This window comes from Prevotella dentalis DSM 3688 (assembly GCF_000242335.1).
GTDB lineage: Bacteria > Bacteroidota > Bacteroidia > Bacteroidales > Bacteroidaceae > Prevotella > Prevotella seregens.
In genome coordinates this window covers 518,420-576,090 of sequence record NC_019960.1, presented here as the reverse complement: position 1 = coordinate 576,090, position 57,671 = coordinate 518,420, and the positions used below count along the sequence as shown (strand labels likewise).

The window sequence follows — 57,671 nt, the reverse complement described above, 5'->3', positions numbered from 1 at the left end:
CCTTTTTCTTTGCCGTTTAACGGAAATAGATTAAATTTGCAGGATGTTAGAACACCTCCCATGAACGGAAGAAAGACAAACCTCCAAAGAAAAAATGATGGAACATGAATAAAAAAATTATCCTTCCTTTGATACTGGTCATTCTCCTCCTCGCAGGTGGCATTGCATGGCTCTACGTCAGTCTTGACAAGCAGAAACAGGCCAACGAGGAAATGGTGCAACTGGCCGAGATGGACAAGAAAGAGATGGAGAACGAGTATCAGCAGTTCGCCAATCAGTACAGCGAGATGAAAACGCAGATCAACAACGACTCCATCGTGGCCCAACTCACGCAAGAACAGGAGCGCACGCAGCGGCTGCTCAAGGAGCTTCGGGACACCAAGAGCACCGACGCCCGCGAGATTGCCCGACTCAAAAAGGAGCTCGCCACCGTGAGAGCCGTGCTGCGCAGCTACGTCATCGAGATAGACTCGCTCAACCGGCTCAACCAAAACCTCACGGCTGAGAACACACGCATCAAAGGCCAATACGAAGAGGCCAACCGTCAGATCGAGGGACTGAACACCGAGAAACAGTCGCTCTCCGAGAAAGTGGCCATCGCCGCCCAACTTGATGCCGTGGGCATCAGCCTCACCGCCATGGACAAGCACAACAAGGCCACCCGCAAGACCAAGAAAGCAAAGGCCCTGCAAGTCAGCTTCTCACTGGCCAAGAACGTGACTGCCCAGAGCGGCAACAAGACGGTCTACGTCCGTCTCACCTCGCCTACGGGTTCCCTCATGGGCGGCGCTGGGACATTCACTTATGAAAACCGCAGCCTGGAATGCTCCATGAAGCGCACCGTTGAGTACGGCGGCAAGGAGACTCCCGTCTCCCTCTACTATACCATCGACCAAGCCCTGCAGGGCGGCACCTACAGCGTCAGCATCTTTGCCGACGGCAACATGATTGGGAGCCGCAGTTTCACGTTGGAATAACCTTTCCTGAACGTTGGAGCAACCTTTCCTGAACGCTGGAATAACCCTCCCCGAACGTTGGAGCAACCCTCCCCGGCACAAGGACGACGCCGGCGTTACCCCCTCCACGGGCTTCAAACAAGATTAAGACCATTTATAATGAAAAGCGTTTCTTTCATTATCCTATTCTTTGGGTGCATGGCCACAGCCCAGGCCCAGCGCGTGTTGAGCCTGGACAGTTGCCGTGCCCTGGCGTTGCGCAACAACAAGCAAATCAACATTTCGCGCATGAGCAAGCTGGCCACCATGAATGCCCGCAAGGCCGTCCGCACCAAATATCTGCCCAAGGTGGATGCGTTGGCCGGCTACGAATGGACCAGCCGCGAAATCAGCCTGCTCAGCAAAACCCAGAAAGCCAACCTCGGCAACCTGGGCACCAACGGCCTCCAGCATGCGGGAGCCAACCTCTCGAGTGCCATTTCTTCACAGATCAACGGCCTCGTCCAGCAGGGCACCCTCACCGTCGATCAAGCCCAACGGCTCGGTGCGCTGATGCAACAGATGGGCAGCGGGCCCATTGCCCAGTACATCGGCAGTCTGGGCAACGCCATCGGCCAGGAACTGGCCAATGCCCTGCGCACCGACACCCGCAACCTCTTCGGCGGGGCCATCATGCTGCGCCAGCCGCTCTACATGGGCGGGGCCATCACGGCAGCCAACCGCATGGCCGACATCTCGGAGCAGATGGCCGACAACGACGTGAACCAGAAGACCCAGGCCACGATCTACAGCATCGACCAGACTTATTGGACCGTGGTTTCGCTCCGGCAAAAGCAGAAGCTGGCCAACAGTTACCGCGACCTGGTGCAGAAACTCGACGACGATGTACACAAGATGATACGCCAAGGGGTAGCCACCCGCGCCGACGGACTCAAGGTGGACGTCAAGGTCAACGAGGCCGACATGCAGATCACGCAGGTGGACGACGGCCTGGCCTTGGCCAAGATGCTCCTCTGCCAGCTGTGCGGACTGCCCATCGATGCTGACATCACACTGGCCGACGAGACCGACGGCGGAGCCTCTGCCACCGCCTACCCCGACCCCACTTTCACCCCCGACCCCACCCTCTCCAGCCGCCCCGAGATACGCCTGTTGCAGAATGCCGTCGATATGAGCGCGCAGACCACGCGCCTCGTCCGTGCAGCCTATCTGCCCCACGTGGCCCTCACCGGCGGCTACATGATTTCCAACCCGAACGTGCTCAACGGATTCCAGAAACGTTTCTCCGGTCTGTGGAACGTGGGCGTGCTTGTCCAGATTCCCGTATGGAACTGGTTCGAGGGCGCCTACAAGGTGCGCGCCGCCAAGGCAGCCACCAGTATGGCCTCGCTCGCGCTCTCCGACGCGCAGGAAAAGATAAACCTTCAGATCACGCAAAGCCGCTTCAAGGTGAAAGAGGCCCGCAAAAGGCTTGCCATGGCCGAGAAAAACATCAGCAGCGCCGAGGAGAACCTGCGCTGTGCTCAGGTGGGATTCCGCGAGGGTGTCATCGAGTCCACCGACGTCATGGCCGCCCAAACCGCCTGGCAACAGGCCCAGAGCCAGAAGATTGACGCCGAGGTAGAGCTGCGGCTCAGCCAGGTGAACCTCGAAAAAGCGCTCGGCATTCTCAACTAACATCCAACGAACCGCATAACAAACCCAAATATCATGTCAGCAAAAACACAGCATAACAACATCCTCCTAGCCGTTCTGGGCTTTGCCACCGCCGTGGTCGTCGTGGCCCTCATCGGATTCTTCACCCTCGGCAAGACCGACGACACCATCCAGGGCGAAGTCGAAGTGTCCGAGTATCGCGTCAGCTGCAAGCTCCCCGGTCGCGTGGTCGAGCTCCGTGTCAAGGAAGGCGACTACGTGCACGTGGGCGACACACTGGCCATTCTTGAGGTTCCCGAGGCTAATGCCCAGCAGCGCGTGGCCGAAGCCGCCGAGGGAGCCACCCAGGCGCTGAGCAGCCTTGCCGAGGCCGGCGCCCGCAAGGAGCAGATTCAAGGGGCCTACCAGCTCATGCAACAGGCCATGGCCGCCGAGGAAATCACCCGCAAGAGCTACACCCGCATGCAGAATCTCTACGACGAAGGAGTGATGAGTGCGCAGAAGCGCGACGAGGCCTTGGCGGCCTACAAGGCGGCCGAGGCGCAGGTGGCCGCGGCCAAGAGCCAGTACGACATGGCCCGCAGCGGAGCCCGCGTCCAGGAAAAGGAGGCGGCCCGCAAGAATGCCCAGGCAGCCCAGGGGGCCGTAGACGTGGTGAAATCGCTGCTCCGCGAGACGGTACAAGTGTCCAATGTCGAGGGCGAGGTGAGTTCCATCTACCCCAAGGTGGGCGAACTCGTCGGCATAGGCTCGCCCATTATGAGCATCTCCATGCTGGGCGACATGTGGGGCACGTTCAATATCCGTGAAGACCAGCTCAACGGAATGAAGGTGGGCAGCCGCTTCACGGCGTTCTCGCCCGCATTCAACAAGGACGTGCAAATGACCGTTTACAACATCAAGGACGAGGGATCCTACGCCGTCTGGAAAGCCACCAAGAGCAACGGACAGTACGACCTCAAGACCTTTGAGGTGAAGGCCCGTTTCACCCGTCGGTTCGACGGGCTGCGTCCCGGCATGTCTCTCATCATCAGGAAATGAAAGATCTTCTGAGCCGCATCTGGCATCTCTCCTTGCGCGAGCTGGGCATCATGCGCCAGAACCCCATCTACGGGTTCTGCACGCTGGGCTTCCCGCTGCTCATCGTGGTGTTCTTCACCTCGCTGATGAGCCAGGGCGTGCCCGTCGACATGCCTGTCGGCGTGGTCGATCACGACAACACCGCCACCTCGCGCGCCATGGTGCGCCAGCTCGACGCCTTTCAAACCTCACACGTCGTGGCCCGCTACGCCAACGTCAACGAGGCCCGCAAGGCCATCCAGCGCAACGAAATCTACGCCTTTCTGCTCATTCCGCAAGGCACCACCCGCGGCCTCATGACCTCCACCCAGCCCCGCATCTCGTTCTACTACAGCAACGTGTCGCTCGTGGCCGGCTCCATGCTCTTCCGCGACCTCAAGACTCTCGCCACGCTGGGCTCGGCGTCGGTGGGCGCCACCAAGCTCGCCGCCCGCGGCAAGACCGGCCGCGAAATCCGCACTTTCCTCCAGCCCATCACCATCGACCTGCACATGGTGGGCAATCCGTGGGGCAACTACAACATCTATCTCAGCACGGCCATGGTGCCCGGCGTGCTCATGATTTTCGTTTTCCTGCTCACACCTTATTCTATTGGCACCGAACTCAAGTTCCACCGCTCGCGCCAGTGGATTCGCATGGCGGGCGGCAGCATCCACGTGGCCGTCGTGGGCAAGCTCCTGCCCCAGACGCTCGTCTTCCTGCTGGTCATGTATGGTTTCGAGTTCTACGTGTTCTATGTCCTCGACTTCCCCCATCCCGGCGGCGTGGCGCCCATGCTTCTGCTGGGCTTGCTCTCCATTTTGGCCTGCCAGGCTTTCGGCGTCTTCGCCTTTGGGCTCATTCCTTCGCTGCGCATGTCCATGTCGGTGTGCTCGTTGTGGGCGATGGTCAGCTTCTCCACCTGCGGCGCCACTTTCCCCGTCTTCGCCATGGACGGCGCCATCCAGAGTCTGGCCCCGCTTTTTCCCCTGCGTCATTTCTATATGATTTACCAGATGTGCATCTTCAACGGCTTCCCCCTGGCCAGTGCATGGGCCAGTTTCGGGGCCCTCGCCATCTTCATTGCGCTGCCCGTTCTGGCCATGAACAATCTGCGCAAGGCCATGCTCATCTACGCCTATATCCCGTAATCATGGAAAAAGACAGTCTGCTTTATAAAATCAAGGAGGGCTTCGCCGACACCTGTTACATCTGGACCAAGGAGATACGCAGCACCATTTCCGACGAGGGCGTGCTCATCTTCTGCATCCTTGTGCCCCTGCTCTATCCGCTGCTTTATTCCTGGATCTACAACAATGAGGTGGTGCGCGACGTGCCCGTGGCCGTGGTCGACCTGTCCCACTCCTCCACCTCGCGCGCGTTCATCCGTGCCGTCGATGCCACGCCCGACGTCCGAGTGGCCTACCACTGCACCTCCATGGCCGAGGCGCGCGACCTCAACCGCCGCCAGCAGGTGCGTGGCACGCTCTATTTCCCGCCCGATTTCGACACCCGTCTCTACCGCGGCGAGCAGTCGGCCGTGGGTGTTTATGCCGACATGAGCCTTATGCTCACCTACAAGGCCATCTACCAGTCGTCCCAGACCGTAGCCACCGAGCTCAACAGCCACATCCAACTGCAGCAGGGCGGCGGCTTCACCCAGCGCGACGACGAGGTGGCCGCCCTGCCGCTGGCGTTCGACGAGGTGCCCATCTTCAACGTCACCGCCGGCTATGGCAACGCCATCCTGCCCGGTGTGCTCATGCTTATCCTGCAGCAGACCCTGTTGTTGGGCATCGGTCTGGCGGCCGGAACCGCCCGTGAGAACAACCGTTATCAGGACCTCGTGCCCATCTCGCGCCACTACAGCGGCATCTTCCGCATCGTGCTGGGCAAGTCGAGCTGCTATTTCATGCTCTATCTCGTCATGGGCGCCTATCTCGCGCTGGTGGTTCCACGCCTGTTCGGCTTCGTCTCGCTGGTCTCCTGGACCACGCTCGCGGGCCTCCTCGTGCCCTACATTCTCTCGTGCATCTTCTTCGGCATGATGCTCTCGTGCCTCGTGCGCTACCGCGAGAATGTCATGTTGCTCGTGGTCTTCACCTCCGTGCCCTTCCTGTTCCTCACGGGACTGAGCTGGCCTCAGAGCAACATCCCCGGCATCTGGCAGGGCTTTGCCTACCTCATCCCGTCCACTTTCGGCGTGCGCGGCTTCCTCCGCATCTCGTCCATGGGGGCCACCCTGTCCGACATCCGCGTGGAGTATCAGGCCCTGTGGATTCAGGTCTTCGCCTATCTGGTGCTCACCTGCGCCGTCTACCGCTATCAGATCAACGCCACGCGCCGCCGCGCCTTCGACCACATGGAGCGTATCAAGGCCAAGGCCGCCGAGGCCAAAAACAAGAAACTGTAGGGACACGCCCGTGGGCGTCCCTACAGTTCATTGCTTCACGGCACAACCCTTTCCGCCTCTTGTTCAGAAAGGCTCGCGCCAGTCGCAGCCCTCGCGCCAACGCGAACAGCCGTAGGCCGTCCGCCCTTTCACCACTCGGCCCTGCCCGCACTTGGGGCACACACCGCCCACCTGCACCTGCTGCCAGCCCTCCTCGACCGCCGTCTGCGCCACCGAGGTCTCTGTCTGCGCCACCGCCGTTTTGCGGGTGCGCCGCAGCTTGCGCGACTCGGCCGTTTTCTCCTTGCCCTTTTTCTCGTCTTCCAGCCTGAAAGCCTCTATCTGCCGGCTGCTGCTGTCGCGCATCACGTCGGTCACTATCTTGGCCACTTGCTCCTTCAGCTCCGCAATGAACTGCGCCGGGCTGTACTTCCTCCGCTCTATGTCGCGCAGCTTTTTCTCCCAGATGCCCGTCAGTTCGCAGCTCGTGAGTAGCCGCTCGTGTATGGTGTCGATGAGTTGAATGCCCGTGGGCGTGGCCACCAGGTTCTTCCGCTCGCGGCGAATGTAGTGACGCTTGAACAGCGTCTCGATGATGCCCGCCCGCGACGAGGGCCGCCCGATGCCGTTCTCCTTCATCGCGGCGCGCAGCTCGTCGTCGTCCACAAACTTGCCGGCCGTCTCCATGGCACGCAGCAGCGAGGCCTCAGTATAGTGCTTGGGTGGCTGCGTCTGCTTCTCGGTCAGCGTGGGCGTGTGCGGCCCCGACTCGCCTTTCACAAAGGCGGGCAGCGTGCGTTCCTCCTCGTTCTTCCGGCCCTCGTCGTCCTGCTGTTCCTCCTTGGAGTAGACGCTGCGCCACCCCGGCTCCAGTATCTCCTTGCCGCTGGTCTTGAATGCCACCGCGTCCACCCGTCCCGTCACCGTCGTTGTGGCAAATTTGCAGTCGGGATAGAACGCCGCCACAAACCGCCGCGCTATCAGGTCGTACACCTTCAGCTCCATGTCGGTCAGCGCCACGGGCGTCTGGCCCGTGGGAATGATGGCGTGGTGGTCGGTCACCTTGGCCGTGTCGAACACGCGTTTGGGCTTCGGCAGCTTGGGGCTGAGGGCGGCCAGCGCCTTGATGATGTCCAGATAGGGCTTCTGCCCGGCCTTCATCATCTGGCTCACCCCGTTCAGGATGCCCGTGCACTTGGGGTAAACGTCGTCCGGGAGATACTGCGTGTCCACGCGCGGATAGGTGGTGAGCTTCTTCTCGTAGAGCCCTTGTATCAGGTTCAGCGTGGTGTCGGCCGAGAATCCGAACTTGCGGTTGCAGTCCACCTGCAGCGATGTCAGGTCGTAGAGCGGCTTGGGGGCCTCCCTGCCATGCTTCTTCTGTACGCCGTCCACCGTGAAAGGCTTGCCCTCGATGAGGGCAAAGTCCTGCCGTCCGTCCTCCTCACGGCTGTATCGGCCCGAGGTGGCGGTGAACAATGTGTCGCGGTAGAGGGTCGAGAGCACCCAGTAGGGCTCCGGCCTGAACTGGTCTATCTCTTTCTGCCGGTTCACGATGAGGGCCAGCGTGGGTGTCTGCACCCGTCCGATGGAGAGCACCTGGCCCTGCTGCTGACGGTAGCGCAGGGTGTAGAGGCGCGTGCAGTTCATGCCCAACAGCCAATCGCCGATGGCTCGGCTCAGCCCCGCCATGTAGAGACTTTCGTAGTCTTGCTGCTCCTTCAGGTGGGCAAAGCCCTCGCGGATGGCCTCGTCGGTCATCGACGAAATCCAGAGACGCTTCACCGGGCACTTCACTTTGGCCAGCTGCATCACCCATCGCTGGATGAGCTCGCCCTCCTGCCCCGCGTCGCCGCAGTTCACAATCATTTCGGCTTCGCCGTAGAGCCTCGCGATGGTGGCAAACTGCTTCTCGAACCCATGGTCGGGTATCAGTTTGATGCCAAACCGTTGGGGAATCATCGGCAGGGCCGCCAGCGTCCAGAAACGCCAGTTCTGCTCGTAGTCGTTGGGCTCTTTCAGCTCGCACAGATGACCAAAAGTCCACGTCACCTGGTAGCCGTTGCCCTCCATATAGCCGTCTTTCGGCGTGTTGGCGTTCAGAATGCGGGCTATGTCGCGCGCCACACTGGGCTTCTCGGCAATACATACTATCATGTCGTTTGTCCTGTTTTTATAGTCTCTTGCAAAGTTACGCAAACCATCCGGATTACCTGCACTTTCCGCCAAGATTATCCCGCCGCACGCCCCCTGCGCCGTCATGGCCCTGCGATGGCGGCGTAAAGGCCGTGCGATTACGCCGTCGTCGCCCGCCGATTACAGCGCAATCGCCACGCGTTTGCACCGTCATCGCAGCACGTCTGCGCCGCCGCGACGGCCGCATTTGTTAAACATCATTAAAACTTCGCCCCGCCAAGGCTTTTTGGCTACCTTTGCAACGAGATATTATATTTGGACCATGCAAAAACTTCATAACCTTTACCGTTTCGCTCTCACGGCCGCAACGGCCCTCCTGCTCTTCTCCTGCAACGGCGGAAACCGCACCGCACAGCGGCTCTGCACCTATGCCGACTCACTCAAGCGGGCCGACGAGGTCATCCGAACCACCGACAGCCTCCTCACCCACACCCATACCTCCCGCCACCAAAAAGCCCTGCTCCGGCTGGCCAAAGCCAAGGCCATGTTCGTGAAGCACTTCTTCTCGCCCCAGTTTCCCACCGGCCTCGACTCCCTCATCGACAGCAGCGTGGCCACCATGGAACGGTACGGTTACAAGGAACGGCTGGCCGAGGCCCACTATTTTCAAGGTATGATTCAGAGCCTCTTCTTCGGCAGACAGGTGGAAGGCATGGTGGCCCTCGAGAAAGCACGCCTTGAAGTGCCCGACGACAACCTCGACTTGCAGTCGCGCATCTACCAGCAACTCGGCTCGGTCTACGAGCTCATGGGCAACCTCGACATGGCCATCAACTACATGCGACGCGTCATCGCCATCGAAAAGCGGCGGCGAGACCCCATGGTCATCATGGTCAACAGCTACAACATCCACACGCTCTTCCGCAAAAACGGTCAGACCGACAGTGCCGACTACTACCTGCGCCTCGTCATCCGCGAGCGGCCCAAGTTCAAAGACCCGCGTTTCAATGTCTTCAACGAGTCGTTCGGCACCTACTATCTCGAGCACCACGACCTCAGACGGGCACGCTATTACTACGACCACGCCCTCCGGACCGACGGCCGTCTGCCCGAGGTGCAGCTCGGACTGGCCCAGATAGCCCGACTCGAACGCCGCCCCGCCGAGGCCCGCCGCCATCTGCAACTGGCCGAAGCCATGGCCGACACGCTCTTCAGCACCAACCAGAACTACCGCATGGCCATGCCCTATTTCCTGCGTCGGCTCGCCGCCTGCCACCATGCCGACGGCAACACGCTGCAGGAGCTCCGCGCCCTGGCCCGCCTCGACTCGCTCTCCACCGTCATGAACCGCGCCAACGAGCGGCTCGTCAACAAGGCCACCCTGCTCGAACAAGACTATCTGGCCCGGCTGATCGAGAAGCAACACCGCCGCGAGGTCCGCTTCACCGTGGCCATCATCGTGCTTGCCAGTCTCATCGCCGCCATCCTGGCTTTCTTCTTCGTGCGCCGGCTCGTGCGCTCCTACCACGCCCGTCTCTACACCGCCACCCAGCGCAGCTACAAGCAAGCCTACGAGATTGGCAAACTCAAGACGCGCATCGAAGAGATGCCCATCGAGCTCACCGACAAGATTCAGGCCGGCAAACCACTCTACGAGGCCATTGCTTTAGGCCGCCAGACCATGAAAGACTGGGGGCGGAAAGAGCTCGAATGCTACATCAACTACGCCCGTCTGGCCGACAAGGAGATATTCTCCCTCCTCGATACCAACTACAATCAGCTGGCCACCAAGCCCACCATCTTCCTCTATCTCTGGAAGAAGGGCTACACCGATACCGACATTTCGCGCATCATGGGCGTCAGCAACGGCAGCATCCGCACCATGCGCTACAACATCCGCAAGCAGCAAAAGGAGTCCCTCTGACCCTCCCATCCCCTCCCCGCACCCCTCCTTTCCTCCCATTGTGCACCCCTTTCCTTTCCCGCTGCACCCCTTTCCTTTCACCCAGAGCCCTCTCTTCTCTTTCACGCAGAGCCGCAGAGAGAGGGAGTTTCCTCTCTCCTATCACCTCTTATCATTGCCTATCGCCCCTCCTATCATTGCCTATCGCCCCCTATCCCCGCCTATCCCCTCCCATCATCGCCTACCCCCATCCCCTCCTATCCCAGCCCATCCCCTCCTATCCCCGCCCCCTTATTTCCCCTCTGCGCCTCCGCGTGCCCCCTTTCACCCTCTCTTCTCTGTCAAAATCTCCTAAAATCCTCGTAACTCTCTGGCTTTCAATTGTTTAAAAATGTCAAAAATGGGGGGGGTAGACCCGTTTTTTCCTTTCCCTTTTGACACATCTTGCCGTCTCATCAAAGATTTTTCTCTTTTGGCTTGCCACTTTTTTGCTCCCTTTCTAACTTTGCATCAATTCCGAAGCAACGGTTAAGAATACACCAAACATAAAGTAAGCAAACCATGTACAGTGAAGTATCAACCAAGCGCATCTACGTCAAGCCTTTCTGTGAGGTCATTCCCGTAGAGGTCGAAAGCGGGTTCTTGTACACCTCTTTCCATGGACAGCACAACCCTGCACACCACGGAACCGTACCCGAAGAGGACAGCGGGGGCGGCCAGCACAACCCAGGCCATCACGGTACAGGGCCCACGGGTGCCAAGATGTTCCGGCTGTCAAGCGACGAAGACGAGCTCGTGCCCGTAGGACGAAGCGGCTACAGCCCGTGGGACGACTAAGCCAACCTTAACAAAAGTCTTAAAAAATAAAGAGCACAACATGAAGACAACAAAAGCATTCTTCCTCGCAGCCCTCGCCACGGCAACCCTGTTGCTCGGCGCCTGCTCGGGCAGCGACCTGCCGCAAAACGGCAAAGACAACAAAGACAACAACCCCTCGGAGAACCAGCTCACCGAGTTTGTGGCCAACTCCCCCGATAAAAACACCACCCGCACCTCCATGGACTACGCCTCGGGAGCGTTCTATTGGGAGAAAGGCGACAGGATATGGGTCAAAGACGACGACGGCGTCTGGCAGCAAAGCACCAATGCCGTAGACCTCGATCGCCAGGCCAGCTTCAGGTTCAAGGTGCCCGGCAAGTTCACGGCCAGCCCCGTTTACACCGTCTACTACTCGGGCAAGAATGGCGATAAAAACCAAGTCTCCATTCCTGCCACGCAGAAAGCCACCGTGCCCAACAACACCACGGACTTCGGCATACAGGGCGACTGCGGCATGGCCCCGGCCACTCGCAAGGGTTCCTACTTCGATTTCCACCTTGACCACAAGGCCTCCTACCTCGTGTTCCAAGTCTACACCATCGGTCCCAAGCTGCGCAGCAGCTACCTCACCAAGGTAAAGGTCACGTCCGACAACAACATCACAGGCAACTATACCCTTGATCCTGCCACCAACAAGCTCTCGGGATCGGGTGCCGGCTCCGAAATCACCCTTAACGTGAAAGGCACTGGCAAGTATGCCGACGGCTTCCCCGTGAACGCCGGCGGGGCCGACATCAAAGTCAACGGGGCCTATATGGTCATCGCTCCCGGCCAGCACACCCTTCAAGTAGACTATACGGTGAAAGATCCCTTGACCAATACGGAAAAGACCATCCGCAAAAACCTCGCCGCTTTCGATTATCAAGAGAACTATTATTACGACATAACGGCCCAGATCGAGCTGCCCAACTTCCAGTACAACAACGAATACTACAAGTGGGATGCCAAGGAAAACTTCTGGTATGGCCACGAATGGTACAGCAATAGCAACTGGCAAACCGGCTCAATATTCCCCGGAGCCAATCAAGAATCGGACGACGGAATCCCCGAGAACGATGCAAACTCGAAAGCTACAACCAGTGCCAGCAATTCGTGCACCATTTGCCCTACTGCAAACGAACTGTTATGGTATATCCGAAAAGGTGATCCACGTTACGACGCAAACCAAGAATGGATTGCCTTTGGGCGACACTACAGGGGCGGCATTTGGTTCAAGAAAAAGGCTGTAATATGCAAAGAGCAAGGCATTACCCCCCAGCAGATGAGAGATTACTATATGAATGGTAATAGACCAGTCGATATACGCACGATAACTTCGTCAGCTGGTATATCCCTATCAAGGAACATTTACGGGACGACGAGGCCTTCCGGAGCGGAAATCGACAAGTATTTCTTCGTGCCATTCAGAGGTTACTACTCGATTTATACATCCTTTCCATTGGGAGTGGAGCTTTCAGGAATAGAGAGTATCGGGCGATACTGGTCGTGTGACCGCAGCCATGTCTCAGGTGGTGGTGCTTGGGCTCTGTATATTCACAGTTATGAAGCAATGTTGGTGAGCAGTAATATTACGTATGGGCTGTACGTGCAGCAATTCGAATAACCCGCAGCTCGCCGCGGCCCAACCCCGCATCGCGGGTGCCGGCAGGTAGGGACACACCCCGTGCGTGTCCTTGCACCCCCGGCCACCACACCCTCTCCCCCCGTTCTTTGACATACCGACACACGCAAAAGAAAGGCAAAAATCCCGGCCACTCATTTGGATATGCCGTTGGAAAACCGTAAATTTGCCAGCGAAACAACAAGGAATTATAACCTCTTATTTTTGTATTTATATTTGTACTCTTACATTGTTAAGGAGCCGCAGGACCGGTAGGTGATCTATAGGTCCTGCGCATTTTTTTTGTTTCAGCGTGTGGAACGGAGGCGAACAAGCGGTGCAATTCCAAATTCTAAATTCAAAATTCAAAACATAGAGCTTATATCTTGTTGCCACGGAAAGCGTTGAGGGCACGGCAAACAGCGGCCACATCTGCATTGGTCATGGTCTGGTTGCAGGGAATGCTGAGCTCGTGGGCAGCGATGGACTCGGTGACGGGCAGCGAGAGACCGTGCCATTCGGGGTAGCAGTCCTGAAGATGGGGCGGAATGGGATAGTGAATCATTGTGCCGATGCCCTGCGCCGTGAGCCAGGCCTGCAGCTCGTCGCGGTGACGGCAGAGCACGGGGAAGATGTGATAAATGCACGCCTCGTCGCGTCCGGCCATGCCGTCGCCGAGCGGAGCGGCCGTAGCCCACTCCTGCCAGCCCGGCAACGTCAGCTCGGGGTTGTCGATATGGCTGTAGTAATGGTCGGCGATGGCCTTGCGCCGCCTGTTTTCTTCGTCCAGATATTTCAGTTTCACGCCGAGCACGGCAGCCTGAATCTCGTCGATGCGGCTGTTCATACCGCGATAAGGGAACACATACTTGCGGCTCGACCCATAGTTGCCCAGTGCGCGAACCACCCTTGCCAGCTCCTCGTCGTCGGTGGTCACGGCCCCCGCATCGCCCAGCGCCCCCAGGTTCTTGCCGGGGTAGAACGAGTGGGCGGCGGCACTGCCGAGGCTGCCACAACGCCCCAACGCACAGCCTTGGAGCCTGTAACTTGGAACTTTAGGCTTTAAACTTTGAACATTAAGCCCTGAATTTGCAGCTTTGAATTTTGAATTTTGAATTTTGAATTGGGAGAGGCGACAGCCAACTCCCTGCGCATTGTCCTCGATGAGCCGGAGATGGTGGCGCGTGCAGATGTCGCTGATGCCCTCTGTCCACGCACAACGCCCGTAAAGATGCACCGAAAGCAGGGCTCGTGTGCGCTCCGTGACGGCCTCCTCGATGCGTGTCTCGTCGAGCTGGAGCGTGCCCGGACTCGGCTCCACGAGCACCGGACGCAACCCGTTCTCGCTGATGGCGAGGATGGAAGCAATGTAAGTGTTGGCCGGAACAATCACCTCATCGCCCTCGTGGAGCACCCCCATCTCCTTGTAGGCGCGGAAGATGAGCGACAGTGCATCCAGTCCGTTGCCGCAACCCACGCAGTGGCGGGTGCCGATGTAACGGGCATAGTCGGCCTCGAACTGCGCCGTGGCCCTGCCCTGCAGGTACCAGCCGCTGTCCACCACCCTGCTCACGGCCTCCTGTATTTCGTCGCGGTGCATGGCCGTGACCTTTTGCAGACTCAGATATTCCATCATGTCGGTATGCTGTTTCAGAGTTCCCACTCATACGTGTCGTACACCACGCCGCGGCCGCCGTAGCCTTCTTTATGCGCAATGAGCCCCTCGTTGATGACGCTGCCGCCCTGCTCCGTCGAGCTTCCGAAGTCGAGATAGGGGCGGTCGGGATAGTCGTGCGCCATCACCTGCTCGTAGATGGCCTCCATCGCGCCGTATGCCTTGCCCTCGTCGTTGGTGGAGCTGTACTGCCCGTGCACCACCTGCGGAGTGATGTAAAAGGTGAGGCCGCCGATGATGCGGCCCTCGCGGTAGGCGTTGTACTGGATGATGCTGTCGGGAAAACGGCCTTTCAGCAGCTCCATCTCCCGCAGCGTGTGCACGGGCGACGCCCCGAAGCGGTGCATCAGGTTGGCCTCGAGCAGGGGCCAGAAAGCGGCCAGACTGTCGTCGCGCACCACCGTTACGCCGCCGTCGTGGGCGTTACGCAACCGCCGCAGATGGTCCTTGCGCCAGCGCAGGTGCTGTTGCACGAAGATGGTGGTGCCGATGTTGCGCGTGCGGAGCCGGGCCCCGCACTTCCAAAAGATGGCGTAAAGGTCTTCCTCGGACGGGTGGCGGTGGTAGATCCAGGGGATGGGGCGGTAGACAACGCGCCGGAATCCCGCGCCGCGCAGGTAGTCGTTGAGGACAATGAACAGCGCGCAGGTGTCGGCAATGGTCACGTGGATGTCCATCACGAGGCCGCCGTAGGTGAGTCCGAAATGGGAATACAGCGTGTCGTCCACGCGGTGGGCGGGCAGCAACGCGTAGAGTCGGCCGTCCTTGTAGCATAGCAACGAGTGGTCGTCGAACCGGTCGGCATGATAGTCCATGTAGTCGCGGCGGAAGAGAAAGGTGGCATTGCGGGCCCGGTCCACGTAGCGGTCCCAGAGCGGCTTGTCGGCCGCGGTGTAGCGTCTCACTTCAAACATGGCTCCAAGGTTACAGGGATTTGCGGTATTCGGCATAGTCGCGGATGTAGTCGACCTCGTCGAAGGCATCCTCGGCCAGCACCAGACAGACGGCGCCCGAGGAGAAATCTTCCAGCGTGCGCCACACCATCCGCTCCACCAGAAGCCCCTGGTAGGGATGGTTGAGCAGGAAGGAGCGGCGGTCGGCGCCGTTGTCGAGCGTCACCGTGAACGATCCACTCACGGCGATAATCAGCTCGCGGCAGTGCCGGTGGGCGTGTCCCCCGCGGTGTTCGCCCGAGGGCACGTCGTAGGTCCAGTACACGCGGCTGATGCCGAAAGGCACGTCGCGCAACTGTTCGGCCACGGTGAGGTTGCCGCGCGGGTCGGTGATTTTGGGCAGATTTATGATTTCTCCAAGTTGTTTCATCATCTTCAAGTTTATGTTTTTACGGAAGTTGCCGATGCAAACGCATGGGGCTGGCGCAACGTTGCATGAGTATTGGCAATGCCATTAAACTGGCGCGCAGCCCCCGCACCCTGTTGTTCGCCATTCCACCACGCCGTAACGGCATCACAATAACGGCGTAAACGCATCGCGACAACGGCGCAAACGCGCGGCGATAACGGCGTAATCACGACGCGATAACGGCATTTTCGCAACGCCCCCGATACCTCGGGGCATTCTGCCCCACGCCTCATGGCATCACAACGCACGCCCCGGGACGGCACGCCCCACGCCTCACGGCATCACCTCGCCCACCCCACGGCGGCGCAGCGGCGCCCTCGCCCGGGCCCAGCGGCCGGCCGGCGGCTACTTCTTCATGTACGGATCGGTGCCCAGCACCGTGGCGGCCAGCCGACGGGCCTTGCCGCGCAGGGCATCCATGTTGCAGCCCAGCTCGTCGTAGCAGAGCACCACACCCATGCGACGGCCTATGTGGGCCTCGGGCTTGCCGAAGATGCGCACGCGCGAGCGGTCCTCGGCGCACACCGCTTCCAAGTGGTAATCGAGCGGCTCAGCCGACTCCACCGGCGACAGCACCACGGCCGAGGCCCCGCTGTGCTCCAGGTGAATGGCCGGGATGGGCAGACCGAGGACGGCCCGCAGGTGGAGCTCGAACTCGCTGAGGTTGGTGCAATGGCTCAGCGTAACCATGCCCGTGTCGTGCGGCCGCGGGCTCAGCTCACTGAAAATCACCTCGCCCTGCTTCGTCAGGAAGAACTCCACGCCCCAGATGCCACAGCCCGTGAGGGCGCGCGTCACCTCGGCAGCCATGTGCTCGGCCGCCTTCAGGGCCTCGGGGGCGAGGGCAAAGGGCATCCAGCTCTCGCGGTAGTCGCCGCCGCGCTGCACGTGGCCAATGGGCGGACAGAAGAGCGTGGGGCCGGCTTTTTGCGTCACGGTGAGGAGGGTGAACTCGGAGTCGAAGTCGATAAACTCCTCGATGATCACCTCTTTCACGTCGCCGCGTCCCTGCTCCATGGCCTCGCGAAAAGCCTCGCGCAGCTCATCGTCGTTGTGCACATAGCTCTGTCCGTGGCCCGACGACGACATGAGGGGCTTCACCACACAGGGGAAGCCTATCTCGTCGGCGGCCCACTTGAACTCGTCGAACGTCTTGGCATAGAAGTACTTGGCCGTGCGCAGCCCCAGGTCATGGGCGGCCAGGTCGCGGATGGCGCGGCGGTTCATGGTGAAATTGACGGCCCGGGCCGAGGGCGCCACCTGAACGCCGCCCTGCTCCAGCCGCAGCAACCGCTCGGTGCGGATGGCTTCTATCTCGGGCACGATGATGTCGGGGCGGTGCTTCCGCACCACGGCCTCGAGGGCATCGCCGTCGAGCATGGAGAACACCTCGCGCTCGTCGGCCACCTGCATGGCCGGCGCCCGGTCGTAACGGTCGCATGCAATGACGTACTGCCCGGCGCGTTTGGCCGCAATGGCAAACTCACGGCCCAGCTCGCCCGAGCCTAACAACAGGATTTTTTTCATGGTTTCATCTTGTTTTTCGGTCGTCCACGGCTACCCGTCGCCCAGCCGCCGCCGCACCAGGGGCGGGAACCGGCTCAGCAGCATCTGCCACTCGGGCGTGACGGCGAGCTTGCGCAGGTCTTTCTCCAGTATCTCGACGATGGCTCCGGGCGGCACGCCATAGCGCGCGGCAATGGCTTCAAGGGGCTGCCGGGCCGTGCCGAAGAGGCCGTAGCGGGCGCAGATGATCTGCTTGTCCACCTCGCCGAGCATGGTGATGAGGATGTCCATGTTGGCCCGGTCGCCGTCGGTGAAGAGCAGCGCGGAGCGAGCCATGAGGTCGAGACACTGGTGCAGTTGTTGGGAACAGGTGTCCATGAAGACGCGGGGTTTGGTTTTCGGGGTTGACTACAGGGCTCAACGCAGGGGCTCGGGGGCCGTGGGCGCAGCCGTTGCGGCCGGCCGGGCCATGCGCTGGCGGATGAACTCGGCCACGAGTCGGGCCGACGCCTCGATGCCGAGCAGACTGGAATTGATGCAGAGGTCGTAGCTCTCGGCCTGGCCCCAACGCTTGCCCGTGTAGTAATTGTAATAGGAGGAGCGGGCGTCCTCGTGACTCTCGATGTACTTGCGGGCGGCGGCGGCATTGAGGCCATGGCGGCGGGCCACCCGCTCGACGCGCTGCTCCAGGCGGGCCGTGACGAAGATGTTGACCACGTTGGGGAAGTCGCGCAGCACGTAGTCGGCCGTGCGCCCCACGAACACGCAGCTGCCCGCCTCGGCGGCACGGCGTATGGCGTCGCTCTGGAACTGGTAGAGACTCTCCTGTGAGAAGTTGTTCTTGTAGTAATTGTTCTCGCCCATGAGGGGCACGTGCACGTGGGAGAGGGAGCGGAGAAAGCCTTTACGCTCGTCGTTCTGCTCGAAGAATCGCTCGCTGAAACCGCTCTCCCTGGCGGCCAGATTGAGCAGTTCGCGGTCGTAGAACGTGCAATCGAAACACTCGGCCAGCTGCCTGGCAATCACCCGGCCGCCCGAACCGATCTGCCGGCCGACGTTGATAATGATGTTTTGCTCATCCATGATTTGAGGATATGACTTGTTTCTTGAACTTTCGCATGTACAGAGACATGATGGCCGCGGCCACGAGGGCGGCCGTGAGGTCGGACACGGGGAGCGAATACCACACGCCATCGACCCCGAAGAACCGGGGCAGCACGGCCAGCAGCGGCAGCAAGAACAGCAGCTGGCGCGACAGCGAGAGGAAGATGCTCACCTTGACCTTGCCGATGCACTGGAAAAAATTGGTGACCACCATCTGAAATCCAATGACCGGGAAGAAGAACATGTTGATGCGGATGGCCTTGATCGACAACGCGACGAGCGTGGCGTCGGCCGTGAACAGACGGGCGCAATAGTAGGGCAACAGCATGGCCACGAGCCATCCGGCGGTCATGATGCAGGTGGCGCCCACGATGGAGAGGCGCAGCACACGCATCAAACGGTCGGTCTGCTGGCTGCCATAGTTGTAGCCTGCAATGGGCTGCATGCCCTGATTGAGGCCCAACACAAACATGAGGAACACCGTGGAGATGGCGTTGGCAATGCCGTAAGAGCCCACGACAAGGTCGCCGCCGAAGCGCACAAACTGGTTGTTCATGAAGATAACGATGATGCAGGCACACACGTTCATGAGGAAAGGCGAGATGCCGATACCCACAATGTTCTTCACCAGACCGGCCTTGAGGCAGTAGATGCCACGCTTGAGGTGGAGCAGTTCGCGCCGGTCGGCAAAGAGTTTCATCTGGTAAACGAGGGCCAGCGTCTGCGAAATGACCGTGGCAAAGGCGGCGCCGCGGATGCCCCAGCCCCACCAAAGAATGAAGATGACGTCGAGCACGATATTCATGACCACGGTGAAGATGGTGGCATACATGGCCTGACGCGGCTTGCTGGCGGCGCGCAGCACGGCGTTCATGCCGAAGTACATGTGCGTAATCATGTTTCCGGCCAGTATCACCTGCATGAAGTCGCGGGCGTAGGGCAGCGTCTGCTCGCTCGCGCCAAAGAAGCGAAGAATGGGGTCGAGGAACAAAAGGCACACCACTCCGAACGTAAAACCGATGATGAGATTCAGGGTGACGGTGTTGCCCAACAGCCGTTCGGCCGTCTGATAGTCGCGTTGTCCCAGCTTGACAGAGATGGCCGTGGAGGCCCCTATGCCCACCGCCGCACCGAAAGCACCCGACAGATTCATGAACGGGAACGTGATGGCCAGACCCGAGATAGCCATGGGCCCCACCACCTGACCGATGAACGCGCGGTCGATGATGTTGTAGAGCGAGGAGGCCGTCATGGCAATGATGGCCGGAAGGGCGTATTGCGCCAGCAGCCGGCCCACGGGCTTGGTGCCCAATTCGAGCGTCGCCTTGCGGTTGTCAGTGTTGTCTTGCGTCATGAGAACGTACAAATGTCGGATTGCAAAATTACGAAAAAGATTTGGAGTTTCGCCATTTTCACATTACTTTTGCACGTGATTCGCCGTAAATCACACGCGAACCGCAGCTATATAGAACAGATATTGCGAATGAGAAAAACTTTACTCCTCCTGCTCCTCTGGGTCAGTGGCGCAAGCCTTTGGGCCATGGGCGCGGAGCTTGAGGCCGGGCGGGGCCGGCTTTGGGCCCTCCGGGCCGACTCCACAGCCTATCCCGACGGGCAGTTCCGCATCTACCGCCTCGCTCTGAAAGACAAGCGGGGCACGGCACACAGCCTGAAACATCCCGAAAAATTCCTGTCGGAGAAGGCGCTGGAACGGCGCTACCGGCAGGGACTGCAGGTGGACTCTACCGACCTGCCCCTGTCCGAACGCTATCTCAGGCAGCTGGCCGAGCGGGGGTTCCACGTCATCGGCGGTAGCAAATGGAACAACACTGTGCTGGTCAAGACGGCCCGCACGGCCGCCACAGACCTTTTCACGGGGCTGCCTTTCGTCGCCAAGGTGACGCGGGTGTTCACCACTCCCGACTCCATCAGGGCGGAACGCGTGGACACCGTCGTGGCCGACACGGCCGCCCTGCGCCGTCCCCGCACCCATCGCTACGGGTTGGGGCAGAGCCAGATAGACATGCTCAATGGAGCAAGACTCCATGCAGCGGGCTTCCGCGGCGAGGGCAAGCTCATCGCCATCATCGACGGAGGCTTCATGAACGCCGACAAAATCGGCTACCTGCAACAGGTCAACATCGTGGGACAACGCGACATGGTGTACCCCTATCAGGCCGACGTCTACCGGCTGTTGGACCATGGAACGATGGTGCTTTCGGACATGGCGGCCCACGCCGACAGCCTCTTCGTGGGCACGGCGCCGGGTGCCAGCTTCCTGTTGCTGCGCAGCGAGGACGGCCGCACCGAGAACCTCGTCGAGGAAGACTACTGGGCACAGGCCGCCGAATACGCCGATTCCGTGGGTGCCGACATCATCAACTCGTCGCTGGGATACCACCAATTCGACGACAAAGCGGCCACACACCAGTACCGCGAGCAGGACGGACACACCGCGCTTATCTCCCGAACGGCCTCGATGCTGGCCCGCAAGGGCATGATTCTGGTGAACAGCGCGGGCAATGAAGGCATGCGTTCGTGGAAGCGCATCGGCTGTCCGGGCGACGCCGAGGACGTGCTCACCGTGGCCGCACTCAACAAAGACAGCGTGAACGCAGCGTTCAGCTCCGTGGGCCCCTCCATCGACGGGCGCGTCAAACCCGACGTGGCGTCGCGCGGCGTGGGGGCCACGGTCATCGACGGCTCGGGCGTCATCACCCAAGCCAACGGCACTTCGTTTGCCACGCCCATCCTTTGCGGCATGGTGGCCTGCCTGTGGCAGGCGCTTCCGGGCAAGACAGCCAGCCAGATTATGGACTTGGTGCGCAAGGCCGGCAGCCGCGCCGACCATCCCGACAACGTGTTCGGCCACGGCATCCCCGACTTCTGGAAAGCCTATCAGGCGGGGCTCGGCCACGAACCGGCCGCCGTCGACAACTAAACGCAGGAGGCACCGCAGCATGAAAGCGTCGGCACTAACCCTCTTCGAGCTCAACGCGCTGGTGCGCGAAGTCATCGAATCGACCTTCACCACCTGCTATTGGGTGGAGGCCGAACTGTCCGAGGTGCGCGAGGTGCGGGGCCACTGCTACATGGAACTCGTGCAGAAAGACCTGTTCTCGCCCACGCCCGTGGCCCGCGCCTCGGCCAAATGCTGGAAGAGCCGCTGGGCCTTGCTGCGCCCCAAGTTCGAGCAGACGACCGGGCAGTCCCTGCACGCGGGCATGAAAGTGATGCTCAAGGTGGCCGCCAGCTTCCACGAGGCCTACGGGTTTGCGTGGATTGTGCAGGACATCGACCCCACCTACACCCTCGGCGACATGGCCCGCAAGCGACGGGAAATCGTCCGACGGCTGCAGCAGGAGGGGGTGTTCGACCTGCAAAAAGAGCTCACTATCCCCCTGTTTGCCCAGCACATTGCCGTGATTTCCAGCGAACAGGCGGCCGGCTACGGCGACTTCTGCCGTCAACTGGCCGATAACGAGCTCGGTCTGGCCTTTGAGCCGCAGCTGTTTCCGGCCGTCATGCAGGGCGATCAAGTGGAGCCGAGCATCATCGCCGCCCTCGATGCCATCAACGCCGAAGCCGACCGTTTCGACGTGGTGGTGATTATTCGGGGTGGCGGCGCCACGGCCGACATGAGCGGATTCGACACCCTTGCCCTGGCCGAGAACGTGGCCAACTTCCCCCTGCCCATCATCACGGGCATTGGACATGAGCGCGACGAGAGCATCCTCGACATGGTTTCGCACACCCGTGTCAAGACGCCCACGGCGGCGGCAGCCCTGCTTGTGGACCATTTGGCCGGGGTGTGGCACCACGTGGACGACTGCCAACGCCGCATGACCACCTGCGTGAGTCGCCGCCTGGAGACGGCCCACGCGCGGCTCGAACGCTGTGCCGGACGCATCCCCACGCTGTTCTCGCTGGTCAAAGTGAGGCAGGAGGCGCGGCTCGAACGCCTCTCCACCCAGCTCACCGCCCTTATCCAGGGACAGCTCGGCGGGGCCGCCGCCCGGCTGCAACAGCTCGAAGCTCTCGTGCCCACCCTCGCCAAGCAGCGCATGACCGACGAAATGCACCGGCTGGAACGCACCCAACTGCGGCTGCGCGCCGTGGACCCGCAGCTGTTGCTGAGCCGCGGCTACAGCATTACGCTGCACCAAGGCCGCGCCGTGCACGACGCGTCGCAGCTCAAACCCGGCGACGAGATAGAGACCCGACTGGAACACGGCACCGTGCGCTCCACCGTAAACCCCATTCACCACCCATCCTAAACATCACCAACCATGGCAACAGAGACCAAATACGAGGATGCCATCCGACAGCTGGAGGACATTGTCGAGCGACTGGAAAACAATGAACTCGACATCGATGAGATGTCCAAGCAGCTCAAGAAAGCGCAGCAACTCATCAAGCTGTGCAAGGATCGGCTCACCAAAACCGACGCCGAGATACAGAAAATCCTGGCCAACGGGTAGAAAACGGCGGCAATTGTTGCGATATATAATTATTATTCGTACTTTTGCCATGATTTATAAGCCGAACGTTTAAAGCAAAAAAGATATGAAAGAATTGGATTGGGCTAATTTGTCTTTCGGTTACATCAAGACCGATTACAACGTGCGCTGTTACTATCGGAACGGCAAATGGGGCGAAATGGAGGTGAGTTCGGACGAGTATCTCAAGCTCCACATGGCCGCCACTTGCCTGCATTACGGCCAGGAAGCCTTTGAAGGGCTCAAGGCATACCGCTGTCCCGACGGCAAGGTGCGCGTGTTCCGGATGGATGAAAACGCCGCCCGACTGCAAAATACATGCCGCGGCATTCTGATGCCCGAGGTGCCCACGGAGCTGTTCGAGGAGATGGTGAAGAAGGTGGTGCGCCTCAACCAAGAGTGGATTCCCACCTACGAGAGCGGCGCCACCTTATATATACGTCCGCTGCTCATCGGTACAGGCGCACAGGTGGGCGTGCATCCGTCCAAGGAATACTGCTTCCTCATCTTCGTAACACCCGTAGGCCCCTACTTCAAGGGCGGTTTCGCCAGCAACCCCTACGTCATCATCCGCGACTACGACCGTGCTGCACCGCTGGGCACCGGCATCTACAAGGTGGGCGGCAACTACGCCGCCTCGCTCAAAGCCAACCAGATTGCCCACGCGAAAGGCTATGCCAGCGAGTTCTATCTGGACTCCAAAGAGAAGAAATATGTGGATGAATGTGGCGCCGCCAACTTCTTCGGCATCAAGAACAACACGTATGTGACGCCGAAATCCTCGTCCATCCTGCCTTCCATCACCAACAAGAGCCTCATGCAGATTGCCGAAGACCTGGGGCTGAAAGTGGAACGCCGTCCCATCCCCGAGGACGAACTGGAGACCTTCGAGGAGGCCGGCGCCTGCGGCACAGCGGCCGTCATCTCGCCCATCTCCCATCTGGACGACCTCGACACGGGCAAGCAATACAACTACGGAACGAAGCCCGGCCCCTGGTCGACCAAGCTCTACGAGACCCTGCGCGGCATCCAGTATGGCACAATCGAGGACAAACACGGCTGGACAACCGTGGTCATCGACTAAGCGGAGGCGCGCCGACCGGTGCCCCCAGACCTCCGGGGCATGACCCCGACCCCCAAAAAGATACGCCTCCGGCTCCCCGGAGTGCAGCCACGACGGTGCAGACAAGCCTTGGAAAACACAGCAAACGGTGCTTCCGGCGGCTTGTCTGCACTTTCGTTTCAACTATCCGACTAAACCTTCAACACTGACAAACGCTTATGAACACGGAAACAACAATTCCTTTTGTCTTTTGGATCATCCCCCTGGCCTCGGTCTGCGCGCTGGCTATGGCCTGGTATTTTTTCCGCAGTATGATGAAAGAGGAGGAGGGCACCGCCCGCATGGCCGAGATTGCCCTATACGTACGCCGCGGTGCCATGGCCTATCTGAAACAGCAATACCGGGTGGTGCTCGTCGTCTTCCTGGTTTTGGCCATCCTCTTTGCCGTCATGGCCTACGGCTTCAACGCCCAGAACCCGTGGGTTCCCTTTGCTTTTCTCACCGGCGGATTCTTTAGCGGACTGGCCGGTTTCTTCGGCATGAAGACAGCCACCTACGCCAGTGCCCGCACGGCCAACGCCGCGCGCCACAGCCTCGACCGCGGGCTGCGCGTGGCTTTCCGCTCGGGAGCCGTCATGGGTCTCGTAGTGGTGGGGCTGGGTCTACTCGACATCGCAGCATGGTTCCTCGTCCTCACCTGGTTCTACAAGGGCGACAGCAGTGCCCTCATCACCGTCACCACCACCATGCTTACCTTTGGCATGGGTGCCTCCACACAGGCCCTCTTCGCCCGTGTAGGCGGCGGCATCTATACCAAAGCCGCCGACGTGGGGGCCGACCTCGTGGGCAAGGTGGAGGCCGACATCCCCGAAGACGACCCGCGCAACCCCGCAACCATTGCCGACAACGTAGGCGACAACGTGGGCGACGTGGCCGGAATGGGGGCCGACCTCTACGAAAGCTACTGCGGTTCCATCCTCAGCACGGCGGCTCTGGGGGCCACAGCCTTTGCCTCGGCGGCCGGCGACATGCAGATGCGCGCCGTCGTCGCCCCGATGCTCATCGCTGCAGTAGGGGTGTTTCTCAGCCTGCTGGGCATCTGGCTGGTGCGCACCCGCGAGGGGGCCACGATGAAAAACCTGCTCCACTCGCTCGGAATGGGCACCAACACGGCCGCCGCACTCATTGCCGTCGCCACGTTCCTCATCCTCTGGCTGCTGCGCATCGACAACTGGGTGGGCGTGGGCTTCTCCGTCGTCAGCGGGCTGACCGCCGGAGTTGTCATCGGCCAAGCTACCGAATACTACACCTCGCAGTCGTTCCGCCCCACGCAGGACATCTCCCGTTCCTCACAGACCGGGGCCGCCACGGTCATCATCAAGGGCATCGGCACGGGCATGATCTCCACCTGTGTGCCCGTGCTTACCATCTCGGCCACCATCTTGTTGAGCTACCTCTGCGGCAACGGCTTCGACATGTCGATGAGCGCTCACAGCATCCAGACCGGGCTCTACGGCATCGGCATCGCCGCCGTGGGCATGCTTTCAACGCTGGGCATCACGCTGGCCACCGACGCATACGGCCCCATTGCCGACAATGCCGGGGGCAATGCAGAGATGAGCGGGCTGGGTGAGGAGGTGCGCCGGCGCACCGATGCCCTCGACGCACTGGGCAATACCACCGCTGCAACGGGCAAGGGCTTCGCCATCGGGTCGGCCGCCCTCACGGCCCTGGCCCTGCTGGCCTCTTATATAGAAGAGGTGAAGATAGCCATGCACCGCGTGGGCGACACGATGACCAGCGTGGGAGGACAGACCATCGATGCCGCCCAGGCCACAATACCCGACTTCATGAACTTCTTCCAGGTGAACCTGATGAACCCCAAAGTGCTCGTGGGAGCCTTTGTGGGGGCCATGGCTGCCTTCCTGTTCTGCGGCCTTACGATGGGTGCCGTGGGGCGTGCGGCCGCCCGAATGGTCGAGGAAGTGCGCCGGCAATTCCGCGAGATACCGGGCATTCTCGACGGCACGGGCACGCCCGACTATGGCCGCTGCGTGGAAATCTCCACGCTCAGCGCCCAGCACGAGATGGTTGTGCCCTCGTTGCTGGCCATTGTCATCCCCATCGTCGTGGGACTGCTGCTCGGTGTGGCCGGGGTGCTGGGCCTGCTCGTGGGCGGACTGGCTGCCGGCTTCACGCTGGCCGTCTTCATGGCCAATGCCGGCGGGGCCTGGGACAACGCCAAGAAATACGTGGAGGAAGGCCATTTCGGCGGCAAGGGCTCCGACTGCCACAAAGCCACCATCGTGGGCGACACCGTGGGCGATCCGTTCAAGGACACCTCGGGGCCCTCGCTCAATATCCTCATTAAACTCATGTCAATGGTGAGCATTGTCATGGCCGGCCTCACGATAGCCTTCGCCTGAGACGGCCTGATTCGGGCCACATCCGGGCCTCAACCCATGCCGTTTGCACCGTCCTTTCACCCTGACGACGGTGCAAACGGCACTTTTTTGGCCATTTTCCGGGCAAATGTTTTGACGCTTTCACATTTAAGCCGTACCTTTGCATGCGGAAAGCAAACGGCTTTCTAAGGGGTGCCAGCCCGTTTGGGCGGCTGAGATTATACCCTCGAACCTGATCCGGATAATGCCGGCGTAGGTAAGATTTCATCCCTTTACGTATCATTGTTTCATCATTAAGGTATCCATGAACAAGCTGATTTGGACCTCAACGCTGGCATTGGCTGCCCTCGGCACGGTGCCCGCACAGGCGGCTGACGCAGACTCCATCATGCTGGCCGACCTGCAAGAAGTGGTCGTCAAGGGCGTGCGCGCCCAGCAAAACGCACCGTTTGCGGTGGCAAACCTCAACAAACAACAACTCAAGAACTTCTCCGCGTCGGGGCAGGAACTTCCCCTGCTCTTCGCCCAAACGCCCGGTGTGTTGGCGTGGAGCGAGAACGGCATGGGCATCGGCACCACCCACATGCGCATCCGAGGCGCTGCCGGCAGCCGCATCAACGTGACACTCGACGGCGTGGCCCTCAATTCACCCGAAGACCAGACGGTTTTCTGGGCCAACATGAACTCCTACGCAGCCCTGCTGGGCTCGGCGCAGATACAGCGGGGCATCGGCACATCGACCAACGGCGACGGGGCCTTCGGCGGTTCCATTTCGCTGGCCATGGCCGCCCCGAGCGAGGTGCCACGTCTCGAAGTGACGGGTGCCTACGGCAGTTACAACAGCTATCACACGGGGGCCAGCTTCTCCACGGGGCTGCTCTGGGGCCACCTCATCTTCGACGGGGCCTACCACGAGACGGGCACCGACGGCTACCTGCACGGCACGAGCGGCCGATCGGGCTCCTATTACGGCGAACTGACGTGGCTGGGCAGCAACTTCACGCTACGCTACAAGAACGTGGGCAACTTTGAAAAAACCGGCCAGGCCTGGAACGGCATCACCGCAGGCAACAGCGACTACAGCCTGAACAGCTACGACGGCATACGCACTTACAAGGACATGTACGCGCACGGGCTTGGCCGTTTCAACCCGCTCTACGAGCGGATGGTCTTCGACGACCATACGTGGGCCTTTGTCAAGGACGCCAACGGCAACTACCAGACCACACGCTACCAGCTCGACGGCGGCCGCTTGTGGGACAAGACCACCGACAATTTCTACCAGAACCACAACATTCTCTCGGCTACCTGGAAGCCCAACGCCCACTGGGCACACAACGCCGCCCTGCACTACACCTACGGCTACGGCTACTACAAAGAGTTCAAATACAACTATAAGTTTGCCAAGTTTGGCATCGTTCCCGTGCCGGCCGGCCAGCAGCCCGTCCCCGGACAAAAGCTGAAGCCCGCCGTGAAAAAGGGCGACTTCGTGCGCCGCAAGGGGTTGTGCCAGCACACCTACGGCCTGCTCTACAACGCCAACTACACCGACAACACGTTCGACATCCTCGGCGGCGTGAACCTGCAGCAGTTCCGCGGCAACCACTTCGGCTATCTGGACTACATTTCCTACGTGGGGCCGTCCGAGAAAGCCCTTGATTTCCTGCACCCTTGGAACGGCAACAAATACTACGACTCGGATGCCGACAAGAACGACTACTCGGCCTTTCTGAAAGGCACCATGCACCTCACGCAAGCGTGGGATGTGTTTGCGGACCTGCAATACCGCCACGTGGACTACAAGACCGACGGCATCAACGACCGGTTCTACCAAAAAGCCGACGGCACTTATACCAACCACGCGCTCGACATCGACAAGCACTACAACTTCTTCAACCCCAAAGCCGGCGTCACTTTCCACCGGGGCGGGCACCGCGCCTACGCCTCCGTGGCCTATGCGAGCCGCGAACCCGAGCGCAACAACTTCACCAACAACGGCTCCTACCCCGCACCCAACGCCGAGCACCTGACCGACTTCGAGCTGGGCTACAACTATGCGGGCGGCAACTGGCACGCCGGCGTGAACCTCTATTACATGGACTATAAGGACCAGTTTGTACAGACGGGGCAGAAGAGCGACATCGGCGAGTCGCTCACCACCAACGTGAAAAAGAGCTACCGCATGGGCGCAGAGCTGAACGCCGACTGGAGCCCCCTGTCGTGGCTCACCGTCATAGGCAACGCCGCCCTCTCGCAGAACAGAATCAAGGACTTCGACGAGGTGGTGGAAACCTACAATGCCGACTGGAAAGAAATGGCCCCCACCCCCGTGCACTATGACCATTCCACGCTGGCTTTCTCGCCCGCGGCCATCCTCAACGGCTTCCTCAACCTGCACTATCGCGGCCTGCAGGCCACCTGGCACACCAACTATGTGAGCCGCCAGTACCTGGACAACACGGCCAACCGCGACCGTTCGCTGCCCTGTTACACGCAGACCAACGTGAACCTGAGCTACACGCTGGGACTGTCCCGCCGCGTGGCCGGCATCAAGGAAGCCGTGTTCGGGCTCAGCCTCAACAACATCTTCGACCGTCACTATGCCGCCTCCGGCTGGGCTTACTCGGCCATCGTGGGCAACAAATACCCCGAACAGCACCGCTATTACCAGCTGGGCTACATGCCTATGGCCGGCTTCACGGCCATGGGGTACGTGACCATCAAGATTTAGCAATGCAAAATTCAAAATTCAAAATTTGGCTGCGCGGCGAAGCTGCCATCAAGATTGGAACAGATGGTTCTCTGTACTGTTCCATCATGAAGCCGATAGCAGAATACCGCGCAGCCAAATTTTGAATTTTGAATTATGAATTTTGAATTGCTAAGCCACTGTTTGCATGTAACCGCGCAGCGAAATTTTGAATTTTGAATGATGTATTTTGAATTGCTAAGCCTCGATCTCATCACCACCCTCCTCGGGCTGGCCTATATCCTGCTGGAGTACAAGGCGAGTGTGTGGCTTTGGCTGGTGGGCTTCGTGATGCAGACTCTCGACATCGTGCTCTACTACGACAAAGGACTCTATGCCGACTGCGCCATGGAGTTCTATTACATCGCCATGACCGTCTACGGCTTCTACGTGTGGACGCGCAAGAAAACGGGACATGCCATGCCCGAGACTGCAACGGGGCCATCATCGGAGCGTCCCGACGGGGCCATCACCCACTTCAAGCGCAGCCTCATCCTGCCTTGGATGCTCGCCACGCTGGCCATCTGGGCCTTGCTGTGGTACTGGCTGGTGCAGGTGGGGTCCACGGTGCCCGTGGCCGATGCCTTCACCACGGCCCTGAGTTTCGTGGGCATCTGGGCGCTGGCCCGCAAATACGTGGAGCAATGGCTCATCTGGATTGTCGTCGACGTGGTGACCAGCGCGCTCTATTTCTACAAGGACATCCCTTTCAAGGCCTCGCTCTACGCGCTTTACGTGGTCATTGCCGTCTTCGGCTACTTCAAGTGGCGGCGCATGATGGCACTGCAAAAGGTACACGCCGCGAGCTGACGGGCCGGGGGGCAAACCGTCCGCGGTGTTGTCGCGTCGCCGTTACACCGTGATCGCGCGGCCATTACGGCATAATCGCATCGCCATTACGGCGTGATCACGCGGCCGTTACGCCGTCATCGCGAGGCCCCTGCGGCGCAGTCGTCAGGCCGTCGCCCTACGGCAACGGGCGGCCCTGCCCGCAGCGGCGTCAACGCAGGGCGAAAAAGGGTCAACGACAGCAATTCGCCGGCCGATTATTTGCGCGGAACCCACATTTTCACTATCTTTGCAAACATGCGCGTGCACCCGGCATGCCATCTACCCCAACCAAACGATTTAAAAACTTATGAAACGATTTGCATTTAAAATGTACCTGAAGCCCGGCTGCGAACAGGAGTATGCCAAGCGGCATGCAGTCATCTGGCCCGAACTGAAGAAGATGATTACCGAGGACCAGGGCGTGAGCAACTATTCCATTTTCTGGGACAAGGAGACCAACTTGCTCTTTGCCTACCAGGAATGTTCCAAGGACACCAACTCGCAAGACACCACCGACGTGGATCCCATCACCCAAAAATGGTGGGACATGATGGCCGACATCATGGACACCCACCCCGACCATTCGCCCGTCTCGGTGCCCCTGCAGGAGCTGTTCCATCTGGATTGAGGCCGGAGCGCAGCCCCCGCTCCCGCCTCCTTTTCACACAGATTCCACGTCTTCCCCACACGGTTTTCGCGCATTATTCTCACAGATTCCACAGATTTCACAGATTCTTCTCTGTATTTTTCTCACGGATTCCACAGATTTTACAGATGCTACGCCTACCCATTGTGGGGAATACCTCCACCAAAGAACCGCCCGCCCAGCACCCGTGACCGGCCAAAGGATATTGGCGGGCGGGCGGGATATGCGGCGAAGAATGCCCCATCGGGGCATGCAGGCCGGTATGAAGGCCGGCCACTACAGTCGCAGCGGAATGCGCGACAAAGGAGAGAACACCTGCGGCATAGGCGTAGAAACAAGTGTTTTGTGCCACAGACAAGCACCGATAACCACAGATGCGCCACGTTTTGCAGCATTACATTCCCATCAGGGCCCCTATGCAGCATCTGTGAAATCTGTGGAATCTGTGAGAAAAAACACCAGGAATCATCCGTGAAATCTGTGGAATCCGTGAGAAAAACACAGAGAAGAATCTGTGAAATCTGTGGAATCTGTGAGAAAAAAAGAAAAGACGACGACACCCCACAGTGCCCATCTGTGGCAAGAAGAGGCTGGAGCGACCGCCACAAACGGCAGCGGTGCGGAGCAGCCCAAGGGAGCCGCACCGCACCGCGCACTTTATTTCTTGACGAAGACTATCTTCTTGATGCCCGTGATGCCGCGCGAGGCACGGGTCTGGGCGTACCGATTGAACCAGAAATCGTCCACTTCGTTGCCGTTGGTGGCCTGCAAGTAGCCCGTGAAAGAGCGGTTATTCAGGTTCAGATCGTCGTAGGCGATGGTCATCACATAGTCTGAGGTGGTGCCGTTAGCGTTCACTTCCTTGTAGGTCAAGTAGATATTGCCCGTCTGTGGGTCGATATACCAGGTGAAGTTGCGCTGCAGTTCCAGCTTGTCGTTGGTGGGATTGAAGTCGTACTGCGTGCCCGTACCCGAAATGCTTTGGGCATTATACTGCTTGAACTCTATGTCCGTGCTGTAGGCCATACTGTCGATGACGGTGCCGTTAGCGTCGAGTGCATAAGCCATCATGTTGCCACGCCACTGCCCTGCCAGCGTCTGAGCCATCGCAACAAAGAAGTCTTCGTTGCTCACCTGCTCGTCGGAGGGGCGGTTGTTGTAGTTGTTTCCCCACGTCCAGCCATCGTCCCAGCCGCCATACCACGGGTCACTGTCACAACTCCCAAGGAGTGCGGGTACAGCCAGCATCAGTCCGACTGCCACCCAAATCTTCAGTTTCTTCATATCGTTTTACTTTTCAAAGTTGCGTTTTTGTCCGGCGTGGGTGTCGTCGGAGGCCCGGGTGGACTTGGCATAGCCGCCGCCCCACGGCCAGTAAGAGGTGCGGGCCAGATTCAGGTTGGCCACAAACTTGCCGTTGTAAGTCTCCAATTGCCCCACCAGGCTGCTGTCGCTCAGGCGGTAGTTGCGTATCACCAGCTCGTCGCCGTTGGCATAATGCAGATAGATGTTGCCGTAGGCCACCTCCCATCTGAAGTCATAATACTTGTAACGGCTGCTCCAAGCCCTCGGGTCGTAGTCTATCTCCACGCCCTGTCCACTGGTTCCTATCCCGGTGTCGCCGTTGTAGTTCTCGAACCGGAACTCCGTTTCCCACTCGGCATATTCGTCTCCATAGACCGTGGAATAATACTGCCCGAGCGACCCGTGCCACGTGCCGTTGAGCGTTGCAGCCCTGTCCGCGTCGTCCGCCGGCTCGCAGGCGCTGAACGAGAGGGCCAGCACGGCCAGCAGAAGCATGGTCAAATGTGTAGTCAACTTTTTCATGTTACAGTGCTTTTTGTTGGTTGTTGCTGCAAAATTAGCGGTTTCCCAAGAATGCTGCAACGTAAAATGGATATTCTTCCGTGGGTTTTCCCTATCTCGTGCAGGGGAAACCCTAAATAACTTTAATTCTTGGAAAAACCGCAATCGCCGCTCCGCCGACTCCAAATCTTTTTTTGTACTTTTGCCCTACAAAGTGTCAACGAACTTATAAAAAAGATAAAACATTAGAACGACAAGGAAATGAGAACTGTTTACGAATTCGCTGTCAAAGACAGAAAAGGTAAAGATGTATCCATCAAGGAGTATGCCAACGAGGTGCTGCTCATCGTGAACACTGCCACGAAGTGCGGTTTCACGCCCCAGTATGAGGAGCTGGAGAAGCTCTACGAGACCTATCATGCACAGGGTTTCGAGATACTGGACTTCCCCTGCAACCAGTTCGGGCAGCAGGCTCCCGGCACCGATGAGTCCATCCACGAGTTCTGCAAGCTCACCTATGGCACGGAGTTCCCACGGTTCAAAAAGGTTAAGGTGAACGGCGGCGACGCCGACCCGCTCTTTCAGTTCCTCAAGTCGCAGAAGGGATTTGCCGGCTGGGACGAGAGCCACCCCATCTACCCCATCCTCGACAAGATGCTCTCCGAGGCCGATCCCGCCTACAAGGAGTCGGCCGACATCAAGTGGAACTTCACCAAGTTCCTCGTGAACAAGAAAGGCCAGGTGGTGAAACGCTACGAGCCCACCGAGAAAACAGAGCACATCAAGGCCGACATCGAGGCACTGCTGGCCGAATAAGCAGAAACTGGCACGGTCTTTGCCGATAAGCAGGAAGTGAATATTGTACAAACATTAAAATATTTTAGCAGACTCTTGAGTATATGGAACATACCAAATGCTTGATTATCGGTAGTGGCCCCGCCGGCTATACGGCTGCCATCTATGCCGGGCGCGCCGACCTGCAGCCCGTGGAATACTGTGGCCTACAAACGGGCGGACAGCTCACGCAGACCACTATTGTAGAGAACTTTCCGGGCTATCCCGAGGGCGTGGACGCCAACCAGATGATGATGGAACTGCGCCGACAGGCCGAGCGTTTCGGTGCAGACGTGCGCGATGGCATCATCACCGACGTGGACCTGAGCCGCAAACCCTACGTGGCAACCACTGACCGCGGCGTGCAGATCGAGGCCGACACCATCATTGTGGCCACCGGAGCCTCAGCCAAATATCTGGGACTGCCCGACGAGGAGAAGTACAACGGGCAGGGTGTGAGCGCCTGCGCCACCTGCGACGGCTTCTTCTACCGCAAGAAAGTGGTGGCCGTGGTGGGCGGTGGAGACACTGCCTGCGAGGAGGCCACCTATCTGGCCAACCTGTGCAGCAAGGTCTACATGATTGTGCGCAAGCCTTATCTGCGCGCGTCGGACATCATGCGCAAGCGCGTGGAGGAGAACGAGAAGATCGAGATACTCTACGAAACCAACACGCTGGGCCTCTACGGCGAGGGCGGTGTGGAGGGCGCACACCTTGTTCACCGCAAGGGAGAGGCCGACGAACGCCGGTACGACCTGCCCATTGACGGCTTCTTCCTGGCCATCGGACACAAGCCCAACACCGACATCTTCCGCGGCAAGCTCGACATGGACGAGACCGGCTACATCCGGGTGGAGGGCGACACGCCCCGCACCAGCGTGGAAGGCGTCTTCGCCGCCGGCGACTGCGCCGACCCCACCTACCGCCAAGCCATCGTGGCCGCCGGCTCGGGCTGCAAGGCTGCCCTCGAGGCCGAACGCTGGCTCAACCGATAAACCGGCGGAGACAACGGGCGGCATGCGCTGCAGCGGTGCTCTCCCGCAGTCGGAAAACCTTTTCCAAATCGCGCAATCTGCAAGGATTGCGCGATTTTTTATGCCCCATTCTCTTGCAACCGACCGTTATTTTACCTATATTTGTCCCATGAAACTCTGCCTCCTCCCCCTGTCGCTCGCCTTGTTTGCCCCCGTCTCCGGCCAGGCCCAAGTGCTGCGCCCCGCAATGATTCCCAGCGACTCGCTGGGCGTGCTCATGCTGAAGCCCGTCACGGGCTCCGTAGACGTGGTGACCGAACAACGCATGAACAAAGGCCTCGTCACCAGTTCGCTCAACGCCCTGAACGGTCAAGCGGCCGGCGTAAACATCTCGTCGGGCGAGAACCGCATGGCGCAGCTCAGCTCCGTGCGCGTTCGCGGCACCACCTCGCTCACCGGTGGCAACGACCCGCTGGTCATCATCGACGGCGTGTACTCGGATCTTTCCACGCTGTCGAGCATCTATCCGGCCGACATCGAGAGCTTCGCCATCCTGAAAAACGCCGCCGAGACGGCGCAATATGGCTCTCGCGGCGCCTCGGGCGTGATTCAGGTCACCACCAAGAAAGGCAGCGGCGCACAGTTTCATATCTCTTATGACGGCAACATCGGCTTTGAATCGAAATACAAAACCATCGACATGCTCGACGGGCCAGGCTACACCGCCACGGCGAAGTCCTTGGGAGTCAGCTACAACGACGGCGGTTACAACACCAATTTTCAGGATGTAGTGACCAGAACGGGCTTTGTCATGAACCACCATGTGGCGTTCAGCGGCGGCAGTGAGAAGTCGAGTTACCGCGCCTCCATCGGTCTGATGGATCACCATACCATCCTGCGTGTAAACGAATACCAGAACTATGCCGCCAAGTTCGACCTGTCGCAAAAAGCTTTCGACGACCTGCTACAAATCGATTTCGGTATCTTCGCCTCCTCACAGAAGAACAAATATCCTTTCAACGAACAACAACTCTTCTACAGTGCGGCTACCCAAAACCCCACTTTCCCAGCCGGAACCAACGCCGCCGGCAAATGGGACAGGAATGGAACCGCCTCGCAAATCGCCCCGCCCGCCGCCCTGCTCAAGGAGAAAAACGACGAACGCAGCCAAAATGTAAACGCCCATCTGAGGCTCGATTTCGACCTGCTGGGCATCGTTACAGGCACTCCCGCCCACAAGGGGAGCACGGGAAACGAGGCCCTGCACCTGAAGTTCTTCGGGGCATACAGCTACAATTCGCTGGAAAACGCCATTTTCTGCCCCACGTGGGTGTGGGCGCAAGGCCAGGCCTACCGGGGAGAACACAAAACTGAAGACTGGCTGGGCAACGCCATGCTCACGTATGAGAACACGTGGGGTGCCCATCATCTCGGGGCCACACTGCTGGGCGAGTACCAGAAGAGCAACCGCAGCGGATTCTGGACACAGGTGAAAGGATTCACCACCAACGCAATGGGCTATGACAATCTGGGGGCGGCATCCACCATTCCCTGGGGCGGAACCGGCTCCGAAGCCGCCGCGCCGGCCCTCGCGTCACTGATGGGCGGAATCTCCTACACGCTTCTCGGTCGCTACACGCTCGACGCAAACCTGCGCGCCGACGGCAGCTCCATGTTCGGAGACCACAACAAATGGGGCTACTTCCCGTCGGTATCGGCCTCTTGGAACATCGCTGACGAACCTTTTTTTGCCTCGTTTCGGCCCGGCATCGGGCTGTTCAAGCTGCGCGTGGGCTACGGCCAGTCGGGCAATCTGGGCGGCATCGACTCCTACAACTCCCTCAGTCTGGTGAGACCCACAGGCACGGTGTCGGTGGGTGGAACGCCTACAACCACAATGGGACTCTACCGCAACGCCAATCCCGACCTGAAGTGGGAGACGCGATCCACACTGAACGTGGGTGCCGACATTGGTTTCTGGCACAACCGAATCGTGCTCACCGCCGAGTATTACTACTCCAAAACCACCGACATGCTCTACCAGTACGACGTGCCTGTACCGCCATTTGTCTTCGACAAGATACTGGCCAACCTGGGCAGTATGAGCAATCAGGGACTGGAAATAGGCCTTGGTGTCACCGCCATCAAGAAGCGCGACGTGGAACTTAACGTCAATCTGAACCTCTCTTGGCAGAAGAACAAGCTGCTCTCGCTCTCGGGCGACTACAACGGCACACGGCTTTCGGCATCCGACATCACGGCTATCGGCTCCCTCAACGGTGCCGGATTCCACGGCGGCAACAACAACATCGTGTATCAGATTGTGGGGCAGCCGCTGGGCGTTTTCTACCTGCCCCACTGCACAGGACTCGCTCGAAACGCCGACGGCTCCTATAGTTACACCATCGCCGACCTGGACGAGAACGGACGTATCAACATCGAAGATGGTGGCGATCGCTATGTGGCGGGCCAGACTACGCCCAAGTGGACGCTCGGTTCCAACGTCAGTCTGCGCTACAAGGCATTCGACATCTCGCTGCAAATAAACGGTGCTTTCGGCCATAAAATCTACAACGGCACGGCCCTGACCTACATGAACATGTCGAGTTTCCCCGACTACAACATCATGGCCAAGGCCCCGGGACAGAACATTCAGGACCAGACGGCCACCGATTACTGGCTGGAACGGGGCGATTATCTCAACTTGGACTACCTCACCGTAGGCTGGAACGTGCCCGTAAAGTCGCGCTATGTCAGCGGTCTGCGCCTCTCGGCCTCGGTCAACAACCTGTGCACCCTCACTTCATACAGCGGCATCACGCCCATGATTAACAGCTATATCGTGAACGGCACGCTCGGCATCGACGACAAACGCAGCTATCCTGCCTACCGCTCCTACAGTCTGGGGCTGAGCATTCAGTTCTGAAACTTTCCTCCATGACCCACCAACCAATCCCCATACACCTCATGCCCATCCGACATATACTCCCCCTGCTGGCAGCCTCCGTGCTGCTGACCTCCTGCCTGAAAGACGAGCCCAAGGGCCTGTTGCCCGAAGCCGAGGCCTACGACAACGCCGCCAACCTCTACAACAACGCCGTTGCCACCTTATATAATTATATAGGAGGCACCGCCGACTCGCAGGGGTTGCAGGGCACCTACCGCGGCGTGTACGACTATAATACCTTTACCACCGACGAGGCCATCCTCCCCACGCGCGGCGGCGACTGGTTCGACGGCGGCTTTTGGCAGAACCTTTACCTCCACTCCTGGACGGCCGCCGACCTGCCTTTACGCAATACTTGGGACTATCTTTACAAGGTTATCATGCTCTGTAACCACTCGCTGGCTCAGATTGAAGCGAACAAACAGCTGCTCACCACGGCCCAGCAGCAGTCCTACCGCGCCGAGGTGACGGGGCTGCGCTGCCTTTTCTACTACGAGTTGCTCGACCTTTTCGGCCGCGTGCCAATGGTAAAGACCGACGGAGCAGCCCTCAACGACATGGTGCAAGTGGAGCGCAGCGTGCTCTTTCGCGACTTGGTGGAGGAGCTGCAAGCCTGTCTGCCCTATCTCGAAACCGGCCGCAGCAACTGGGAAGGCACCGACTACGGCCGGCTGACACGCCCCGTGGCCCAATTCCTACTGGCCCGTCTGTTGCTGAATGCCGAGGTCTATGCCGACGACAACTGGACCGACGCCCAGCGGCCGCGACATCACTTTCAGCGTGGAGGGACAGACGCTGAACGCCTGGGAGGCCTGCATCTATTACTGCAACCAGCTGGAGGCCGCCGGCTATCGGCTGGAGACCGACTATGCTACGAACTTCGCCATACACAACGAGAACTCCTCGGAAAACATCTTTACCATCCCGATGGACAAGATAAAATACCAGCATCAGTTCTGGAATCTCTTCCGTTCGCGCCACTATGCCCACGGCTCGGCCATCGGCATGGATGCCGAGAACGGCTCGTCGGCCACGCTGGCCACGGTTCGCGCCTATGGCTACGGCACCGACAGCCTCGACCATCGCTACGCCCTCAACTTTTATTCCGACACGGTTCGCGTGGACGGCAGCATCGTGCGGCTCGACAACGGCGAGGCACTGGTCTACCATCCACTCGTCATGGCCCTCAACCTCACGGGCTCGACCTACGAGAAGACGGCCGGCGCCCGCATGTCCAAATACGAAATAGACCGCAAGGCCCACGCCGACGGCAAGCTGCAGGACAACGACATCGTGCTCTTTCGCTTTGCCGATGTGCTGCTCATGCGGGCTGAGGCGCAGGTGCGCAACGGCGACAACGGCCAAGCCGACCTCGATGCCGTGCGCACCCGCGCGGGCATGCCGACGCGCCCTGCCACACTTGCCAACATCCTGGCAGAGCGGCGGCTGGAGCTGATGTGGGAGGGAAGCCGGCGGCAAGACCTCATCCGTTACGGCCTGTTTGCCGCCGCCTACGACCTCCGTCCACAGCTCGACGGCGAGGCTTCGGGCTACACCACCGTGTTCCCCATCCCCTCCAAGGCCATCGAACTCAACCACCGACTCACACAAAACGCGGGCTACCACCATTAGTCCGCACCGCCTCCACCCTGTCTTCACGGCATACGATTTGTCAGGCAAAAGCCGCTTTCGCCAAACAAAACGGCGATTCGTTGCGGTCTTTTGCCTTTTTTCGTTACCTTTGCACCGCGATACAGGGCCACCCTCCGGCGCGTCGTCGCAAATCCAGATTAGCAACAAACCCTACAAATATGAGACAGAAGAAATTCATACTCCAGGAGAAAGACATCCCCACGCAGTGGTACAACATCCAGGCCGAGATGCCCAACAAGCCGCTTCCCCCGCTGAATCCGGCCACCAAGCAGCCGCTCAGCGCCGAGGACTTGGCCCATATCTTCAGCCTTGAATGCTCCAAGCAGGAGCTCGACGCCGAGCACCCGTGGATCGACATCCCCGAAGAGGTACAGGAGAAATACACCTTTTACCGCTCCACCCCCTTGGTGCGCGCCTACGCTTTGGAGCAAGCACTCGACACGCCGGCCCACATCTACTTCAAGAACGAGTCTACCAACCCGCTGGGTTCACACAAGGTAAACTCCGCCATTCCCCAGTGCTACTACTGCAAGCAGGAGGGCGACACCAACGTAACCACCGAGACCGGCGCCGGCCAGTGGGGTGCCGCGCTCTCGTATGCCGCCCGGCTTTACGGCCTCGAAGCCGCCGTTTACCAAGTGAAGATCACCCTGCAGCAGAAGCCCTACCGCTCGATGATTATGCGTACTTTCGGCGCAACGGTCGAGGGCTCACCCTCCATGTCGACCCGCGCCGGCAAGAACATCATCACCGTAGACCCCAACCATCCCGGCTCGCTCGGCACGGCCATCTCCGAAGCCATCGAACTGGCCACCACCACACCGGGCTGCAAATACACGTTGGGCTCGGTGCTCAACCACGTGGCCCTGCACCAGACGGTCATCGGACTGGAAGCTGAGAAGCAGATGGAGATGGCGGGGGAGTATCCCGACAAGGTGATTGCCTGCTTTGGCGGCGGTTCCAACTTCGGCGGCATCGCCTTCCCGTTCATGCGCCACCTGTTCGACGGCACCCACAAGAACACTGAATTCATCGCCGCCGAGCCCAACAGCTGCCCCAAACTCACGCGCGGCAAGTTCGAGTACGACTTTGGCGACGAGGCCGGCTACACGCCCCTGCTGCCCATGTACACGCTGGGGCACGACTTCAAACCGGCCAATATCCATGCCGGCGGCCTGCGCTATCACGGCGCCGGCGTGATTATCTCCCAGCTTATCAAAGACGGTTACATGCACGGCGTGGACATCCCGCAGCTCGAGACCTTTGCCGCCGGCGTGCTCTTTGCCCAGACCGAGGGCATCGTTCCCGCCCCGGAGAGCTGCCATGCCATTGCCGCCACCATTCGTGAGGCCCAAAAAGCCAAGGTCGAGGGCAAGTCGCCCGTCATCCTTTTCAACCTCTCGGGCCACGGACTCATCGACATGCCGTCGTACAACAGCTACATCAACGGCGACTTGACCAACTATATGGTCTCCGATGAAGAGATTGAACGCAACTTGGCCAAGGTGCCGCAGGTGTAGAACCCAAGCCATGCGGCCAGGCAGACAGAGGCGGAACTCTGCTGCCTGGCCGCATGTTTTTTATCGGACATAGCCTCCAAACACTCCGGCAGACACGCAAGTGTCTGCCGTTTTCATTCCCCGAAACGAGACGGAGTGGCTGTCTCCGCAATACAGCAACACGGCGGCCGCCCGTGGGCGGCCGCGTGCAATTACTTCTTGCGCAGCACCACCTGCTGCGAACAGAAAGTATAGGCGGCATCGAGCACCTCGAGCAGGCTCGGCCAGTTAGCGGCCGGCTCCAGCTGATGCTTGTACACCTTTCTGACCGTGAGCACGAGCTTGTCCCCGTCGATCCGGGCGGCGGCCTCGAAACTGCCAGTGGCATTGTCCACATGGGCGCTGAGCCGCTGCAGGCTGGCGGCGTTCACCATGTAGCCGGCAGGGAGCTGCAGGTTCACCTCCACCTCGTAAGTCTTGGCAAAGGCACGCATGATGTCGCAATCGCGCGTGCGTTCGCGGCCCTCAATATGGATGTGCCGGCCCAGCAGCTGCCCGATGGACACCACCAGATTCCGCCCGGCTGTCTTCACCATGCCGTCCATCTGATAATCGACGGTGTAGGCCAAGGGGCCGCCGTTTTCGCCCACCAACTCCACCTTGGTGCCTGTAATGGCCACGGGGGCGCGGTCGTGATACTGCGTCACCTCGTCCCTGAAGTTGTCGGCAATGCGCTTTTCGCTATTCTTCATGCCCTCGGCCGCCTTGTCTTCGGCGTTCTTGCCCGTGAAAAAGTCGACATAACGCGTGTAGCCGTAGGGCTTGCCCCAGCCCCGCATAATCTCGTCGGGCGTGGCATAGTCGTCAATGAGTCCCTCCTTGCAGCAACCCGTGTACTCCGATCGGCGGCTGATGTTGAGGTGGCTGCCGTCCACAGTGGCCCGCACGGCGACACGCTCCACGTTGTCCTGGGCCTGGCTGACCGGGGTGACAGCCTGTTCAAACGGGCCCTTGGCATAGTTGCCCTCGCCTGTATAGACGGAGGCCGCACGGCCTTGATACATGGACGGTATCATACTGGCACTCGCGGCGTAGCCCAAGGGCAGGTAGTAACGGCCGCTCTTAAGCCGCAGGGCCCAGGCCGCATTGCCGTAGCTGATGAGCTGGCCGAGGGGTTCCTTGAGCCAGCTGGTGACGAGCACGTGATCCATTTTCACGCCGCACTTCTTGAGAATGTCTTCCAGCGCGCACGGCAGGTCACGGTAGTCCAGATAATCCTGGCGGTTCACCAGCGAGGACATGACCATGAAATTGTAGACATGATCGGCCTTGGCCTCGTCGGAATCCAGCTTCTTGGCCTGGCCTATCACGTTCTTCAGATACTTGTTGAAGCTCCACTTACCCTTGTTATAGCTCTTCCACCAATTCCAGGCGTCCTCTTGAATGACGGTGGCGTCGGGGTTGGCGTGCAGCCCTTTGTCCTTGGTGCTCTTGGGCAGATAGCCCAGATCCACCTTGCCCGTCACGTAGAGCAGCGTGATGGGCGACATGCTGATGCTGTTGTAACCGTAGTCGGGCTGGGTGCGGTCCACGTTTTTCACCTCGGCATCCAGCACCACGTTGCCGTCTTCATCGGTCGAAGCCGTGAAGTCGGGGGCTCCGTTGAGCGTGCGGTACTGGGTGCAGAACTTGCGGTCGATGACACAATGCACCCGGTAGGAGAGCATGGGATAGTCTTCTTCAAACACAAATCTCATCGGGTCCACGTTCTCTTCCTTCACCTTGCTCTGGTAATAGGAGAACACGTCGATGAGGTCGCCCACCTGCAAGTTGGGCACGGCGAGCTTGGCTTTCTTCTCTTGTCCGCGCTTGCCTTCGGTCTCCGACACGTAGTCGTCGCCGCTCACCTCGGTTTCGCTGCCGTCGGGTTTGATGACGCGCACGCCCAGCACGTTGCGCACGTCGTCGGTGCCGAAGCCCGTGTTGAACTGCCGCCGGTAGGTGGAATAGTCGAAAGTGGAGAACTTCTCCAGCGAGGCTTTGTCCTGAATCTTCACCAGCATGCGTCGCAAGTGCCCGCTGTTCACCTGCTTCACCGAGTAACCGCTGGAGTAAATAGAGAACTTTCGTTTTTGGTCCACGCTCACTTCCTCGTAGGAGGCGAGTATCACGGCCGACTCATTCTTGTACTTGGCCGGCACGCTACGCGTCTTGAAGTCAGGCATGTCTCGGCTCCACACCTCTTTGCGCACCTGGGCGGCAAAGGCCTTGTAGTCGTCGTTGTCGAAGGCCCAGCCCGTCAGACAAGTGGCGAGGAGCACAAGGGTAATCATGGCTTTTCTCATCATGGGAGTTGATGTTAGGTAATAAATGATAGCTGATGGTTGTTCTGTGGGGTAAATTGCAGAGGGGCCGAGACCCCGCCGGGCCGTCAGTGTCTGAGCACCAGCTGGCGGTTGCAGGCATCCTGCCACCGGCTGATGGCCGTGTTCCAGGCCGGAATCTCGGCGCGGGGTATGCGGCGGCGGTTAATCTGCATCTTCTGGTGGTAGACAATGCGGCCTCCCTGCCGGCTGAACGTGCAGCTCAGCACGCCGCCGGGCAGGGTGAAGGTGGCCGGACGGGGCAGCTCGGCCACGCGGAAGCCGGCGGGCAGGGTGAGCACGGCCTGGCGCACGATGTTGCAACGCACGGGCAGATAGTAGTCGCCCACGCGGTCGGTGGTGTCTATCCGGCTGTCGAAGAGGTTGTTGTGAGGGTTCAGTTCCACATACACTTCGCCGTCCACGCGCTGCACGGCGGCCGTGTTGCTCACGTTGCCCTCGAACCGGGCCCACTCCTCGCGGGGGTCGCGGGCAATCCATTTCACGCCGCTCACGGCCATGCTGTGGTTGTCGGCATTGAGGTTGGCCCCCAGCATCTCGTCGTTATCCTTGTTGCCCGCCTTCTCGGCCGAGGTCATGAACCACTCTTTCATGTCGCCGCGCAGCTGGTAAATGGCCTTGCCCACGAGGGCATCGCCCTGCAGCCGGTACTGGTAGCACAGGCTGTCGAGGGAACTGTCGGCCGGGCGCACGGGCACCGTTTGGAGCAGAGGCTTGGGCCCGTCCTCGATCATCGCCTGCGAACCCTGTATGTGTTGCGGCACGTAGGTGTAGGGCACGTACTTGCAGGTGGCGTCCAGATAGTAGTCGCGCCCCTTGTGGCGCACGGTGCAAATGGCGTGGTTGGTGGCGGCCAGCGTGGGCGCCTCGGTCACAGTGCAGGGTACTTCGTCGGTGCCGATGTCGGTAAGGCGGGCGTCGAAGCCCTCGGCGCGGAGCAGAGTCTTGAGCAACAGGGCCATGCCCTTGCAGTCGCCATAACGCTTGCGCAGCACCTCGGCGGGGGTGTCTGGGCGGAATCCAGACATGCCGGCCTCGAAAGCCACATATCGGATGTGGTCCTGCACCCAGTGATAGGTGTTGCTCAGCCGCTCCTCGTCGGTCTTGCAGCCGGCCGTGATCTCCTTGACCAGGGCCTCCAGACCGGGCACCGCGGTGTCCACGGCCGACATCTGGGCCGACCAAGTGTAGAAATCGTCCACACTGGGAAACGAACCCAGCACCATGAGATAGGGGAATACGTTGGAGGCCGGCGGCGTGTTTTCCTCGTCTTTCATGCGTGAGGCATGGTCGATGGTGTAGGTATAGACCTCGGCATCGGCCGTGGAAGTGTGCGAGGCGGCGATGGGATAGCCCGCAAAGTTCATCTCCTTGATGCGGTAGCCCGACAGTGCACGGGGAATGGTGACGGTCACCGTCTTGTGCCGGATGAAGTAATCGTCGAGCAGATAAACGCGGGTAAAATACTTGATGTCGGTAAACGTGCGGCTCCAGCTCACCTCGCCCGTCTTGCCTTTCTTGCGGATGGGACAGGTGATGAAGCAGCCCTTGCTGTCATCGTAGAACACGTTCTCGGGCGTAACGTTCTTGTAAGTCTTCGTGCCGGGTGTGGAAACGCGTCCCAGCTCGATGTTGTCGCCATAGAGGGCTACGGTCTGGGCCGTCACCCCGACCGCCGACAGCGACTCGTAGGTCACGCTCGTCTTGTTCTTCACAACGGGATGGCCGCCGTCCATCTGCAGGATGTACTGGTCTTCACAGTCAGCAATCACGATTTTGTCGTCCCATTGCTGGGCACGGGCTCCCAGTCCGCCGAGCAGGGCCAGACCGAGGAGAATGATTTGTTTCATTCGTTATTTGTTTCAGACAAGTTACTCTTTGTTACGTGCAAAGATAGGCGTTTTTTTGACAAGTTGCACTCTTTCTCCCACTTTTTTCCCCATTTTTTTCGTCAGAAGCCCCCTCGGGCCATGCCGCGTCCCAGCCCTCGCACCCTTTTGCATGTATCTCCGCCTCTATGCCGACATGAGAAATGAAACAAATATTCAAACCATCAAAAGACAATACACAAGCCATCAAAACACAGAAAACCGAGAGACAACCATACAACGAGGCATGATGAGAAGGCGGCAACAAAATGGCAGCATCATCCTGACACGACAACCGCCCAACCACAACGCCGTAATCGCCCTACGATTACGGCGTAAAGCCCTCGCGATAACAGCGTAAAGGCAATGCGATAACGGCGTAATCATCACGCGGTTACACCGTAACACCAACACGTCGACTGTGCCGTGGCCGGGCAACAACAGTGCCACGCCCTCCCCTGTCATCGCCCTTATCACAGCCTATCACCTCTTATCCCCTCCTATTCAAGCCCACTCCCCAACCCCCAAAAGCACCCCGCAACAGTCTGTCATCGCCCTTATCACTGCCTATCACCCCCTATCCCTCTCCTATCTAAGCCTATCTCCCAGCCCCCCAAACAGCCCATGGCCCCTCACCGGGGCCTCAAGCCACAGAAATCTACCGCACCACAGAGCCGGCAAACAGCCTGGAGGCAATGCGAAATATAAGAATAAGGTATGGAAGAAAGACCGAACCGCGCCTCGTGCACCGTTCAGTCAAGTCATTATTGCATCTTGCTGTAGTCGTCGCTCTCGAGCAACTGGGCGATGGAGACCGAGGGATGGCTGTGCATGTAGCGGGCCACCATCGTGGTATAGTCGGTCCGAAACAGCTGGTTGCCCAAGGCCTTGTTCACCACCCACATCACTTTGCCCATGTGAAGGTCTTTCTCCAGCTGCGTGCGCGAGTCGTAATTGTCCATCGGGTAGAGGCTGAGCAGATAGAAAGAAAGGCAATCGGGCACGATGTAGCAACGGCCCATCGTGCGCAATTGCTCGGGCGAGTAGCCATAACGCTGGTAGATGGCATACCTGGGGCCCATGTATTTGTCGAGCGAGATGCCAATCATCTTGTCGCCAACGACGATGCTCTGGTTCAGCGCGCCTATCTGGGCGTACACGCGCGGCAGGGGCATCGTGGGCAGCCACTCCTGCAACCGGCCGAAGCCGTGCTCCAGATCGCGGTTGATGTCGTCCATATTGGCATACTCGGATTCGGCGTCGTTGATGAGGGTCTGCAGGGTGGAGTCCTGATAAAAGCGCAGGAAACGCTCGTAGATGTCGTGGTCGCTCACCTCGCCAATCTGTAGCATTTTCTCCACCAAAGTACGCGTTTCGATGGGGTATTCCATGTTCATTTGCTGCAGGGCAGAGAAGTCTCCCGTGATGAGATAACGGCTCTGCAGCCGGTCATATCGTTCCACCTTGATATGACTGGCATCTGCTTCATCGTCGTTGGGCTTGAGTTTGAACTCGCACGCAACGCAGAAGAGCATGGCTAAAAGCAATATGTAATAAACCTTGCGTACCAAATCTTTCGTCAAATATACGTGCAAAAGTACTAAAAAACATTTTAAACGCAAAGGAATAAGCTAAAAAACTTAAATATTTTCCCGTATTTTCCATTTTTAAGTTTATTTTTTTGAAAAATCGGCAAAAGTGTAGACGCACCGCCATGACTATGGGCAAAAGATTTCGTAACTTTGTCTGCAAAGACTAAAACAAGCCAAAATCATGAAACGCAAACTTGCAATGACGGCCGCATGGGCCCTGTGCACGGCCGTGGGCGCCCAGACCACGGTCAACTTGAAACTCTCCTCTCCCCTGGCGCGGCAGGATGCACCCGTCGTGCTCCGGCTGGCCCCCTACGGCGACGTGCGCTCGGCCGTGGTCACGGTAGACGGGCATGAGACGCCCTGCCAGATAGACGACCTCGACCAAGACGGCACCAATGATGAGTTGAGTTTCCTTGTAGGCTTCGACAAACGGCAGGTGCGACGGGCCGCAGTGACGCTCCATGCCGAGGGCGAGCCACGCCAATATCCGGCGCGCACCTATGCCGAGATAGTGTTGCGCAACCCTAAAGTGACCGAGAAGAACAAGCACGACATCTACCTCTCCTCCATCACCATAGACCGGCGCACGGCCAATCCCTACAACGTGCTCCACCATCACGGGGTGGCTTTCGAGAACGAACTCATCGCCATGCGCATCTACATGGACAAGCGGCAAACCCTTGATCTTTATGGAAAATTCCGCAAACGGCTGGAGCTTGAAGCCACGCAGTTCTACACCTCCAAGGCACAAAAGGCCGAGGGCTACGGCGACGACGTGCTGTGGGTGGGCAACACTTTCGGGCTGGGTGCCCTGCGCGGATGGGACGGCAAGGAGCCCACACTGCTCGACCAAGTGGCCCGCCGCACGCAGCGCATCGTGGCACAAGGCCCCGTGCGCACCATCGTGGAGGTGGAAGATGGGGGCTGGACCATCGTGCCGGGCACCCGGCCGGTGAACATGACGCTGCGCTACACGCTCTATGCCGGGCACCGCGACATGGAGGTGGACGCCACTTTCAACCGCGATCTGGACGGGCAGGAGCTGTCGACAGGCATCATCAACGTGAAAAACTCCACGGAATATACCGACCACGACGGCCTGCGCGGCTGCTGGGGCACCGACTGGCCCTCCACCGACACGCTGAACTGGAAACGCGAGACGGTGGGGCTGGGCATCTATGTGCCGCGGGATTATCGCGTGCGCGAGCTGCCCGCCGACAAGGACAACTATGGATTCGTGGTGAAGCCCGTGGGCCGACACCTGCACTACGGCCTGGCCTACACCAGCGACAAAGAGGACTTCGGCTGTCACTCGGCACAGGAGTGGACTGCCTTTCTGAAAGAATGGAAACGGGAAACAGAACATCCCGTTACCGTGGAAAAGGAGTAACGGGAGATGGCAGAACGGCCGCCGCGTCAACGGAAGGCAAGAAAGGGGTCAGTCCACGGCGTGGGTGAGTACGAAATCGCCGTTCAGCTCATAGTCCACCTCGACGCGGCGGGGATGTTTCAAGTCCTCCACCACCACCCGTCCCTGCGCTGCGGGCACGAACGACAGGAGGCGCATCTCGAAATATTGCAGGTTTTCGCGGCCCAGTAGCTTGTACACCGTTTCCTTGGCACTCCAGTTAATGAGCTGGTAGGCAAGGCTGTCGCCATCTTCGTCGGGCCGGATAAAACGGTTTCTGACCCGACTCACCCGATCCGAAAAGAACTCAATGTCTACGGCAACTGCCTTGCTGCGCGACTGAATCAAGGCTGCCCAGCCGCGCGTGTGGCTGATGCTAATGTTCCAGCCGTCGACCAGCGGCCGGCCCGTCTCGTCGTGGTCAATCACCAAGTCGGCCCGGCCCGTCATCTCGCGCAGCAGGGCATAGGCCGTGAGCCGCTCGCGCAAGCGGCTGGCCGAGTGGTAGCGCGACAGGTCTTCGGGCGGCACGGGCAGTGCGGCGGCATCCTCCGTCATCTGCCACAAACCCAGACGGGCATCGGCTCCAAGCTGTTGCAGTCGTATCAAGGGCATGGTATGGAATCCTCGGGCACGCTCAGCCCACCGTCACTTTCACCCGGCTGATGCGCCGTCCTTCCACGGCCATCACCTCGAAAGTGTAGTTCTTGTACTCTATTTTCTCGTGAATGCTCAGAAAATCACCCTTAAGTTCCAGCAGCAATCCGGCCAGCGAATCGGCATCGCCCTCCACTTCGGCAAACTCTTCATCGTCGATTTGAAGTATCTTGCAGAAGTCGCTCAGCAGCGTCTTGCCCTCGAAAAGGTAGGTGTTGTAGCTCAACTTGGAGTAGGTTTTCTCGTCTTCGTCGTACTCATCGTTGATTTCGCCCACGATTTCCTCGAGTATATCCTCCATCGTCACCAGTCCGCTGGTGCCGCCAAACTCGTCGACGACGATGGCCATGTGCACCTTGTTGCTCTGGAACTCGCGCAGCAGGTCGTCTATTTTCTTGGTCTCGGGCACGAAATAAGGCGGTCGGATGAGGCTCTGCCAGCGGAAACCGCCACCCTTGGACAAGTGGGGCAACAGGTCTTTGATATACAGCACGCCACGAATATGGTCGTCGTTTTCTTGATAAACAGGGATGCGGCTGTAGTTGTTATCCACGATACACTTCAGCACATCCTGATAACTGCTATGAATTTCTATGCCCACAATGTCCTGTCGGCTGGTCATCACCTCCTTGGCCGTCTCGTCGCCGAAGCGGATGATGCCCTGCAACATGCTCTGTTCGTCCTTGATGTCTTCCTTGTCGGTGAGTTCGAGGGCCTGCTCCAGGTCGTCCACGCTGAGCTGTCGGTTCTCCCGGGGCACGGCCTTCTCGGCAATGACGCCACTCTTGATGAGCACCGTCTCGAGCGGCCAGAACAATCTTCGGAAGAAGAGCACGCCGCCGATGGCGCGCCGGCAGAACTTCAACGGGTCCTGACGACCGTAGACCTTGGGCATAATCTCGCCGAAAAGCAGAAGCAGGAACGTGAGCAACACCGTGATGCAAAGGAACTCCAGCCACTCCACTTTGAAGTGAACCAGATGCCCGAAGATGTAGTTGCAGAGCATGATGATGGTCACATTCACGAAGTTGTTGGTGATAAGGATGGTGGCCAGCGTGCGCTCGGAGTCGTCGCGGAGCTGCTGAATGCGCGCGTCGCGGGCATCCTTGCTGGGGTTTAGGTCGTCGATGTCCTGGGGCGAAAGGCTGAAAAAGGCAATCTCCGAGCCGCTGGCGAAGCCGGACAGCAAAAGCAGAAAAGCAGCCAAAAGGGCTGCCACGACGATGCCTACGGTCAAGGGCTGGAACTCCACCCACTCTCCGGCCTGTTGTAAAGCTGAAATATCCAATGTTGTCAGTGTGAGATTTAGAAAGGCAGACCGCCGTCGTCGGGCGTTTCGGCCGCCGTCGGGGCTGCTGTGCCGGGCATGGACACCGGCTGGGAGCCGTCGGATGAGGGACGGGAACCGTTGCTCGTAGGACGGTTAGGGTCGGTTGCAGGACGGGTTTTCGGCGTGAGCATTTCCATGTTTTCCACCAGAATTTCGGTCACGTAGCGGCGCTTGCCCTGCGGATCATCGTAAGTGCTGTAACGCAGACGACCCTCTATGTAGAGTTTGTCGCCCTTGTGGACGTACTGTTCCACGATTTTGGCCAGCTGACGATAGAACAGCAGGTTGTGCCAATCGGTGTGATCGGGCACCTGCGTGCCGTTCTTCAGCGTGTATCCTCGCTCTGTAGTGGCGAGTGAGAGCTTGGCCACGGCCTGGTCGGCATCGTAGTAACGCACGTCGGGCTCCTTGCCCACGTTGCCTATCAGCATCACCTTGTTCATCGCCGCAGCCTTACTTCCACATGCCCAGATACTTGAACCGGAAGTTCTTGCCCTTGGCCGAGGGGAATTGGCTGCGGGTATCCACCCGGTCACGCAGGTGTTCCACAATGCGATTGTAGCAGTCTTGTCCAGAGTTGGCCTTGCAGCGGGCCACGAAATGCGTGTCGCGATACTCGTGCTTGCCCGTCGAAGGAACCATCACCACCCGTTTGAAGTCAAGGTCGCCCTCGTACCAACCGGCGCGTTCTTCGACCAAGCGTGCCATCTGATTGTCGGCGGCACTGCGCCTGTCCTGCCCATTGCCGTTGCCCGAAGCGCGCAGACCCTTTTTCTGCTTGAAGTCAAGCATGGTGGCAGCCACCGTCTTGATGACGATGAAATACACATGAGCACGCACTTTGTACCTCTTGGGAAAGAAGACTTCACTGGCAGCATAGTCGCGAATATCGGCCTCTAGATCGGGAGTGACGGCTATCTCTTGGATGGATCTCAGAAAATCAATGGCTTCGTCAGCATTGGAAACAAGTGTTTCCTTATCGAAATATCTTAAATATAAGTTCATGGATGGCGATGTTGCTCTAATAGAAAAACGAGCGGCAAACGAGACTCGAACTCGCGACCCCGACCTTGGCAAGGTCGTGCTCTACCAACTGAGCTATTGCCGCACACCAGAATTACAAGTGAAGAGGAGGAGACTCGAACTCCCACGACACAATTGTCACTACCCCCTCAAAGTAGCGCGTCTACCAATTCCGCCACCTCTCCAGCATGTAAATACTTTGAATAATGTGCCCAGAACAGGACTCGAACCTGCACGTCGTTAAACACACGCACCTGAAACGTGCGCGTCTACCAATTCCGCCACCTGGGCATGAAGGGTTCCCGACCCATCGTTGGTTTATTCAAAGTGTGGAGCGGCAAACGAGACTCGAACTCGCGACCCCGACCTTGGCAAGGTCGTGCTCTACCAACTGAGCTATTGCCGCATGGATTCTGTTTCCAGAAGCATTTCCCTAAATGCGGTTGCAAAGGTACGACTTTTTTTCTTTCTCGCAAACTTTTGGGCGGCTTTTTTTCTATAAAACGCCATTTAATCTTTACACCTTATTAATATAAGAGGGCCCTCGGACGGGCCGACGGCCTCCTGCGCCCACGACATGTGCCGACGGGCAGCCGGCCGTCGGGCTAATCCATGCGCGAGCGATAGTCGGCATAGGTATATTCGCGCAGCCACTCCAACTCACCATTCTCGCGGGCCAGCCCAATGGCGGGATGGGAAATGCCGTTGAACATGTTGGTCTTAACGGTGGTATAGTGCAGCATGTCCTCGAATATCACGTTCTCGCCCACCTGCAGTTCGTGGTCGAAAACCCAGTAGCCCATGAAGTCTCCGCTCAGGCAAGAGTTGCCGCCCAAGCGGTAAACGTGGTCGCCATGACAGCCCCGAAGCAGTCCGTCGGTATCGGATTCGACGGTGCGTGCGCCCCTTACAGCCGGCCAGTAAGGCATCTCAAGGCAGTCGGGCATGTGGCAAGTGAAGCTCACGTTGAGGATGGCCGTGCGGATGCCCTTGTCCTCCACCACGTCGACCACTTGACTCACCAAGGGCCCCGTCTGCCAGCCAAAAGCGCTACCCGGCTCAAGGATGACATGCAGATGGGGGTGGCGGCCGTGAAACTCGCGCAGGGTGCGAACCAGCAAGGGCACGTCGTAGTCGCGGCGAGTCATGAGATGACCGCCTCCGAAATTCACCCAGCGCACCTGCGACAGCCACGGGGCGAAGTGTTCTTCGATGTGTGCAAGCGTGCGTGCAAATACGTCGGCTCCACTCTCGCAGTGGCAATGGCAGTGCAGTCCGTCGATATAACCGGGCAGTCGGACGGGCAGCTTGTCGGCTGTTACGCCGAAACGCGAACCCGGTGCGCAGGGATTGTAGAGCAGCGTCTCCACCTCGCTGTATTCAGGATTGACGCGCAGCCCCAGGCTGATGTCGCCGTTGACGGCGAGCGTACGACGCGCATACCGTTCCATCTGCGTGAGCGAATTGAACGTCAAATGACTGGAGCAGCGGGCTATGTCGTCTATCTCGTCGTCGGTATAGGCCGGTGAGAACGTGTGCGTGGGACTGCCAAACTCCTCGAACCCCAGCCGGGCCTCGCCGAGCGAACTGGCCGTGGTGGCACGGATATACTCGCGGAAAATAGGAAACGTCTTCCACAGCGCGTAGGCCTTGAAAGCCAGGATAATCTCCACGTCGGCCTCGCGGGCCACGCGCGATATGAGCGTAAGATTGCTGCGGAGCCTCGTCTCTTCCAGAATGTATGCCGGTCGGCGGAGCCCCTCAAAGCTGTCCAGATTTACCTTCATTTTGTCTGTCTTTTCATGCAAAGTTAGGTTTTATTTTCCAATAATATTGCGGATTCAAAGGAAAATTCCTACATTTGCACACGAAAACGGCATAGGCGGCGCGCGACGTCAGCGACGAAAGATATCAACGATGAAATTGATAATCATGACCAAATCCACATTCTTTGTGGAGGAAGACAAAATACTCACGACTCTCTTTGACGAGGGAATGGACAGCCTGCACCTGTACAAGCCGGGGTCATCGCCTCTTTATGCAGAGCGTCTGCTCTCCCTGATACCCGAGGATTACTACCGCAGAATCAGCGTCCACGGCCATTACTACCTCAAAGGCGAGTACAAACTCGGCGGCATTCACTTGGACAATGCCGCGGAAGACGTGCCACAGGGCTACAAAGGTGACGTGAGCCGCACGTGCACCAACCTGTCACAACTCAAAACAATGAAGAAAAAATCGAAGTATGTGTTCCTGAAAAACATCTTCGACTGCATTGAATTTCCCGACGAAAAATCCAACTTCACCCTGCGTCAGCTCGAAGAAGCCTCGGCGCAGAGCCTCATCGACCGCCACGTCTACGCACTGGGCGGCATGGGCATCGACAACATCGGCGTGGCCCGGCAGCTGGGTTTCGGCGGCATAGTGGTCTGCGGCGACCTGTGGAACCAGTTCAACATCCACAACCAAGCCGATTTCAAGGACCTCATCAGCCACTTCGGGAGGTTGCGCCGCGCCGTCTACTGAGGCACCGCAGCCGCCAAAACCAACACCCCCAACGACCATTAACACAACACCATAAATCATAACGCTGAACGAAATGAGTGAAAACAGCTCTTTTTTGGTCTTCTCGGGCACGAGCACGAGATACCTTGCAGAGAAAATCTGCGCCAGTCTGGGTTGTCCTTTAGGCAACTTGGTGGTCACCAAGTTCTCAGATGGCGAGTTCGCCGTGTCCTACGAGGAGTCTATCCGCGGCCGCGATGTCTTTCTGGTACAAAGCACTTTCCCCAACTCCGACAACCTGATGGAGCTGCTGCTGATGATTGATGCCGCCAAGCGCGCCTCGGCACGCAACATCATTGCCGTCGTTCCTTATTTCGGATGGGCCCGTCAAGACCGCAAGGACAAGCCCCGCGTGAGCATCGGCGCCAAGCTCGTGGCCGACCTTTTGAGCGTGGCAGGCATCGACCGCCTCATCACCATGGACCTCCATGCCGACCAGATTCAAGGCTTCTTCAACGTGCCCGTGGACCACCTCTACGCCTCGGGCGTCATCCTGCCCTACCTGCAAGGCCTACACCTCGAAGACCTCGTCGTAGCCTCGCCAGACGTTGGCGGCTCCAAGCGCGCCAACACTTATGCCAAGTATCTGGGCTGCCCGCTCGTGCTCTGCAACAAGACACGTGCCCGCGCCAACGTGGTGGACAGCATGCAGATCATCGGTGAGGTGAAGGGCAAGAACGTGGTCATCGTGGACGACATGGTCGACACGGCCGGCACCATCACCAAGGCCGCCGACATCATGACGGCCGCCGGCGCCCTGAGCGTGCGTGCATGCGCCTCCCATTGCGTCATGAGCGGCCCGGCCAGCGACCGCGTGCAGGACTCGGCCCTGCAGGAAATCGTCTTCACAGACTCCATTCCTTACACCCACCGCTGCTCCAAAGTGAAGCAGCTGAGCGTGGCCGACATGTTTGCCGAGACCATCCGCCGCGTGGTGAACAACGAGAGCATCTCGTCGCAATATCTGGTGTAGACTCGCCGCAGTCCTCGCCATCCCGCACATCCCGGGCAGCCATCGCGTTGCCCGGGATGTGCCGTTCTGGCGGATGCCGGCCGACATGGCCATGCGTCCGACCCGTAGCGGCCGTGCGACGACGGCGCAAAGGCGGGACGATTGCGCCGTAACGGCAACGCGACTACACCGTAACGGCAATGCGATTACGGCGCAAAGAAAATGCGGCTGCACCGTGGCGGCTCGCCGGCAACACCGCCGCATGCCTCAGACGGGCCTTTGCAGCCCTATTCACGCCACGGCAAACGTAGCGGCGGGCCCTCTCCATCGAAGAGAGGGCCCGCTGCAAGGGTATGGCGGTCGGCCATCAGCCAAAATTGTCGTACATAATACTGTCGCTTTCCACACCCAGCGAATCCAGATAGTCGGTGACGGTCTTGATGAGCATGGGGGGGCCGCAGAGATAATATTCGCAGTCTTCGGGGGCCTCGTGGTCCTTGAGATAGGTGTCGCGAATGCAGTTCACGGCAAAGCCTGTGTAGTAGTTCACGCCGGCGGCATCGGCCTTGGGGTCCTGGCGGTCGAGCGAGAGGTGGAAGTGGAAATTGGGGAACTCGCGCTCCAACTCCCAGAAGTCTTCCAGGAAGAAAGCCTCGCCCAGCGCACGCGCCCCGTAAAAGAAGTGCATCTCACGGTCTGTGGTGTGGAGCGTCTTGGTCATGTGCATAATCTGCGCACGCAGGGGCGCCATGCCGGCACCGCCGCCAATCCATACCATCTCGCGCTTGGAATCGAAGTGCGGATGGAAATCGCCGTAGGGTCCGCTCATCATTACCTTGTCGCCTGGCTTGAGCGAGAAGATGTAGGAAGAGCCGATGCCTGTGGGTACATTCTGGAATCCCACCTGCGGCCGAGGCAGGAACGGCGTGGAAGCGATGCGCACCGTGAGGGTGATGATGTCGCCCTCGGCCGGGTAGTTGGCCATGGAGTAGGCGCGGACGGTAGGCTCCGGGTTGTGGGCCTTGAGCGAAAAGAGGTTGAACTGCTTCCACGGGCCGATGTAATCTTCGCCGATGAGTTCCTTGTCGAAGTCGCGGTCGTAGTCGATGGTGTCGTAGGCCGGAATCTTAATCTGCGCATACGAGCCCGGCACGAAGTCCATGTGCTCGCCCGGCGGCAGGGCCACCTTGAACTCCTTGATAAACGAAGACACGTTCTTGTTGGAGATGACGGTGCACTCCCACTCCTTCACACCGAGTATCGACTCGTCGATCTTGATCTTGAAATCGCCCTTTACCTTGCACTGGCAACCCAGCCGCCAGTGGTCCTTAATCTGCTTGCGCGAGAAGTGTGGCTTCTCCGAGTCGAGAATTTCTCCGCCTCCCTCGAGCACCTGCACCTTGCACTGGCCGCAGCTGGCCTTGCCGCCGCAGGCCGAAGGAAGGAAGATGCCGTTGGCATTGAGCGTGGACATGAGGCTCTCGCCCTGGGCCACCTCCAGCTCTTTATCACCGTTGATGGTGATGGTGACGTTGCCGCTGGGACTAAGATACTTCTTGGCCACCAGCAGAATGATGACCAGCAGGAGTATCACGACGAGGAATACCCCCACACTGCTCAATATAAAAGTTGTGTTCATACCTTGTTGTTAAATTTTAAGTCCCGAGAAACACATCATGGCCATGGCCATGAGTCCCACGGTAATAAAAGTGATGCCCAGTCCCTGCAACGGCTTGGGCACGTCGCTGTACTGCATTTTCTCGCGGATGGCACCCATGGCTACGATAGCCAGCATCCAGCCGAGGCCGGAGCCGAAAGCATAGACCACGGCATCCCACACCGAACCGATGTACTGCGTGCTCGAGGGATCCATGTTGATGCGCTGCTGCATAAAGAGCGAAGCACCCATGATAGCGCAGTTCACGGCTATGAGCGGCAGGAAGATGCCCAGCGAGCTATAGAGTGACGGGGAGTAGCGTTCGACCACCATTTCCACGATTTGCACCATGCCAGCAATGACTGCAATGAACAGGATGAAGCTGAGATAGGACAGCCCCAAAGGGTCGAGCACGCAGGTCTGCAGCAGGTAATCCACGGGCACTGTAACCACCAGCACAAAGGTGACGGCGGCTCCAAGGCCCAGCGAAGTCATCACATTCTTCGACACGGCAAGGAAAGAACACATGCCCAGAAAGAAGGCGAATATCATGTTGTCCACAAAAATGGACCTGAAGAAAAGACTAATGAGATGTTCCATGACGATTACTTGTTATCTTCTTCTTTGTAAAAAAAGGCACGGTGCACCCAGATGACGCAGCCCAACAGGATGAGGGCCATGGCCGGCATGGTCATCATTCCGTTGTTCATATAGCCCAGATCGTACAGGGCATCGGGCACCACCTTGAAGCCCAGCAACGTGCCACGGCCCACCAACTCGCGCACAAAGCCCACGACAACCAGTATCATGGCATAGCCGAGACCGTTGCCAATGCCGTCGAGGAAGCTGGGCCACGGCTTGTTCATCATGGCAAAAGCCTCCAGCCGACCCATGAGAATGCAGTTGGTGATGATGAGACCCACGTAGACAGACAGCTGCACGCTCACGTCATAAGCAAAGGCTTTGAGCACCTGGCTCACGATAGTCACCAACGCTGCCACCACCACGAGCTGCACAATGATACGGATACGCATGGGGATGGTGTTGCGGATAAGGGAGATGATGACGTTGGAGAATGCCGTGATCACCGTCACGGCCAGACCCATCACGATGGCAGGTTTGAGCTGCGAGGTGACGGCCAGTGCCGAACAGATGCCGAGCACCTGGACGAGAATGGGGTTGTCCAGGTTGAGCGGATTGCCCAACACCTCCTTATTCTGTTTTGAAAATAGTGCCATAATCTTTATTTGTCGTTTAAGAAGTTCATGTATTTGCCCAAACATTCCTTGAGCATGTCAGTCACTCCATTGGAAGTGAGCGTGGCTCCAGTGACTGCATCGACCTGCGTGGAGGCGTCGTCCACTTTCTTGACCACCGAGAGGGCGATGCCGCTGCGGTCGGTACCATGGAACAGCTTCTTGCCCCGGAACTGCTCCTGCCAGGCCTGGCTGTCCTTGATTTCGGCTCCCAGTCCGGCCGTCTCGCCCTCGTGGTTGAAATAGGCACCGTAGACGGTGGCCTTGTCATCGTTGAGTGCAATGTATCCGCTGATGGGGCCCCACAGGCCCATGCCGTAAACGGGGATGACATACTTGGTCTTTCCGTCCACCCGGCAGAGGTAGAGAGCCAGCCGCCCAGCCTTGTAGTCGGCCGAGTTGAGCTTGAATCCGGCCGAGGTTCCGCCCTGCGCGCCTGGCTGCGTCACCTTGCCTGAGGCATCGATAACCTCGTCGGCCACGACTACCTCCTTGTATTTGGCAGCGGCGGAAGCATCGTCGAGGTTGCGAATGTTGAGTGAATAGAGTATCTGCTTCTGCTTGTCGAGGGCCACATTGGCGTCCTGCATAGGCTTGAGCGCCTGGAAGACGAATGCCAACAGGAAAGCCACGATGACCACCAGCACGGCAGAATAGATGATGGTATAGGAATTGGAATTTGTTTTCATGCCTTATAAATTCATGCGATGTACACCTTATTATTATATCATCCGCCACTTATTGACGGCTCGCACGCCTGGCACGCTTCGAGATGTTGGACTGAACGACGCAGAAATCAATCAGCGGCGCAAACATGTTGCCGAAGAAGATGGCCAGCATCA

46 protein-coding genes, 4 tRNA genes and 1 pseudogene (1 of these 51 cut by a window edge) are annotated in these 57,671 nt (G+C 59.0%); 24 read left to right on the top strand and 27 right to left on the bottom strand.

The window, feature by feature from the left end; translation table 11 throughout:
• The first annotated feature begins 104 nt into the window (after window positions 1-104).
• From PREDE_RS02300 to PREDE_RS02280, 5 genes are all read left to right on the top strand, one after another.
• Window positions 105-977 carry a GumC domain-containing protein gene (locus PREDE_RS02300; RefSeq protein WP_005843714.1) on the top strand — a complete coding sequence of 291 codons (873 nt, stop codon included), beginning with the start codon at window positions 105-107 and terminating at the stop codon, window positions 975-977.
• Window positions 978-1,115: 138 nt separating this feature from the next.
• Complete coding sequence (locus tag PREDE_RS02295; protein WP_005843716.1) at window positions 1,116-2,633, top strand: TolC family protein; 1,518 nt, start codon at window positions 1,116-1,118, stop codon at window positions 2,631-2,633.
• A 33-nt stretch (window positions 2,634-2,666) separates the two neighbouring features.
• On the top strand, window positions 2,667-3,653 hold the full coding sequence (locus tag PREDE_RS02290; RefSeq protein WP_005843718.1) for an HlyD family secretion protein: 987 nt from the start codon (window positions 2,667-2,669) through the stop codon (window positions 3,651-3,653).
• Window positions 3,650-4,822, top strand: a complete 1,173-nt coding sequence (locus PREDE_RS02285; RefSeq protein WP_005843719.1) for an ABC transporter permease — start codon at window positions 3,650-3,652, stop codon at window positions 4,820-4,822. Before PREDE_RS02290 ends, PREDE_RS02285 begins: the two co-directional genes overlap by 4 nt.
• A gap of 2 nt (window positions 4,823-4,824) precedes the next feature.
• Complete coding sequence (locus PREDE_RS02280; protein WP_005843720.1) at window positions 4,825-6,084, top strand: ABC transporter permease; 1,260 nt, start codon at window positions 4,825-4,827, stop codon at window positions 6,082-6,084.
• 63 nt (window positions 6,085-6,147) lie between these two features.
• Here the strand turns inward: PREDE_RS02280 and PREDE_RS02275 are convergent, their stop codons facing one another.
• Window positions 6,148-8,220 (bottom strand): DNA topoisomerase 3, encoded by a 2,073-nt coding sequence (locus PREDE_RS02275; RefSeq protein WP_015298395.1) that lies wholly within the window; start codon window positions 8,218-8,220, stop codon window positions 6,148-6,150.
• A gap of 301 nt (window positions 8,221-8,521) precedes the next feature.
• Between PREDE_RS02275 and PREDE_RS02270 the strand changes: the two genes are divergently transcribed.
• The 3 genes from PREDE_RS02270 (at window position 8,522) to PREDE_RS02260 (ending at window position 12,584) form a co-directional block, all read left to right on the top strand.
• Entirely contained in the window at window positions 8,522-10,123 is a 1,602-nt protein-coding gene (locus PREDE_RS02270; protein WP_005843722.1) for a tetratricopeptide repeat protein, read from the top strand.
• Between the two features lie 540 nt (window positions 10,124-10,663).
• Window positions 10,664-10,939 carry a hypothetical protein gene (locus PREDE_RS02265; protein ID WP_015298394.1) on the top strand — a complete coding sequence of 92 codons (276 nt, stop codon included), beginning with the start codon at window positions 10,664-10,666 and terminating at the stop codon, window positions 10,937-10,939.
• A gap of 40 nt (window positions 10,940-10,979) precedes the next feature.
• Complete coding sequence (locus PREDE_RS02260; protein ID WP_005843725.1) at window positions 10,980-12,584, top strand: hypothetical protein; 1,605 nt, start codon at window positions 10,980-10,982, stop codon at window positions 12,582-12,584.
• 376 nt (window positions 12,585-12,960) lie between these two features.
• Here the strand turns inward: PREDE_RS02260 and PREDE_RS02255 are convergent, their stop codons facing one another.
• The 7 genes from PREDE_RS02255 to PREDE_RS02225 form a co-directional block, all read right to left on the bottom strand.
• Window positions 12,961-14,217 carry a DegT/DnrJ/EryC1/StrS family aminotransferase gene (locus tag PREDE_RS02255; protein ID WP_005843727.1) on the bottom strand — a complete coding sequence of 419 codons (1,257 nt, stop codon included), beginning with the start codon at window positions 14,215-14,217 and terminating at the stop codon, window positions 12,961-12,963.
• Window positions 14,218-14,231: 14 nt separating this feature from the next.
• Window positions 14,232-15,170: a GNAT family N-acetyltransferase gene (locus PREDE_RS02250; RefSeq protein ID WP_005843729.1), complete on the bottom strand. Its 939-nt coding sequence runs from the start codon at window positions 15,168-15,170 to the stop codon at window positions 14,232-14,234.
• Between the two features lie 10 nt (window positions 15,171-15,180).
• Window positions 15,181-15,579, bottom strand: a complete 399-nt coding sequence (locus tag PREDE_RS02245) for a sugar 3,4-ketoisomerase (protein WP_044126881.1) — start codon at window positions 15,577-15,579, stop codon at window positions 15,181-15,183.
• Window positions 15,580-15,963: 384 nt separating this feature from the next.
• Entirely contained in the window at window positions 15,964-17,145 is a 1,182-nt protein-coding gene (gene purT / locus PREDE_RS02240) for a formate-dependent phosphoribosylglycinamide formyltransferase (protein ID WP_005843734.1), read from the bottom strand.
• A 30-nt stretch (window positions 17,146-17,175) separates the two neighbouring features.
• Window positions 17,176-17,502, bottom strand: coding sequence for a hypothetical protein (locus PREDE_RS02235; protein ID WP_005843736.1), 327 nt, complete (start codon window positions 17,500-17,502; stop codon window positions 17,176-17,178).
• Window positions 17,503-17,541: 39 nt separating this feature from the next.
• The gene (locus PREDE_RS02230) at window positions 17,542-18,207 is read right to left on the bottom strand and encodes a cytidylate kinase-like family protein (protein ID WP_005843738.1); all 666 of its coding nucleotides are present in this window, start codon (window positions 18,205-18,207) and stop codon (window positions 17,542-17,544) included.
• Entirely contained in the window at window positions 18,200-19,582 is a 1,383-nt protein-coding gene (locus tag PREDE_RS02225; RefSeq protein ID WP_005843739.1) for an MATE family efflux transporter, read from the bottom strand. The genes PREDE_RS02230 and PREDE_RS02225 overlap by 8 nt, the downstream gene beginning before the upstream one ends.
• Before the next feature lie 129 nt (window positions 19,583-19,711).
• On the opposite strand from PREDE_RS02225, the gene PREDE_RS02220 reads away from it, so the two are divergent.
• The 8 genes from PREDE_RS02220 to rhaM all read left to right on the top strand — a co-directional run bounded on the left by PREDE_RS02220 (window position 19,712) and on the right by rhaM (window position 30,403).
• Window positions 19,712-21,169: a S8 family serine peptidase gene (locus tag PREDE_RS02220; RefSeq protein ID WP_044126756.1), complete on the top strand. Its 1,458-nt coding sequence runs from the start codon at window positions 19,712-19,714 to the stop codon at window positions 21,167-21,169.
• A gap of 19 nt (window positions 21,170-21,188) precedes the next feature.
• Window positions 21,189-22,505 (top strand): exodeoxyribonuclease VII large subunit, encoded by a 1,317-nt coding sequence (gene xseA, locus PREDE_RS02215; RefSeq protein ID WP_005843743.1) that lies wholly within the window; start codon window positions 21,189-21,191, stop codon window positions 22,503-22,505.
• Between the two features lie 12 nt (window positions 22,506-22,517).
• Window positions 22,518-22,709 (top strand): exodeoxyribonuclease VII small subunit, encoded by a 192-nt coding sequence (xseB, locus tag PREDE_RS02210; RefSeq protein ID WP_005843745.1) that lies wholly within the window; start codon window positions 22,518-22,520, stop codon window positions 22,707-22,709.
• Window positions 22,710-22,794: 85 nt separating this feature from the next.
• Complete coding sequence (locus PREDE_RS02205) at window positions 22,795-23,811, top strand: branched-chain amino acid aminotransferase (RefSeq protein ID WP_005843747.1); 1,017 nt, start codon at window positions 22,795-22,797, stop codon at window positions 23,809-23,811.
• A 197-nt stretch (window positions 23,812-24,008) separates the two neighbouring features.
• The gene (locus PREDE_RS02200; RefSeq protein ID WP_005843748.1) at window positions 24,009-26,216 is read left to right on the top strand and encodes a sodium-translocating pyrophosphatase; all 2,208 of its coding nucleotides are present in this window, start codon (window positions 24,009-24,011) and stop codon (window positions 26,214-26,216) included.
• Window positions 26,217-26,499: 283 nt separating this feature from the next.
• Complete coding sequence (locus tag PREDE_RS02195; RefSeq protein WP_005843749.1) at window positions 26,500-28,926, top strand: TonB-dependent receptor; 2,427 nt, start codon at window positions 26,500-26,502, stop codon at window positions 28,924-28,926.
• Window positions 28,927-29,124: 198 nt separating this feature from the next.
• On the top strand, window positions 29,125-29,754 hold the full coding sequence (gene pnuC / locus PREDE_RS02190) for a nicotinamide riboside transporter PnuC (protein WP_005843751.1): 630 nt from the start codon (window positions 29,125-29,127) through the stop codon (window positions 29,752-29,754).
• 328 nt (window positions 29,755-30,082) lie between these two features.
• Window positions 30,083-30,403 (top strand): L-rhamnose mutarotase, encoded by a 321-nt coding sequence (gene rhaM / locus PREDE_RS02185; protein ID WP_005843752.1) that lies wholly within the window; start codon window positions 30,083-30,085, stop codon window positions 30,401-30,403.
• A gap of 675 nt (window positions 30,404-31,078) precedes the next feature.
• Here the strand turns inward: rhaM and PREDE_RS02180 are convergent.
• Window positions 31,079-31,705: a hypothetical protein gene (locus tag PREDE_RS02180; protein WP_005843753.1), complete on the bottom strand. Its 627-nt coding sequence runs from the start codon at window positions 31,703-31,705 to the stop codon at window positions 31,079-31,081.
• 6 nt (window positions 31,706-31,711) lie between these two features.
• Window positions 31,712-32,248, bottom strand: a complete 537-nt coding sequence (locus PREDE_RS02175) for a hypothetical protein (RefSeq protein ID WP_005843754.1) — start codon at window positions 32,246-32,248, stop codon at window positions 31,712-31,714.
• A 240-nt stretch (window positions 32,249-32,488) separates the two neighbouring features.
• Here PREDE_RS02175 and PREDE_RS02170 point away from each other — a divergent pair, with 240 nt between their 5' ends.
• The 5 genes and pseudogenes from PREDE_RS02170 to PREDE_RS02150 all read left to right on the top strand — a co-directional run bounded on the left by PREDE_RS02170 (window position 32,489) and on the right by PREDE_RS02150 (window position 40,155).
• Window positions 32,489-33,043, top strand: coding sequence for a glutathione peroxidase (locus tag PREDE_RS02170; RefSeq protein WP_005843757.1), 555 nt, complete (start codon window positions 32,489-32,491; stop codon window positions 33,041-33,043).
• Window positions 33,044-33,126: 83 nt separating this feature from the next.
• Window positions 33,127-34,056, top strand: a complete 930-nt coding sequence (gene trxB / locus PREDE_RS02165) for a thioredoxin-disulfide reductase (protein ID WP_005843759.1) — start codon at window positions 33,127-33,129, stop codon at window positions 34,054-34,056.
• Between the two features lie 148 nt (window positions 34,057-34,204).
• Window positions 34,205-36,961, top strand: coding sequence for a SusC/RagA family TonB-linked outer membrane protein (locus PREDE_RS02160; RefSeq protein WP_005843763.1), 2,757 nt, complete (start codon window positions 34,205-34,207; stop codon window positions 36,959-36,961).
• Window positions 36,962-37,002: 41 nt separating this feature from the next.
• Window positions 37,003-38,614 (top strand): annotated as a pseudogene (locus tag PREDE_RS02155) (RagB/SusD family nutrient uptake outer membrane protein).
• Between the two features lie 179 nt (window positions 38,615-38,793).
• Complete coding sequence (locus PREDE_RS02150) at window positions 38,794-40,155, top strand: TrpB-like pyridoxal phosphate-dependent enzyme (RefSeq protein ID WP_005843770.1); 1,362 nt, start codon at window positions 38,794-38,796, stop codon at window positions 40,153-40,155.
• A 191-nt stretch (window positions 40,156-40,346) separates the two neighbouring features.
• Here PREDE_RS02150 and PREDE_RS02145 read toward each other — a convergent pair whose 3' ends face one another.
• The 3 genes from PREDE_RS02145 to PREDE_RS02135 form a co-directional block, all read right to left on the bottom strand.
• Window positions 40,347-42,482 (bottom strand): DUF3857 domain-containing protein, encoded by a 2,136-nt coding sequence (locus tag PREDE_RS02145; RefSeq protein WP_005843772.1) that lies wholly within the window; start codon window positions 42,480-42,482, stop codon window positions 40,347-40,349.
• Window positions 42,483-42,565: 83 nt separating this feature from the next.
• Complete coding sequence (locus tag PREDE_RS02140) at window positions 42,566-44,368, bottom strand: transglutaminase domain-containing protein (protein ID WP_005843774.1); 1,803 nt, start codon at window positions 44,366-44,368, stop codon at window positions 42,566-42,568.
• Window positions 44,369-45,150: 782 nt separating this feature from the next.
• On the bottom strand, window positions 45,151-45,921 hold the full coding sequence (locus PREDE_RS02135) for a gliding motility protein GldB-related protein (protein ID WP_044126757.1): 771 nt from the start codon (window positions 45,919-45,921) through the stop codon (window positions 45,151-45,153).
• Between the two features lie 238 nt (window positions 45,922-46,159).
• Here PREDE_RS02135 and PREDE_RS02130 point away from each other — a divergent pair, with 238 nt between their 5' ends.
• A complete protein-coding gene (locus PREDE_RS02130; RefSeq protein ID WP_005843777.1) occupies window positions 46,160-47,371 on the top strand; it encodes a DUF4861 domain-containing protein in 1,212 nt (403 codons plus the stop codon).
• Between the two features lie 48 nt (window positions 47,372-47,419).
• On the opposite strand, the gene PREDE_RS02125 is transcribed toward PREDE_RS02130, so the two are convergent.
• From PREDE_RS02125 to nspC, 9 genes are all read right to left on the bottom strand, one after another.
• Window positions 47,420-48,004: a 4'-phosphopantetheinyl transferase family protein gene (locus PREDE_RS02125; protein WP_005843779.1), complete on the bottom strand. Its 585-nt coding sequence runs from the start codon at window positions 48,002-48,004 to the stop codon at window positions 47,420-47,422.
• 22 nt (window positions 48,005-48,026) lie between these two features.
• Window positions 48,027-49,334 carry a gliding motility-associated protein GldE gene (gldE, locus tag PREDE_RS02120; RefSeq protein ID WP_005843781.1) on the bottom strand — a complete coding sequence of 436 codons (1,308 nt, stop codon included), beginning with the start codon at window positions 49,332-49,334 and terminating at the stop codon, window positions 48,027-48,029.
• Window positions 49,335-49,351: 17 nt separating this feature from the next.
• A complete protein-coding gene (locus PREDE_RS02115) occupies window positions 49,352-49,819 on the bottom strand; it encodes a single-stranded DNA-binding protein (protein ID WP_005843783.1) in 468 nt (155 codons plus the stop codon).
• A 10-nt stretch (window positions 49,820-49,829) separates the two neighbouring features.
• Window positions 49,830-50,381 carry a hypothetical protein gene (locus PREDE_RS02110; RefSeq protein ID WP_005843786.1) on the bottom strand — a complete coding sequence of 184 codons (552 nt, stop codon included), beginning with the start codon at window positions 50,379-50,381 and terminating at the stop codon, window positions 49,830-49,832.
• Between the two features lie 30 nt (window positions 50,382-50,411).
• Window positions 50,412-50,484, bottom strand: a tRNA-Gly gene (locus tag PREDE_RS02105).
• A 16-nt stretch (window positions 50,485-50,500) separates the two neighbouring features.
• Window positions 50,501-50,584: transfer RNA gene (locus tag PREDE_RS02100), tRNA-Leu, on the bottom strand.
• 24 nt (window positions 50,585-50,608) lie between these two features.
• Window positions 50,609-50,690 (bottom strand) — tRNA-Leu (locus PREDE_RS02095).
• A gap of 39 nt (window positions 50,691-50,729) precedes the next feature.
• Window positions 50,730-50,805 (bottom strand) — tRNA-Gly (locus PREDE_RS02090).
• A gap of 199 nt (window positions 50,806-51,004) precedes the next feature.
• Window positions 51,005-52,186, bottom strand: coding sequence for a carboxynorspermidine decarboxylase (nspC, locus tag PREDE_RS02085; protein WP_174264880.1), 1,182 nt, complete (start codon window positions 52,184-52,186; stop codon window positions 51,005-51,007).
• Window positions 52,187-52,316: 130 nt separating this feature from the next.
• On the opposite strand from nspC, the gene PREDE_RS02080 reads away from it, so the two are divergent.
• Both PREDE_RS02080 and PREDE_RS02075 read left to right on the top strand, forming a co-directional pair.
• Window positions 52,317-52,925 carry a beta/alpha barrel domain-containing protein gene (locus PREDE_RS02080; protein ID WP_005843789.1) on the top strand — a complete coding sequence of 203 codons (609 nt, stop codon included), beginning with the start codon at window positions 52,317-52,319 and terminating at the stop codon, window positions 52,923-52,925.
• 73 nt (window positions 52,926-52,998) lie between these two features.
• The gene (locus PREDE_RS02075; RefSeq protein WP_005843791.1) at window positions 52,999-53,937 is read left to right on the top strand and encodes a ribose-phosphate pyrophosphokinase; all 939 of its coding nucleotides are present in this window, start codon (window positions 52,999-53,001) and stop codon (window positions 53,935-53,937) included.
• Between the two features lie 346 nt (window positions 53,938-54,283).
• Here PREDE_RS02075 and nqrF read toward each other — a convergent pair whose 3' ends face one another.
• The 5 genes in view from nqrF to PREDE_RS02050 are tightly spaced (at most 49 nt apart) and all read right to left on the bottom strand, a layout consistent with a single transcriptional unit that may run on beyond the window.
• Window positions 54,284-55,555: an NADH:ubiquinone reductase (Na(+)-transporting) subunit F gene (gene nqrF / locus PREDE_RS02070; protein ID WP_005843795.1), complete on the bottom strand. Its 1,272-nt coding sequence runs from the start codon at window positions 55,553-55,555 to the stop codon at window positions 54,284-54,286.
• 9 nt (window positions 55,556-55,564) lie between these two features.
• Window positions 55,565-56,173: an NADH:ubiquinone reductase (Na(+)-transporting) subunit E gene (gene nqrE, locus PREDE_RS02065; protein ID WP_005843797.1), complete on the bottom strand. Its 609-nt coding sequence runs from the start codon at window positions 56,171-56,173 to the stop codon at window positions 55,565-55,567.
• 5 nt (window positions 56,174-56,178) lie between these two features.
• On the bottom strand, window positions 56,179-56,811 hold the full coding sequence (locus PREDE_RS02060) for an NADH:ubiquinone reductase (Na(+)-transporting) subunit D (RefSeq protein ID WP_015298385.1): 633 nt from the start codon (window positions 56,809-56,811) through the stop codon (window positions 56,179-56,181).
• Between the two features lie 5 nt (window positions 56,812-56,816).
• Window positions 56,817-57,518, bottom strand: coding sequence for an NADH:ubiquinone reductase (Na(+)-transporting) subunit C (nqrC, locus tag PREDE_RS02055; protein ID WP_005843801.1), 702 nt, complete (start codon window positions 57,516-57,518; stop codon window positions 56,817-56,819).
• Between the two features lie 49 nt (window positions 57,519-57,567).
• On the bottom strand, window positions 57,568-57,671 hold the end of the coding sequence (locus PREDE_RS02050; RefSeq protein WP_005843803.1) for an NADH:ubiquinone reductase (Na(+)-transporting) subunit B. Its footprint extends 1,057 nt past the window's final position; the window shows 104 of its 1,161 coding nt (coding positions 1,058-1,161); its start codon lies beyond the right edge, outside the window; the stop codon is at window positions 57,568-57,570.

What these genes read in the sequence shown, in the direction of transcription:
- PREDE_RS02080 (WP_005843789.1), top strand. Translation starts at nt 52,317, where the DNA reads ATGAAATTGATAATCATGACCAAATCCACATTCTTTGTGGAGGAAGAC.
- nqrF (WP_005843795.1), bottom strand. Translation starts at nt 55,555, where the DNA reads ATGAACACAACTTTTATATTGAGCAGTGTGGGGGTATTCCTCGTCGTG.
- PREDE_RS02260 (WP_005843725.1), top strand. Translation starts at nt 10,980, where the DNA reads ATGAAGACAACAAAAGCATTCTTCCTCGCAGCCCTCGCCACGGCAACC.
- PREDE_RS02285 (WP_005843719.1), top strand. Translation starts at nt 3,650, where the DNA reads ATGAAAGATCTTCTGAGCCGCATCTGGCATCTCTCCTTGCGCGAGCTG.
- PREDE_RS02115 (WP_005843783.1), bottom strand. Translation starts at nt 49,819, where the DNA reads ATGAACAAGGTGATGCTGATAGGCAACGTGGGCAAGGAGCCCGACGTG.
- rhaM (WP_005843752.1), top strand. Translation starts at nt 30,083, where the DNA reads ATGAAACGATTTGCATTTAAAATGTACCTGAAGCCCGGCTGCGAACAG.
- PREDE_RS02130 (WP_005843777.1), top strand. Translation starts at nt 46,160, where the DNA reads ATGAAACGCAAACTTGCAATGACGGCCGCATGGGCCCTGTGCACGGCC.
- PREDE_RS02175 (WP_005843754.1), bottom strand. Translation starts at nt 32,248, where the DNA reads ATGAAAAAGTTGACTACACATTTGACCATGCTTCTGCTGGCCGTGCTG.
- PREDE_RS02275 (WP_015298395.1), bottom strand. Translation starts at nt 8,220, where the DNA reads ATGATAGTATGTATTGCCGAGAAGCCCAGTGTGGCGCGCGACATAGCC.
- xseB (WP_005843745.1), top strand. Translation starts at nt 22,518, where the DNA reads ATGGCAACAGAGACCAAATACGAGGATGCCATCCGACAGCTGGAGGAC.
- nspC (WP_174264880.1), bottom strand. Translation starts at nt 52,186, where the DNA reads ATGAAGGTAAATCTGGACAGCTTTGAGGGGCTCCGCCGACCGGCATAC.
- nqrC (WP_005843801.1), bottom strand. Translation starts at nt 57,518, where the DNA reads ATGAAAACAAATTCCAATTCCTATACCATCATCTATTCTGCCGTGCTG.
- PREDE_RS02195 (WP_005843749.1), top strand. Translation starts at nt 26,500, where the DNA reads ATGAACAAGCTGATTTGGACCTCAACGCTGGCATTGGCTGCCCTCGGC.
- PREDE_RS02245 (WP_044126881.1), bottom strand. Translation starts at nt 15,579, where the DNA reads ATGAAACAACTTGGAGAAATCATAAATCTGCCCAAAATCACCGACCCG.
- PREDE_RS02220 (WP_044126756.1), top strand. Translation starts at nt 19,712, where the DNA reads ATGAGAAAAACTTTACTCCTCCTGCTCCTCTGGGTCAGTGGCGCAAGC.
- PREDE_RS02265 (WP_015298394.1), top strand. Translation starts at nt 10,664, where the DNA reads ATGTACAGTGAAGTATCAACCAAGCGCATCTACGTCAAGCCTTTCTGT.
- xseA (WP_005843743.1), top strand. Translation starts at nt 21,189, where the DNA reads ATGAAAGCGTCGGCACTAACCCTCTTCGAGCTCAACGCGCTGGTGCGC.
- nqrE (WP_005843797.1), bottom strand. Translation starts at nt 56,173, where the DNA reads ATGGAACATCTCATTAGTCTTTTCTTCAGGTCCATTTTTGTGGACAAC.
- PREDE_RS02060 (WP_015298385.1), bottom strand. Translation starts at nt 56,811, where the DNA reads ATGGCACTATTTTCAAAACAGAATAAGGAGGTGTTGGGCAATCCGCTC.
- PREDE_RS02250 (WP_005843729.1), bottom strand. Translation starts at nt 15,170, where the DNA reads ATGTTTGAAGTGAGACGCTACACCGCGGCCGACAAGCCGCTCTGGGAC.
- pnuC (WP_005843751.1), top strand. Translation starts at nt 29,125, where the DNA reads ATGATGTATTTTGAATTGCTAAGCCTCGATCTCATCACCACCCTCCTC.
- PREDE_RS02290 (WP_005843718.1), top strand. Translation starts at nt 2,667, where the DNA reads ATGTCAGCAAAAACACAGCATAACAACATCCTCCTAGCCGTTCTGGGC.
- PREDE_RS02295 (WP_005843716.1), top strand. Translation starts at nt 1,116, where the DNA reads ATGAAAAGCGTTTCTTTCATTATCCTATTCTTTGGGTGCATGGCCACA.
- PREDE_RS02200 (WP_005843748.1), top strand. Translation starts at nt 24,009, where the DNA reads ATGAACACGGAAACAACAATTCCTTTTGTCTTTTGGATCATCCCCCTG.
- PREDE_RS02150 (WP_005843770.1), top strand. Translation starts at nt 38,794, where the DNA reads ATGAGACAGAAGAAATTCATACTCCAGGAGAAAGACATCCCCACGCAG.
- PREDE_RS02145 (WP_005843772.1), bottom strand. Translation starts at nt 42,482, where the DNA reads ATGATGAGAAAAGCCATGATTACCCTTGTGCTCCTCGCCACTTGTCTG.
- PREDE_RS02110 (WP_005843786.1), bottom strand. Translation starts at nt 50,381, where the DNA reads ATGAACTTATATTTAAGATATTTCGATAAGGAAACACTTGTTTCCAAT.
- PREDE_RS02205 (WP_005843747.1), top strand. Translation starts at nt 22,795, where the DNA reads ATGAAAGAATTGGATTGGGCTAATTTGTCTTTCGGTTACATCAAGACC.
- PREDE_RS02125 (WP_005843779.1), bottom strand. Translation starts at nt 48,004, where the DNA reads ATGCCCTTGATACGACTGCAACAGCTTGGAGCCGATGCCCGTCTGGGT.
- PREDE_RS02230 (WP_005843738.1), bottom strand. Translation starts at nt 18,207, where the DNA reads ATGGATGAGCAAAACATCATTATCAACGTCGGCCGGCAGATCGGTTCG.
- PREDE_RS02235 (WP_005843736.1), bottom strand. Translation starts at nt 17,502, where the DNA reads ATGGACACCTGTTCCCAACAACTGCACCAGTGTCTCGACCTCATGGCT.
- PREDE_RS02180 (WP_005843753.1), bottom strand. Translation starts at nt 31,705, where the DNA reads ATGAAGAAACTGAAGATTTGGGTGGCAGTCGGACTGATGCTGGCTGTA.
- PREDE_RS02280 (WP_005843720.1), top strand. Translation starts at nt 4,825, where the DNA reads ATGGAAAAAGACAGTCTGCTTTATAAAATCAAGGAGGGCTTCGCCGAC.
- PREDE_RS02075 (WP_005843791.1), top strand. Translation starts at nt 52,999, where the DNA reads ATGAGTGAAAACAGCTCTTTTTTGGTCTTCTCGGGCACGAGCACGAGA.
- PREDE_RS02135 (WP_044126757.1), bottom strand. Translation starts at nt 45,921, where the DNA reads ATGCTCTTCTGCGTTGCGTGCGAGTTCAAACTCAAGCCCAACGACGAT.
- trxB (WP_005843759.1), top strand. Translation starts at nt 33,127, where the DNA reads ATGGAACATACCAAATGCTTGATTATCGGTAGTGGCCCCGCCGGCTAT.
- PREDE_RS02255 (WP_005843727.1), bottom strand. Translation starts at nt 14,217, where the DNA reads ATGATGGAATATCTGAGTCTGCAAAAGGTCACGGCCATGCACCGCGAC.
- PREDE_RS02300 (WP_005843714.1), top strand. Translation starts at nt 105, where the DNA reads ATGAATAAAAAAATTATCCTTCCTTTGATACTGGTCATTCTCCTCCTC.
- PREDE_RS02270 (WP_005843722.1), top strand. Translation starts at nt 8,522, where the DNA reads ATGCAAAAACTTCATAACCTTTACCGTTTCGCTCTCACGGCCGCAACG.
- PREDE_RS02225 (WP_005843739.1), bottom strand. Translation starts at nt 19,582, where the DNA reads ATGACGCAAGACAACACTGACAACCGCAAGGCGACGCTCGAATTGGGC.
- PREDE_RS02160 (WP_005843763.1), top strand. Translation starts at nt 34,205, where the DNA reads ATGAAACTCTGCCTCCTCCCCCTGTCGCTCGCCTTGTTTGCCCCCGTC.
- PREDE_RS02140 (WP_005843774.1), bottom strand. Translation starts at nt 44,368, where the DNA reads ATGAAACAAATCATTCTCCTCGGTCTGGCCCTGCTCGGCGGACTGGGA.
- purT (WP_005843734.1), bottom strand. Translation starts at nt 17,145, where the DNA reads ATGAAAAAAATCCTGTTGTTAGGCTCGGGCGAGCTGGGCCGTGAGTTT.
- PREDE_RS02170 (WP_005843757.1), top strand. Translation starts at nt 32,489, where the DNA reads ATGAGAACTGTTTACGAATTCGCTGTCAAAGACAGAAAAGGTAAAGAT.